This is a genomic window from Streptosporangium sp. NPDC005286 (assembly GCF_040607515.1).
Classification (GTDB): domain Bacteria; phylum Actinomycetota; class Actinomycetes; order Streptosporangiales; family Streptosporangiaceae; genus Streptosporangium.
In genome coordinates this window covers 56,907-110,526 of sequence record NZ_JBEXGU010000008.1, presented here as the reverse complement: position 1 = coordinate 110,526, position 53,620 = coordinate 56,907, and the positions used below count along the sequence as shown (strand labels likewise).

The window sequence follows — 53,620 nt, the reverse complement described above, 5'->3', positions numbered from 1 at the left end:
GACTTGACTAGTCAGGTTATCAGCACCGAAGTTCCCCGATTCGCTCCGTTCCCATGGTCGCGTCCGGCTCCTCGCCGGCTCCGCGGAGGACTCGTCCCTCGTCCGCCACTCCGCCCGCTCGTTCCCCGAACCGCTCCGTACTTGTGATCGCCCCGTTGACCGTTCCCCGCTCTCCCGCCATCAACGCGCAGAAGTCGTCGAACAGGCTTGCGGAGTCGTGCGGGCCGGCCGCGGCCTCCGGGTGGTACTGGACGCTGAAGGCCGGGCGGTCCAGCAGCCGCAGCCCCTCGACGCAGTCGTCGTTGAGGTTGACGTGGCTGACCTCCGCCGGGCCGTACGGCGTGTCGAACACGCCCTCCAGCGGTGCCCGCACCGCGAAACCGTGATTGTGCGCGGAGATCTCCACCTTGCCGGTTCCCCGGTGCTGTACCGGCTGGTTGACACCTCGATGGCCGTAACGCAGCTTGTAGGTGCCCAGCCCCAGGGCACGCCCGAAGAGCTGGTTTCCGAAGCAGATGCCGAAGAACGGGACACCCGCGTCGAGGACCCCGCGAAGCGCCTTGACCGGTCCGTCGGCGGTGGCGGGGTCGCCGGGGCCGTTGGAGAAGAACACCCCGTCCGGACCGAGCGCGAGGATCTCCTCCGTGGTGGCCGAGGCCGGCAGCACGTGCACCTCGCAGCCGCGCTCGGCCATCCGGTGCGGCGTCATCGCCTTGATCCCGAGGTCGACCGCGGCCACGGTGAACCGCCGCGCGCCGATCGCGGGCACCACGTACGGCTTGGCGGTGGAGACCTCCCCCGCCAGGTCGGCGCCCTCCATCAGGGGGCTGCCCAGCACCCGCTCCAGCAGCTCCTCGACCGGCGCCAGAGCCTTGCCGGAGAAGACCCCGGCCCGCATCGCTCCCCGCTCCCGCAGGTGACGGGTCAGGGCGCGGGTGCCGGGAATGGCGATGCCGACGACGCCCTGCTCCCTGAGGTAGTCGTCCAGGGAACGGTTGGAGCGCCAGTTGGAGGCCACCCGGGCCGGCTCGCGGACCACGTAACCGGCCACCCACACCCGCGAGGACTCCGGATCCTCGTCGTTGACCCCGGTGTTCCCGATGTGCGGCGCGGTCATCGCGACGATCTGGCGGTGGTACGACGGATCGGTCAGCGTCTCCTGGTAGCCGGTCATCCCCGTGTTGAAGACCATCTCGCCGAAGGTCTCGCCCTCGGCGCCGTAGGGGGTCCCGTGGAAGACACGTCCATCTTCCAGCACTAGCACTGCGGTCACTCACACACCCCGATCATCTCGGCTCCAGCTCCGCAAAGTATGAAATATCTGGCACATCGATTCGCCGTCGCCGCACCGAGCGGGACGCCCCCACGTCCCGGTGCGGGAAGGCGAAGGTATCCGACGCCCGGCGCGCGAAGGCGAGGAGTCCTCACGTGAGCTTCCCGTCCAGGACCGTCGGCCTGCCGCGCAGGAAGGTCGCCACGACACGGCCGGGCAGGGTAAGGCCCTGGTAGGGGGTGTTGCGGCTCTTGGAAGCGTAGCCCGCCGGGTCGACCGCGGCGCGCACCGCCGGGTCGTAGAGGGTGAGGTTGGCCGGCGCGCCGACCTCGATCGGCTGCCCGTGCCCTCGAAGCCTGCCGATCCTGGCCGGGGCGCAGGACATGCGCTCGGCGACACCGGCCCAGTCGAGCAGCCCCGTCTCCACCATCGCCTCCTGGACCACCGCGAGCGCCGTCTCCAAGCCGATCATGCCCATGGCGGCGGCGGCCCACTCGGTCTCCTTGTCCTCGACCGGGTGCGGGGCGTGGTCGGTGGCCACGCAGTCGATCGTGCCGTCGGCCAGAGCCGCGCGCAGCGCCTCGACGTCGGCGCGGGTGCGCAGCGGCGGGTTCACCTTGTAGATCGGGTTGTAGGAGCCGACCGGGGAGTCCTCGACGAGGTCGTCGGTCAGCAGCAGGTGGTGCGGGGTCACCTCGGCGGTGACGTCCCAGCCTTTGGACTTGGCCCAGCGGATGAGCTCCACCGAGCCCGCCGTGGAGACGTGGCAGATGTGCAGGCGCGAGCCGACGTGCGCGGCCAGCAGGCAGTCGCGGGAGATGATCGCCTCCTCGGCGACCGCGGGCCATCCGGTCAGGCCCAGCCTGCCGGAGACCGCGCCCTCGTTCATCTGCGCGCCCTCGGTCAGCCGCGGCTCCTGGGCGTGCTGGGCCACGACGCCGTCAAAGGCCTTGACGTACTCCAGCGCGCGGCGCATGAGCACCGCGTCGGAGACGCACTTGCCGTCGTCGGAGAAGACCCGGACCCGGGCCGCCGAGTCGGCCATCGCGCCGAGTTCGGCCAGGTGCTCGCCGCCCAGGCCGACCGTGACGGCTCCGACGGGCTGCACGTCGCAGTAGCCCGCCTCCTGGCCCAGGCGCCAGACCTGCTCGACAACGCCTGCGGTGTCGGCGACCGGGTCGGTGTTGGCCATGGCGTGCACGGCGGTGTAGCCGCCGAGGGCGGCGGCGCGGGTGCCCGTGGTGACGGTCTCCGCGTCCTCACGTCCCGGCTCGCGCAGGTGGGTGTGCAGGTCCACCAGGCCGGGCAGGGCGATCAACCCCTCAGCCTCGACGGCCTCGACGGTCCCGCCGTCGCTCAGCCCCTGGCCGATCTCCACCAGGAGACCGTCGCGGATCAGGATGTCGACGGGCTCTCCGCCGAGGATCCTGGCGCCCCTGATGACGATGCCGTCACGCGTGGCCCCGATGCGGTCGTTCATCAGATCTCTCCCCCGAGGTCGGCGCCGCCAAGCAGCAGGTACAGAACGGCCATGCGTGCGGTCACCCCGTTGGCGACCTGCTCGACGATCGTCGAGCGCGGCGAGTCGGCCACCTCGGCCGCGATCTCCATCCCCCGGTTCATCGGGCCGGGGTGCATCACGATGGCGTGGTCGGGCATCCTGGCGACGCGCTCGCGGTCGAGCCCGTAGCGGCGGCTGTACTCCCGCTCGGTGGGGAAGAACGCCGCGTTCATCCGCTCGCGCTGCACGCGCAGCATCATCACCACGTCGGACTTGGGCAGCATCGCGTCGAGGTCGTAGGAGACCTCGCACGGCCAGGAGTCGACGTTGACCGGGAACAGGGTCGGCGGGGCGACCAGGGTCACCTCGGCGCCGAGGGTGGCCAGCAGCAGCACGTTGGAGCGGGCCACCCTGCTGTGCAGCACGTCACCGACGATGGTGACCTTCCTGCCGTCCAGCGAGCCCAGGCGGCGGCGCATGGTGAAGGCGTCGAGCAGGGCCTGGGTGGGGTGCTCGTGGGTGCCGTCACCGGCGTTGACGACGCTGCCGCGCACCCAGCCGGCCAGCCGGTACGGGGCGCCCGAGGCGCCGTGCCGGATGACGACGGCGTCGGCGCCCATCGCCTCCAGGGTGAGCGCGGTGTCCTTGAGCGACTCGCCCTTGGAGACGCTGGAGCCCTTGGCGGAGAAGTTGATGACGTCCGCCGACAGGCGCTTGGCCGCGGCCTCGAAGGAGATCCTGGTCCGGGTGGAGTCCTCGAAGAAGAGGTTCACCACGGTGCGGCCCCGCAGGGTGGGGAGCTTCTTGATGGAACGTTCCGAGATCTTCGCCAGCTCGTCCGCGGTGTCCAGGATGAGCAGGGCGTCGTCACGGGTCAGATCGGCCGCCGAGATCAGGTGCCGCTTCACCGGCCGTCCTCCTTCAGCAGCAGGACCGCGTCGCGGCCGTCGTTCTCCTCCAGGTAGACCTTGACGCTCTCGGACTTGGAGGTCGGCAGGTTCTTGCCCACGTAGTCGGGGCGGATGGGCAGCTCGCGGTGGCCGCGGTCGACCAGGGTGGCGAGTTGCACGGCCTGCGGGCGGCCCAGGTCGTTGAGCGCGTCGAGCGCGGCACGGACCGTGCGGCCGGAGTAGAGGACGTCGTCGACGAGGACGACGGTCCTGCCGTCGATACCGTCGGCGGGCAGTTCGGTGCGGCCCAGCGCGCGGGCGGGACGCAGGCGCAGGTCGTCTCGGTACATCGTGACGTCGAGGGAGCCGACGGGCACGGAACGGCCCTCGAACTGCTTGATGTGGGCGGCCAGGCGGCGGGCCAGGTGGACACCGCGCGTGGGGATGCCCAGCAGGACGACGTTCTCGCCGCCCTTGGTCCGTTCAAGGATCTCGTGGGAGATGCGGACCAGGGCCCGGTTGATATCGGGCTGCTCAAGAACGGCGCGCGCACCGCTCAGCGCATGCGAAATGGCATCGGTCAAGGAGTAACACCACCTTTCCCGCCTCACGGGACGGGTCTTAAAGGAAGTCAGCACTCTTACGTTACCAGCCGCTCGACGGCTCGCCCTGACCGGACCCTGACCGGCCCCACCTCGGCGGACGCCGGACACCCGCCCCAGCGATCTTCCCAAAAGTGAATAAATATCGTGATCTTCACTGACTTCCCATGGTTCTGGCGGGTATGCGCTTTAGGTCCGTACCAACGCGAGGTATGGCGAGCGCGCCCACGGGGTCCGGGGCGCCGCCCTCCCGACTCTCTCGTCACCAGCCGCGAAGGAAGAGAAATGGCCTTTCACGTCGACTCCGAGGTCGGCCGGCTCCACCAGGTCCTGCTGCATCGGCCCGAACTCGCCCTGAAACGGCTCACGCCGTCGAACAAGGACGACTTCCTCTTCGACGACGTGCTGTGGGTGCAGCGCGCCGTGGAGGAGCACGAGGAGTGGCAGAGACTCCTGGTCGACCAGGGAGTCACCGTCCACATGCTCTCCGACCTGCTCCATGAGACCGTCGAGATCCCCCAGGCGCGCAAGCACATCCTGGACGGCATCGCCGACGAGCGCTACTTCGGCCCGATGGCCGTCGACGCCATCCGCAACGCGCTGGACTCGATGGACTCCACGATGCTTCAGCGCTATCTCACCGGCGGCATCACCAAGCGCGAACTGGTGGACATGGGCACCGATCCCAAGAGCCTCGCCTTCCACACGCTCAGGCCGGACGACTTCGTCCTGCCCCCGCTGCCCAACCACCTGTTCACCCGCGACACCTCCTGCTGGATCTACGGCGGCGTCTCGATCAACGCGATGAGAAAGAAGGCCCGCCGCCGCGAGACGGTCAACATGGAGGCGATCTACCGCTACCACCCCGCCTTCGCCTCCGGCTACGACCGGCCCGAGGAGGGCGGCTACCACGTCTGGATGCCCGGCATCCCCGCGGCTCCGGCCACCATCGAGGGCGGCGACGTACTCGTCATCGGCCAGGGCGCGGTGCTGGTGGGGATCAGCGAGCGCACCCAGCCGCAGGCTGTCGAGATGCTCGCGCGGAGCCTGTTCGCGAAGGGCGCCGCGACGAGGATCGTCGCGCTGGACATGCCGAAGGCGCGGGCCTTCATGCATCTGGACACGGTCATGACCAACGTGGACGTCGGGGTGTTCACCAAGTTCGCGGGGCTGGGCATGCTGCCCTCCTACACCGTCGAGCCCGGCGACAACGAGAAGGAACTCAAGATCACCGACCATCCCCCCGAGGACATGCACAGAGCCATCGCGCGGGCGATCGGCCTGGACGACATCAAGGTCCTCAGCGCGACACAGGACGTGTACGCCTCCGAACGGGAGCAGTGGGACGACGGCTGCAACGTGCTGGCCCTGCGACCCGGCGTGGTCGTGGCCTACGAGCGCAACACCACCACCAACAACCACCTGCGCCGCAACGGGATCGAGGTCATCACGATCCGGGGCAGCGAACTCGGCAGGGGCCGGGGCGGCCCGCGCTGCATGAGCTGCCCGCTGGAACGCGACGGCGGCTGAGCCCTTCCGGGAGCCGGGCGGACCGCCGCCACGAAACGCCGATCCACACCTCCGGCCGGACGGGACCGTCGCACCGGGTATTCCTCCCGGCCACCTTGTCGAAGATCATACTCTGGTCGCCGCACCCGAAGATGATGTTGCCCCGAATCCCCCAGAAGAAGCCAGCATCCGGCGAAAATCCCGTAAAAACTAGAGGTTTCGCGATGCACGGTAGGACAACTACCGCGTTTGAGGCGGACCACATCGGACCGGATTCGACATCTTTTTTCCAATCAGCTTGACCTTAGGCGCCCACAGCTTTACCGTCACTGTCCGTAACCACACCTCGTGGCGTTATCGGGTGAACCCTGACGCACCGGTCACCGAAGACGCCTACCCCGGGCGCCAACCCGGTGACCGGGGCATAAGTTGCGAGGTAGCACAATCAAGTTGAGAGCAGTACATACAGAGCCGGGGGGCCACACCATGCCGTCTGAGTACGCCAAATCGCTGGGTGCACGACTCCGCGCCATTCGCACCCAGCAGGGCCTGTCCCTGCACGGAGTCGAAGAGAAGTCCCGCGGGCGCTGGAAGGCGGTCGTCGTGGGCTCCTATGAGCGTGGCGACCGTGCCGTCACCGTGCAGAAGCTTGCCGAGCTGGCTGATTTCTACGGGGTGCCGGTCTCGGAGTTGCTGCCCGGAGGGGCTGCTCCCAGTCCTCTGGGCCCGACACCGAAACTTGTGATCGACCTTGAGCGCCTTGCCCAGCTCCCCAAGGAGAAGGCCGGCGCGCTTGCCCGCTACGCGGCCACCATCCAGAGCCAGCGTGGTGACTACAACGGCAAGGTGCTGTCCATCCGCCAGGAGGACCTCCGCTCCCTTGCCGTGATCTACGACAAGTCCCCCAGCGAGCTCACCGAGGAGCTCATCGGCTGGGGCGTCCTGGACCCCGAGGCGCGCCGCGCCGTCGAGTCCTTCTGACCGTCTGACCGGTCGTGGGTGCGCCGGAACCGGCGTGCCCACCCCGCTCTAAAAATCTTGCTCTCAGCAGAACGTTAGCTTCATTCCGCCCCGGCCCACGGCCACTGTGGTAGGAAAAGGCAAACATTCGATTGGCGAGACACGGTGGACATGACTTCGGGAGATGATCGGCTCGATCACTCTCGACCGCGCTCAAAAAGCCGTCTCCACTCGGTCATGGTGTCGCTGGGATCGACCAGGACGCGCACCTTCCTGCGGTTGCTGGCATCGATCGGCACCACCAGGACCCAGGACACCCTGAAGCTGCTGCCGTTCGTCGTCATGGCCGTGGTGGCCGTGATCGACTTCGGCTCGGGCCCCACGTCCGGCCTCCTCCCGCTGCTCGCCCTCGGCCCGGCCTTCGCCAGTGTGGCCTGCGGCCTGGCCCGCACCACCGTGATCGGCGTCGTCGCCCTGATGCTGTGCGTCGCGCTCGGCCTCTACAACGACATCCTCTGGACGCCGCGTACCAACATCACCATGTTCGCCATCCTCGGCGTCACCGTGGCCAGCGTGCTGGCCAGCGCCGGGCGGCTGCGCCACGAGCGCCAGCTCGCCGACGTGCGCTCGGTGGCCGAGGCCGCCCAGCGGGTGCTGCTGCGCCCTGTGCCCCGCCGCGCCGGTCCCGGCATAGGCGTGGCCGTCTCGTACACCTCCGCCACGGCCGAGGCCAGAATCGGCGGTGACCTGTACGAGGTCGTCACCACCCCGCACGGGGTCCGGATCATCGTGGGAGACGTGCAGGGCAAGGGCCTGGAGGCCGTGGAGACCGCGGCCGTGGTGCTCGGCGCCTTCCGCGAGGCGGCCCACGACGAGAAGAAGCTCCAGGGCGTCGTGGCCCGGCTGGAGAAGGCACTGACCCGCGAGTTGTCCGGCGAGCAGTTCGTGACCGCCGTACTGGCCGAGATCCGCGGCGGTTCCACCATCGCCGTCATCAACTGCGGCCACCCCCCGCCCATGGTGCTGGACGCCGAGGGCACGATCTGGTTCGCCGACCCGCCGGACGAGGCCCTGCCGCTGGGCATGAGCGCACTACAGGCCAGCAAGCCGCAGCCGCACCACATCCCTTTCGAGCCGGGGGACCAGGTCCTCTTCTACACCGACGGGGTCATCGAGGCGCGCAACGGGTTCGGCGAGTTCTACCCGCTGCCGGAGCGGGCGCACCTGCTGGACGGTGAGGACGACCCTCAGGGGTCGCTGGACGCTCTGCGCGCGGACCTGCTCCACCACGTGGGCAGACCGCTGGGCGACGACGCCGCCATGCTCCTGCTGCGCCACCGCGCCGTCCAGGAGAACTCCTCCGCGGCGTAGACCGCCTCGGGGCCTGCCCGCCACGGCCGGTCGGACGGCGCCCCGCCGCGTCGTCGCCGGTCACCGCCGCCGGTCATCAAGGCATGCCGCGACACCGTCTGAACCAACCGTCTGAACCAACCGTCTGACCAACCTCGCCACGGCGAGATCCGCCGGAGGGGACCTAACCCGCCAGCGGGACGTGGCCCGGGAGCACGGGTTGCGCCGGCACCCCGAGCAGGTTCTCGACCTCGATGACGAAGCGCTCCGCCTCGGAGATGAGCTCCTCGGCGTCTCGCGACGACACCGTGCGGGTCAGCCCCGCCTCGGCGGCGGCCCGCTTGGCCGCGCTCGTCTCGAAGTAGGGCGCCCACTCGGCCAGCCGGGGCTCGGCCTCGGGGAGCAACTCCCAGGCACTGCGCAGCCTGCGCCTGCGGCCCTGCATGGGACGGGGGCGCGCGGCCAGGACGGCGGCGGCCGCCCTGAGCGCCGCGAGGTGGGCCGCGACGTAACGAGCGGCGGAGGTCCGGGCGGCGGCGGCCTCTTCGAGACAGTCGCGCGCGTCTGTGAGGTGCGCCCGCACCGTGGGGGACAGTCGGGGCCCACCGGAATCGCCGAGCCGAGGGGTCATGTGCGTCAGCCTCCTTGGTCACAAGCGGCTCCCGGCGTTTTCACCGGCGGTGTCAACATTCGCAGACCCCACCGACAAATCCACCGGGCGGCCGGACGAGGAGCTTCCCCTCTCCCCGCCCGCCCCGACCTGGGCCCGATCGTCTCCTCCGACGACGTGGATCCGGCCGACCACCCTGGACACGGGCTGCGAGCCCCGCGTCATTACATCGAACATAAATTCGACCACTAATACTGTCAAGTAAAACAGCGAACAAAAGTTCGATCTTCTGATATGACAGACATGACGGAGGCCCCGGGAGATCTCCGTCTCCCCGGGCCTCCGCTCGCCGAGCGCCGATCCGCCCGCCGGTTCGCCCGCTCCGCCGCGCTACCGGGCGAACCTGCCTCGGACATGCACCGGCACCCCGGTGCCGAGCAGGCCGGGAAGGACCTCCGCCACGTGCATCGGCAGCCGGACACAGCCGTGGGAGGCGGGTGCCAGCGGCACCGACAGCGCGCCGTGGAAGGCGATGCCGCCGTTGAAGAAGATCGGGTTGTAGAGCTGGCCCAGGTAGGACTTGTGCCAGCCGTCCCTGCGCCAGGTGGTCTTGTAGTCGCCCGTCGGCGTGCGGGCGTCGCCGCAGAACCGCTGGGTCTTGCCCTCCCAGGTGGCCGTCTCGCAGTAGGCGATCCCACTGCCCGAGGAGGTGTGGCTGATCAGCCGCACCGCGCCGTTGACGTAGAGGACCATCACCTGGGTGGTGAGGTTCACCTCCACCCGGGTCGGCTTACCCCCGGGGACGAGCACCTTCGGCGCCAGCGGACTCTCCAGGGCCTGCCAGGTCCTGCGCGCCACGGTGCTGGTCGGCGAGATGCCGTTGACCTTCTGGAAGGCCCAGATCGCGGTCAGGGTCGCACCGCCGTAGCGGCCGTCGATCCTGCCCGGGGCGTAGCCGAGCTCGGCCAGCCTCTCCTGGAGCACCTTCACCGTGGCGCCCTTCGCGCCGAGCCTGAGCGTCTTGCCCGGTGCGACGAACCGGGACGCCTCGGTCCTCGTCGCGACGGCCGGCGCGGCCGAGACCGCGGCCCGTGCCTCGGCGACGCCCGCGGAAAGGGTGACGCCCGCGGAAGAGAGGAGCACGGCCCCCGCCGTCATCAGCGCGGCCGCTCCCAGCCGCTGTCCAACCCCCACTTTCCATCAACTCCTCATATCACTATGGATCAGGTCAAGGGACCATAGCGCACGGGTTCCCCGTGCAAGTGACCGGTTATGAAGCGGAAATCAACGGTCAACCCGTTTAGAGTGGCCAGGTGCCAGAAAAGTTGCATCCGAACGTTGAGAAAGTCGCCACCGTGCTCCGTGAGCACGGCGTCCCCGGCGAGATCGTCACCTTCGCCGAGGCCACCCCGACCGCCGCCAGCGCCGCCGCGCAGCTCGGCTGCGAGGTCGGCGCCATCGCCAACAGCCTGATATTCGATGCCGACGGCGAGCCGCTCCTGGTTCTGACCAGCGGCGCCCACCGGGTCGACACCGACCTGATCGCCAGGACGGCCGGTGTGGCGAAGGTGAAGCGCGCCGATCCCGCCTTCGTGCGGGCGGCCACCGGCCAGGTCATCGGCGGCGTCGCCCCGATCGGCCACCCCGCCCCGGTCCGGACGCTGGTCGACACCTGGCTGGACAAGTACGACGTCGTCTGGGCCGCCGCCGGCCACCCGCACACCGTCTTCCCGACCTCCTTCGACGAGCTCGTCCGCATCACCGGCGGGGTCCCCGTCGAGGTCGAATGACCGCGATCCGGCGGTGAGCACGGCACGGCGCTCCCGCCACCGGCGCTGACCCGCGTCATGTCCTCCCTGCTAGGGTGCGACGCGTGATCGGACTGCGACGGATCGGCCCCGACGAGTTCACGCTCCGGTTGGACGCGGTCCTTGACGTCTACACCAAGGCGATGAACCCGCCCGCCGACCAGATCGCCGGTCGCAAGGCGATCATGGGAAACCACGCCACCAACCCGGCCTTCACCTGCCTGTTCGCCGAACTCTCCGACGGCACCCCGGTGGGGATCGCCTACGGTTTCCACGGGGTTTCCGGCCAGTGGTGGCACGACGTGGTCCGGCGGGCCCTCGCCGAGAAGCACGGCGAGGGCAGCGCCCGCGGCTGGCTGGGCGACGCGCTGGAGCTCGCCGAGATCCACGTCCACCCCGACTACCAGGGCAAGGGCATCGGACGGTCGATGATCATGGGCATCTGCGCGGGCCGCCTGGAGCGCACCGCCGTGCTGTCCACCCGCGACCGGCCCACCGCGGCCCGGCACCTCTACCGGAGCATCGGCTTCGTGGACCTGCTCACGCAGTTCGTCTTCCCCGGCGGGCACGAGCGCTACGCGATCCTCGGGGCGGTCCTCCCGCTGGACGGCTGAGCCGCCCAGCGGGTGCCCCTCTCGCTCAGCCCCCCAGCGAAGGGGCCCTCGGCGTGTGGTCGAGCGCCTGGAAGACCTCGCGGGTCGCGCTGGAGCGGTTGAAGGTGATGAAGTGGATGCCGGGCGCGCCCTCGTCGAGCAGGGTCTGGCAGAGCTCGGCGGCCAGCTCGATGCCCAGGCTGCGCACGGCGGCCGGATCGTCGGCGACGGCCGCGAACCTCTCGGCCACCTCGGGCGGGAACGGCGCGCCGGAGAGCTGCTCCGACCTGGCGATGGTGCTCATCTGCGTGACGGGCATGATGCCGGGGATGATCGGCGTGTCACAGCCGCTGGCCGCCACCCGGTCACGGAGCCGCAGGTAGTCGTCCGCGCGGAAGAACATCTGGGTGATCGCGTAGTCGGCGCCCGCCCGGCACTTGCGTACGAAGTACTCGGTGTCGGACTCGATCGAGCGCGACCTGGGGTGCTTGTAGGGGAAGGCGGCCACGCCCACGCAGAAGTCGCCGGACTGGCGGATGAGCCTGACCAGTTCCTCGGCGTACAGGACGCCCTCGGGGTGGCGCACCCACTCGCCCGTCACGTCGCCCGGCGGGTCGCCCCGCACGGCGAGGATGTTGCGGACGCCCGCCCCGGCGAACCGGCCGACCAGGTGGCGCAGCTCGCGGATGGAGTGGTTGACGGCCGTGAAGTGGGCGACCGGGGTCAGCGTGGTCTCGTGGGCGATCCGCTCGACGATGTCGACGGTGCGGTCGCGGGTGCTGCCTCCGGCACCGTAGGTGACGGAGACGAAGGTGGGGTGCAGCGCCTCCAGCTCGCGGACGGCACGCCAGAGATGGCGCTCTCCCTCGTCGGTCTTCGGAGGGGAGAACTCGAAGGAGAACGAGTGGGCACCGGCGGCGAGGAGTTCGCGGACGGTGGCGACACGATCTGGAAGAACGGACGGGCGACCCAGAGCCATGGGGCAAGGATACTGGCCCGGCCGCTCGGATGCCCGATCAGATCACGGCCGCCTACAGGACGATCTCCACGCGAAACAACCGTTCTTCTAGATCGAAATATCCCCTTGGACCGTTAATCTCATTACTTGACCTCCTCCTGCCGCCGAAGCCGGGGGATCCCAACTTTCATAGATTGGGTTTCCTGACTCATGACCAGTCGCGAGAAACCCGGAGGTGTCGTGTCTCGCACCGGCCCCGCAACCGTTCCGCCGCTCCGCCGCCCCGGCGGGAAGGCCCGTGTCGACCATGCGTACGGTGGTCTGGGTGTCATCACCGCCGGACACGGTGCCAGGGCGTGCGGCACCGCACCGCGTTTCCTCCCCAGAGCTGAAGCCCAGGGTCTCCATACCGGAGGTATTCGATGATCACTTCTGCAACCGCGCTGGACATGATCCGGTCCGAGGTGGACCACGCTCTCCGGCGGTTCGTCGAACAGCAGCGTCCGCAGGTCAGTGCTCCAGAGCTGGCCCCTCTTGTCTCCGCTGCCGAGGACTTCCTCGCGGGCGGCAAGCGGCTGCGCCCCGCCTTCTGCTACTGGGGCTGGCATGGTGCGGGCGGAGGCGACGACCCCGCGCTCTTCTCCGCGGCCGCCTCCCTTGAGCTGCTCCAGGCAAGCGCCCTGGTGCACGATGACGTGATGGACGCCAGCGACCTGCGCCGGGGCATGCCCTCGGCACACCGCAGGTTCGAGGAACTGCACAGAAAGGCGGGCTGGCACGGCTCCGCCGAGCAGTTCGGCGAGGGTGCGGCCATTCTGCTGGGCAACCTGATGCTCATCTGGTCCGGTGAGATGTGGCGCAACAGCGGCCTGCCGGCCGCCTCGCTGGCGGCGGCGCAGAAGGTGCACGACGACATGCGCACCGAACTGATGTGCGGCCAGTATCTCGACCTGCTGGAGCAGGCGCACGGCGAGGGCACCTTCGACAGTGCGCTGCGGGTCGCCCTCTTCAAGAGCGGCAAGTACTCCGTGGAACAGCCGCTCCGGCTCGGGCTGGTGCTGGCCGCCCAGGGCAGGGAGCCCTGGATCGACCGGCTCTGCGAGGAGTACGGGCGGTCCGTGGGCATCGCCTTCCAGCTTCGCGACGACATCCTCGGCGTGTTCGGCGACCCGGACGAGACCGGTAAACCGGCCGGCGACGATCTTCGCGAGGGCAAGCGGACGATGCTCATCGCCCGCACGCTCGCCGCCGCCTCGGCCTCCCAGGCACAGGTGGTACGCGCCACGCTCGGCGACCCGGATCTGGACGAGGCCGGGGTGGACCGGCTGCGCCGGATCATCGAGGAGACGGGGGCTCTCGTGGCGTGTGAGGACCTGATCAAGGAGTACCTGGAGAACGCCCTCGATTCGCTGGAGGGCGCCCCGATCCGCCCCGACGCCCGGGCGGCCCTGGCCGACCTCGCGGTGGCCGCCACCTCCCGGCGCACCTGAACCGCGCGCCTGACCCGCGCACGGGCCGGCGCGCACCGGTCCGGTGCACGAGCCGGCGCCGTGCTCGGCGTCCCGTCCGCCCAGCCGGAGACAGGCTCCCGCCGGGCGGAAGGACTTCAGACGGAGGCCGCCAGCCTCCGCTTGAACTCCTCCGCCGCCGCCTTGGGATCGTCGGCCTCGGTGATCGCCCGCACCACCACGACCCGGCGCACCCCATGGGAGACGACCTCGTCCAGGTTGGTGAGGTCGATGCCGCCGATGCCGAACCAGGGCCGTTCGGTCTCCAGGGCCGCGGCATGCCTGAGCAGGCCGGGGCCCGGAGCGTGCCTGCCGGGCTTGGTGGGCGTCGGCCAGATCGGGCCACAGCAGAAGTAGTCGACGCCGGGCTCGACCGCCGCGGCGGACGCCTCCTCGGGGGCGTGAGTGGAACGCCCGATGAGGATGTCGTCGCCGAGCATGTCGCGCACGATCGGCACCGGCAGATCGCCCTGGCCGAGGTGGAGCACGTCGGGGCGGATCGCGTAGGCGATGTCGGCCCTGTCGTTCACGGCCAGGAGCTTGCCGTGCCGGTCGCAGGCCGCACGGAAGACGGCGAGGAGATCGAGCTCCTCGCGCGCCTCAAGACCCTTCTCGCGTAGCTGCACGATGTCGACCCCGCCCGCCAGGGCGGCGTCGAGGAAGTCCGCGAGATCTCCCCGGTCACGCCGTCCGTCGGTGCACAGATACAGACGGGCGTCAGAAACCGAGGGCTTGGGCACGTCTCTTCACTTCCGTGTGGCGGCCCGCCACGATCGCGTCGACCGGCGAGCCCGGCAGCGTGTCGTCGGGGGTGAAAAGCCAGCGGAGCGACTCGACGTCGTCGTATCCGGCGTCGAGGAGCACCGTGAGAGTGCCCGGCAGCCCCTTGACGACGTCCGCGCCGGCGAGGAAGGCCGCGGGGACCTGTGGCTCGCCACCGCCCCTGCGCACTCCGATGAGCTTGCGGTCCTTGAGAAGTTGCTTGGCGCGACCGGCGCTCAGGTTGAGCCTTCTGGCAACCTCGGTCAGGGTGAGCCACTCGCCCACCAACTGGTCGGTCTCCCGGTCGATCTGCGCAACAGAAAGCGTCACGAATCCACCACTACCACATCGAGCCCTTCGCCAAACACCTGGCGGCGAGGTTACGCCACCGTACAGTCGCGCAACGCTATCGCAGGGTCGGCGAGGCGATTGACGTCGAGGCGCCGTCCGCCCTCGATGAGGCGGCGCCCCTGGACGAGGTCGCGGGGGCGGTTGACCGAGAGGACCGCGGCGAGCCGGTCGTCCTCGGTCACCCAGCACACCGCCCACCTGGTGTTTCCCTCGGCCTCCGGGTCGCCGCGCCGGATCAGGCGGGCGCCGTCGTGGTACCCGGCGTACTGGACCATGTGGCCGAACTGCTCGGACCAGAAGTAGGGGACCGGATCGTAGACGGCGACGTCGCCGACGAGCGTGGCCGCGGCCACGTCCGGGGCGCCCAGGGCGGTGTCCCAGTGCTCGACGCGGAGGCGCACGCCGTAGCGGCGCGACCACCAGGCCGCGCAGTCGCCCACGGCGACCACTCCGGGCAGCGAGGTGCGCAGGTGCTCGTCGGTGACCACGCCGTTGTCGAGCCGGATGCCGGAGCCGACCAGCCACTCGGTCGCGGGCCGCACGCCGACGCCCGTGACGACCACGTCGGCCTCGACCGCGGAGCCGTCGGCCAGGGTGAGCCCCCCCTGGTCGACCGAGGCGACCATGGTGCCCAGGCGCAGGTCGACGCCGGCCTCCGCGTACCAGGCGGCGGTGTACGCGCCGACCTGGCCGAGCGCGGCGGACAACGGGACGTCGGCGGCCTCGATCACGGTCACGGCGCAGCCCGCCTTGCGGGCGGCGGTGGCCACCTCGGCGCCGATCCAGCCCGCGCCGATCACGGCGACCCTCGTCCCCCTGCCGAGCAGGGAACGCAGCCGGAGCGCGTCGTCGATGGTGCGCACCACGTGCTGTGAGCCGTCCCCGCGCAGCCGGATCGGGCGCGCGCCGGTGGCGATGACCAGGCCCTCGTAGGCCAGCTCGCCCTCGGTGGTCTCGACCACGCCGGGGTGGAGCCCCTTCGCGGAGACGCCCGCGCGGAAGTCGACCTCAAGCGCGTCGAGGTCGGAGTCGACGACGGTGGAGTCGGTCTCGCCGAGCAGCACCCCCTTGGACAGGGGTGGACGGTCGTACGGTCTGTGCCGCTCCTCCCCGATCAGCGTGATCCTGCCGCCGAACCCGCGGGCCCGTAACGCCTCGACGCTGCGTACGCCGGCCAGACCGGCGCCTACCACCACGACATGATTCACACTTCCCGACCATAAGCGTCAGCACCGTACTCCTACCAACGGTCGTTGATAACGAAAACGGTATTTACCTCACATCTGACGCTCTAAGCGTGTTGCCGGACCCCTTAGGGTTGGGGGGAAGACGCGCGGGAGCCCGGAACGCACCGGGCTGAGAGGAGGGCCGCGGAGCGACGAAGGACCCGGCGCGAGCCAGGTGGTGTGCGAGGAACGGATCCGCACGGCACCGGTGAGCGAGGTCCGGAGGCGACCGCGAGCGGGCCCTCGACCGCCACGAACCTGATCCGGGTCATGCCGGCGAAGGGAGCGGAGTACGTATGGCGGACCATTTCCACCTCCTCGTCGTCGGCGGGGGGGTGATCGGACTGTCGGTGGCCTGGCGTGCCGCCGGCCGGGGCCTGAGGGTGGCGGTGGCCGACCCCGCGCCCGCCTCCGGCGCCTCGCACGCGGCGGCGGGCATGCTGGCCCCGGTCAGCGAGGTCACCTACACCGAGGAGCCGCTGCTGCGACTGGGCCTGGCCTCCCTGGAACGCTGGCCCGCCTTCGCCGCCGAACTGGCGGACGCGAGCGGGCACGACCTCGACCACCGCACCGACGGCACCCTCGACGTCGCCTTCGGCTCGGACGATCTGGCCGCGCTGGACGATCTCGCCGCCTTCGTCGCCAAGCTGGGGTTGCCCGCCGAGCGGCTCACCGGCCGCGAGTGCCGCCGTCTGGAACCCATGCTGGCCCCCGCGGTCCGCGGCGGCCTGCTGGCGGGCGGCGACGCCTGGGTGGACCCCAGGAAGGTCACCACCGCGCTCCTCACCGCCCTGGAGCGGGCGGGCGGCACCCTGGTGCGCGCCCGCGTGGCCGGGCTGCTCACGGCCGCCGGAGCGGTCACCGGGGTACGGCTGGCGACCGGCGAGAGTGTCGGGGCCGAGCAGGTGATCCTCGCCGCCGGCGCCTGGTCGGGCTCCCTGCCGGGGATGCCGCCCGAGGCGCTGCCCCCGGTTCGGCCGGTCAAGGGCCAGATCATGCGGCTGCGCTCCCCCGTGCCGATCCTGCGGCGATGCGTGCGCGGGGTCGTGCACGGCTCGAACGTCTACCTGGTGCCACGCGGCGACGGCGAGGTCGTCCTCGGCGCCACGCAGGAGGAGATGGGCTTCGACACCCGTGTCACCGCCGGTGGGCTGTGGGAGTTGCTGCGCGACGCGCGGGAGCTCGTTCCCGGCGTGACCGAGCTGGAGGTGGCCGAGGTCGCCGCGGGACTGCGCCCCGGCACCCCGGACAACCTGCCGCTGATCGGTCCCACGATCGTGCCCGGTCTGCACATGGCCACCGGGCACCACCGGGGCGGGGTGCTGCTCGCCCCGCTCACCGCCGACCTCTGCTCGGGCGAGACCGACCCGGAGCTCTCCTCGATCTGCTCACCCCTCCGCTTCCAGGAGCACCCACCGCAGGAGCTGTCATGAACGTGACCATCAACGGCGCCGCGCACGAGTTGCCCACCGGGGCGACCGTCGCGCAGGCCGTGCAGCGGCTGACCGGCATGCGGAGCGGGGTGGCCGTCGCGGTGAACGACGAGGTCGTCTCGCGCGGCGCCTGGGAGGCCACCGCGCTCGCGGAGGCCGACAGGGTCGAGGTGCTCACCGCGGTTCAGGGAGGATGAGGGGCATGGTGGACGATCTGATCATCGGCGGCGAGAAGTTCTCCTCCCGTCTCATCATGGGCACCGGGGGCGCCCCGTCCCTGGAGATCCTGGATGCGGCGCTCGCCGCCTCGGGGACCGAGCTGACCACCGTCGCGATGCGGCGGCTCGACCCGGCCGCGCGGGGCTCGGTGCTCGACGTGCTGCGCCGGCGCGACATCAGGGTGCTGCCGAACACCGCGGGCTGCTTCACCGCCGGGGAGGCCGTGCTGACCGCCAGGCTGGCCAGGGAGGCACTGGAGACGAACTGGGTGAAGCTTGAGGTCATCGCCGACGAGCGCACCCTGCTGCCCGACCCCATCGAGACCTTCGACGCCGCCGAGCGGCTGGTCGCCGACGGGTTCGTGGTGCTGCCCTACATCGGCGACGACCCCGTGCTGGCACGCAGGCTGGAGCAGGCGGGCTGCGCGGCGGTGATGCCGCTGGGGGCGCCCATCGGTTCCGGCCTCGGCATCCGCAACCCGCACAACATCGAGCTGATCGTGGAGTTCGCGAGCGTGCCGGTGATCCTGGACGCGGGGATCGGCACGGCCAGCGACGCGGCACTGGCCATGGAGCTGGGCTGTGACGCGGTTCTGCTGGCCACCGCGGTCACCCGGGCGCAGCGTCCGGAGCTGATGGCGCAGGCCATGCGCTCGGCCGTCGCGGCGGGCCGGGCCGCGCGCCTGGCCGGGCGGATACCCCGGCGTCGCTACGCGGAGGCCTCCTCCCCTCTTCATCGATAGAAAACGACCACGTCTCGGCATCGGTTTGGGATTCAGGGACCCTGTCGGCGTCAAATCGCCCGTAAACTCGGCCACGTGGACACGACGCTTACGGACCCCCTGGTCGGGAAACTCCTCGACGGGCGTTACCGCGTTGAGTCCCGGATCGCCCGGGGCGGAATGGCGACCGTCTATCTGGCCCTGGACATCCGGCTCGACCGCACTGTCGCCGTGAAGGTGATGCACCGCTCGCTCGCCGAGGACCCCGCCTTCGTACGGCGGTTCATCGGCGAGGCCAAGTCGGTGGCGAGCCTGTCGCACCCCAACGTGGTGCACGTCTTCGACCAGGGCACGGATGGCGACAACGTCTACCTCTCGATGGAGTACGTGCCGGGCCGGACCCTGCGCGACGTGCTCCGCGACCGTGGCAGGCTGCCCGCCCGCGAGGCACTGGAAGTCATGATCCCGGTGCTCGCCGCGCTGGGCGCCGCCCACCAGTCGGGCCTGGTCCACCGGGACGTCAAACCGGAGAACGTGCTGCTCGCCGACGACGGCCGGGTCAAGGTCGTGGACTTCGGCCTGGCCCGCGCGATCGAGGCGACCAACCAGACGCGCACCGGCGTCATGATCGGCACCATCGGCTACATGTCCCCCGAGCAGGTCACCTCGGGGGCCGCCGACGCCCGCAGCGACGTCTACGCGGCCGGCATCATGCTGTTCGAGCTCCTGACCGGCCGCCAGCCGTACGAGGGCGACACCCCGATGTCGGTGGCCTACCGGCACGTACACGACACGGTGCCGGTACCCTCCGCGCTGCTCCCCGGCTCTCCCCCGCTGCTCGACACCCTGGTGGCCAGGGCGACGGCCCGCGATCCCGCGAACCGTCCCGCGGACGCCACCGCGCTGCTGGTCGCCGCCGTCGACGCGCACCGGATGCTGCCCAGGGAGAGCGGCCCGGTGCCGTCCGTCCCCGTCGGGCCGCCACACGCCCACGAGACCGTCGTGTCCGCACCGTCCGCACCGTCCGCACCGCCCGCACCGGCCAACCACACGCTGATCCAGCCCCGCGTCGAGTTGCCCACCGGCCCGGTGGGCGACCAGCCACCGCCCGTTTCCACGACGCGCAAGATGTCCGGCGCCCGCTGGTTCCTGCTCGCGCTGGCCGTGGTCATGGTGATCGCGGTGGGGGTGACCGGCTGGCTGTTCTCGCAGAACACCACCATCGTGGTGCCCTCCACCCTGGTGGGCAAGAACATCACGGTCGCCACCAGCGAGGCCAGACAGCGCGGCTTCACCGTCGAGGAGGGCGAGGCAGAGCACGACGAGAAGGTGCCCAAGGGCAACGTGCTCCGCACCGATCCCGTGGCGGGCACCGAGGCCGAGCCGGGCAGCAAGCTGATCCTGATCGCCTCGGCCGGCCCCAAGCGGGTCGCGGTGCCCAACGTGGTGGGCATGACCGAACCCCAGGCCAGGAGCAGGCTGGCGGAGGCCTCACTGGTCGTCGGCAAGGTCAGGAGGCAGCCCAGCGAGACCGTGCCGCGTGACCAGGTGATGCGGACCGTCCCCGCCGTGGGAAACCCGGTCAAGGAGGGCAGCAAGGTCGATCTGGTCGTGAGCGCGGGCCTGGTCATGCCGGATGTCCGGGGCATGCCCCGCGACCAGGCGGACGGGGTGCTGCGCGGGGCGGGATTCGCTCCCGAGTTCGTCGAGCAGACCGACGCCGCCCAGCCGTGCACGGTCATCGCCCAGGACCCCCAGCCCAAGGCCGAGGTCGACAAGGGCGCCGTGGTCCGGCTGACCCTTTCGCAGTGCGCCAGCGAGTGGCACTGGCCCTGGGAGAACAACGGCGAGCAGCCTCCCGGCGACGGCGGCAACGTCGTGGTGATCCCGAACATCGTCTTCAAGGACTTCAGGGCGGCGCGCGACGAGCTGCGCGCCGCGGGGGTCACGGTGAAGCTGAGGCGGACCCTGGGCAAGGGCAGGGTGCTGGCCCAGACCCCGCCGGGCGGCCAGACGGTCCCGGCCGGCACCGAGGTCACCATCTGGTACTGACGGCCGGGCCTGGCGGGCTCGGCACCGGGTCCCGGCGAGACGGATCTCCGTGCTCCGGCCGGTACCGGCAGCCGGGCACGGGACGAACCTCCGGGTGCTCAGCCTTCGGCCAGGAAGCCGTGCAGGCGGATCCTGGCGAGACCGCCGTCGGGGTGGATGTCCACCCTGGCGTACGCGGCCTCGGGCGCGTCGGTGATGCGGAAGCGGTGCCGGGTATCGGGCAGCAGGCGGGTCCTGGGCAGCAGCGGGAACCAGGTGACGCCGTCCGCGCTGCCGGTGACGGAGACCTCGGCGGGAGCGTTGAACACCAGGTTGGTGGTGTCGATCTCGGCGAGCCTGACGATCCCGGGCCCCGCCAGACGGATGACCAGCCAGTCGTTGCCGCCGCCGCGGCGGCGGGCGGTCTCCCAGCCCTCGGCCTGGTGGCGGGCGAGGCCCGGGGAGATGGCGTTGTTGGGCGAGGAGTAGAACTCGTTGGAGCAGGCGGTGACGAGCGCGCCGTTCTCCAGCGCGGCCAGGTCCAGGCCGAGTCCCTCGTACACCGACAGGTCGGGCCTGATCTCGCCGTGCACCCGCAGCCTGGCGACGCCCCCGTCGGGGAACATGTTCAGCCGCACATGGGTGTAGCGGCGCTCTCCGGACACCTCGAAGAAGTGCTCGGCGTCCCCCCTGAGGTCGCTCATGGGCACGATCTCCACCCAGTCGGCCGTCTCCAGTTCGGCGACCGTCGGATAGCCCTCGGCCTCGCACGCCTCGACGGAGGCGTGCGGCGGGTAGTTTCCCTTGAACCAGGCGGTGTCGATCACGACACCCCGGACCACCCCGGGCATGCCGAGCCTGACCAGGGCCCAGTCGTGGCCGGGCTCGCGCCGCCTGCGGGTCTCCCAGCCGTCGTAGACCTGGCCCTTGGCGCCGAAGGTGTGCGGGCGGAAGCCGGGGCGCCCCGGCCTGATGAGGCTCTCCTTCTCCGCGAAGGACTCGTCGTTGGCCGCGATCACCGAGCCACCGAGGGCGCGCAGGGCGAGGTCGGGCAGTGCGGTGAACTCGATCAAGGAGAGAACCTTTCTCACGAGGAGCGGAATCCTGGCCGCCGGATCGTTCCGCGGGAGCGCTAAAGCAGGACGCCCCTGAAGTCCTTCCGCACGGCCCGGCCGCGCAGCCAGGTCGTGCGGACCGCGCCGGTGAGCGTCCTGCCGTGATAGGGCGTAACCGGGTTCCTGTGGTGCAGCCTGGCGACGTCCACGGTGTGGACGGCGTCGGCGTCGAAGGCGACCAGGTCCGCGTCGGCGCCCTCGACGATGGCGCCCTTGCCGCGCAACCCGGCCAGTTCGGCCGGGCGGGTGGCCATCCAGCGCACGACGTCGCCCAGACCGTGCCCGCGCCGCGCCGCCTCGGTCCAGACCGCGGTCAGGCCGAGCTGGAGGGAGGAGATACCACCCCAGGCGGCGGCGAAGTCGGGCACCTTCAGGTCGGGGGTGGAGGGCGAGTGGTCGGAGACGACGCAGCCGAGCACCCCGTCGGCGAGCCCGCGCCAGAGCTCGTCGCGGTTGGCCGAGGAACGGATCGGCGGGCAGCACTTGAACTGGGTGGCGCCCTCGGGCACCTCCTCGGCCACCAGCGTGAGGTAGTGCGGGCAGGTCTCCGCGGTGAGCCTGATCCCCTCCTGCCTGGCCCTGGCCAGCGGTTCCAGGCAGAGCGCGGACGACACGTGCAGGATGTGCGCCCGCACCCCGGTCTCCGCGGCCAGCGCGGCGACCCGCTCGACGGCACGGCGCTCGGCCTCCCCGGGGCGGGAGTCGAGGAACTCCGGATACCGCGGTCCCACCGGGTCCGCGAGCAGCGCGGGGTCCTCGGCGTGCACGACCAGCAGGCCGTCAAAGGAGGCGATCTCCACCATGGCCGCCCGCAGCCCGTCCGTGTCCAGCGGCGGGAACTCCTCCACCCCCGACGGGGACAGGAAGCACTTGAACCCGCGCACACCCGCCTCGTGCAGCGCCCTCAGGTCCGCGACGTTGCCGGGGATCGCGCCGCCCCAGAAGGCGACGTCCACCGCGCACTGCCCGTCCGCGGCGCTCCTCTTCACCGCCAGGGCGTCCGCGTTCACGGTCGGCGGCAGCGAGTTGAGCGGCATGTCCACGATGGTGGTCACCCCGCCCGCCGCGGCGGCCCGGGTGGCGGAGGCGAACCCCTCCCAGTGGGTCCGGCCGGGCTCGTTGACGTGCACATGGGTGTCGACGAGGCCCGGCAGCAGCGCGACACCGCCGAGGTCGACCTGCTCGGCGGCGTTCAGCTCGGCGTCGTGGGCATGCACCCCGACGATCTTCCCGTCCCTTACCGCGACGGCCGCCGGTCCCTCCTTCCCGGGCAGCACGGCCCGGCGGGACCGGATGACCAGATCCAGCACGTCCTCAGCCCTCGCACTCATCGGCTCTCCGTTCCTGCCCGCTTCTCGCCGCGGAACGCGCCGGCCTGGGCGCCCGTACCCCGCTCACGCTCATCGGCCCCGCGTCCCCTTCCCGCCGTGCCCGGACGGCGCCGGAACGGCGCTCAAAGGTGCCTCTCGGCGACCGTGCGCGCGAGCCGTTCGAGCAGCGGGCCCGCCTGCGACATGCACACGGCCGGGTCGGGCTCGATGTCGGTGAGCGCGTAGGCGGCCGTGATGCCCGCCGCGCTCAGCTCCTCGTCGCCGAGAGCCCGGCGCCCGCAGACCACGACCACGGGGACTCCCGCCTTGGCCGCGGCGCTCGCGACCCCCGCGGGCGCCTTGCCGCGCAGCGTCTGCTCGTCGAGCGAGCCCTCACCGGTGACGACGAGGCGCGCGCCCTCCAGGCTGTCGTGGAATCCGAGCAGGTCGAGGAGGTATTCGATGCCGGGCCGGAACTCGGCGGCCAGGAAGGCCAGCGCGGCGAAGCCCACTCCCCCGGCGGCACCGGCGCCCGGCTGCCCGGCCACGCCCATCGAACGGACGACGCCGTCGTGCTCGGCGGCCCCGACCAGGCCGTGGGTGTGCGCGGCGACGGCGGCCAGCCGGGCGAGGGCGGCGTCGAGCAGCCTCACCTCGTCGGGGCTCGCGCCCTTCTGCGGCCCGTACACGGCGGCGGCCCCGTGCGGACCGAGCAGCGGGTTGTCCACGTCGCCCGCGACGACGAACTCGACATTATCAATCTTGATAAGGCCGGATTTATCGATTTTCGCCAGGTCGCCGAGGGCGGCTCCACCGAACGGGAGCTCCCGCCCTTCGGCGTCCAGGAAGCGGACGCCGAGCGCCCGCATCATGCCCGCTCCCCCGTCGGTGCAGGCGCTGCCGCCGAGACCGAGCACGATCCGCCGGGCCCCGCGCCGTACCGCGTGGGCGATCAGCTCGCCGGTACCGTGGCTGGTCGCGGTGAGGGGGGCCGTCTCGACGCCCTCGTGCGCGAGCGAGCCCGCCGCCGGGGCGACCTGCCCCGAGGCGGCCGGCAACCGCCGCAGCCCCGACGCCTCGGCCAGCTCGACGACCGCGGTGGCCACGTCTCCTTCCCCGAGGGCGTCGCGCCAGGCATAGGAGGCGAGGACCGGCTCACCGACGGGGCCGGTGACCTCGACCTCGACCCGGGTGAACCCGCAGGCCACGACCGCGTCCACGGTGCCGTCACCGCCGTCGGCCACCGGCAGCGCGACCGTGGCGACGCCGGGCCCGAGACCCGCGGCGATCCGCGCGGCGACCTCGGCACCGGTCAGCGAGCCCTTGAACTTGTCCGGGGCGATCACTACATGTCCCGACGACTCAGACAACCCTGCTCCCTAATGGCGGATGGGCGGCATTCGCCCCCCGCCCGTGCGAGCCGGTGGGGAGCGAATGCCTGACCCCGGTGAAACGGAGAACAATCATCACATCCACCGCTGAGCGCCCCCGACGCCCGGTCCTCATCCGCCGACCTCCTGGCCCGCGGTGAAGCCCTGCTCGGCGGCCAGCCGCATGAGGCGGCGGTGGGCCTCGCCACCGGCGCGGCCGAGTTCGTCCTGGGCGACGGTGCGCAGCTCGTCGTCCTCGACGACGGTCTCGCCGCCCACCAGCAGCCGGGCCAGCGGTGGCTGCCGGGTGCCGAAGACCAGGGCACAGACCGGGTCGGCGACCGCGGAGGCGAAGGCCCCGGTGCGCCAGAGGGCGATGTCGGCGAGCTTTCCCACCTCCAGCGAGCCGAGCTCCTCCTGCCGGCCCAGGTTCCTCGCCCCGCCCAGGGTGGCGATCTCCAGGGCCTGGCGGGCGGTGAGCGCGGTGGGCCCGTACCTGGCCCGCTGGAACAGCAGGGCCTGGCGCATCTCGCCGGAGAGCGAGGTGAGCTCGGCCGAGGCGCTGCCGTCCACCCCCAGGCCGACGTTCGCGCCCTTGCGCAGCATCTCGGAGACGCGGGCGATGCCGGCGCCGAGGCGGCCGTTGGAGCTCGGGCAGTGCGCGGAGCCGGTACCGGTCTGGGCGAAGACGTCGATGTCGTCGTCGTTCAGGTGGACGGCGTGGGCGAACCACACGTCCGGGCCGAGCCAGCCGAGCTTCTCCATGTAGTCGACCGGGCGCTGCCCGACCTGCCGCAGGCAGTGCTCCTCCTCGTCGAGGGTCTCGGCGAGGTGCGTGTGCAGCCGTACCCCCTTGGACCTGGCCAGCGCGGCGGCCTCGATCATCAGGTCGGCACTGACGGAGAACGGCGAGCAGGGGGCGACCGCGACGCGGAGCCTGGAGGAGAAGGACGGGTCGTGGTAGGTGTCGACGGCCTCGGCCGTGGCGTCGAGGATCTCGTCGAGCCGTTCGACCACCACGTCCGGCGGCAGGCCGCCCTGCGACCTACCCCGGTCCATCGAGCCCCGGGCGGGGTGGAAGCGGAGCCCGACCTCCCGGGCCGCCTCGATCTCCGCGGCGAACAGATCCCCTCGCCCCTTCGGGAAGATGTAGTGATGGTCGCTGGAGGTGGTGCAGCCGGACAGGGCCAGATAGCCCAGCCCCGCGCCCGCCGCGCCCTTCACCACCTCGGCGTCCATGGCGGCCCACACCTGGTAGAGCGCCGTCAGCCACTCGAACAGCGTGGCGTCCTGGGCGAGCCCCTGGGAGGCCCACTGGTAGAGGTGGTGGTGGGTGTTGACCAGACCGGGGGTGGCCAGGCAGCCGGTGCCGTCGATCCTGACCGCACCCGGTACCACCGGGGCGGGGCCCGGGCCGAGGGCCACGATCCGGTCACCCTCGACGTGGATGTGTCCCGAGGGGATCTCCGGGCCCACGACCGGGGCGATGTGCACGTTCTCGATCAGGATGGCGCTCAACGGGACTCCTTCTCCTCGCCGCGCGGCCCCGGACCCGTACCGGCCTTGCGGGCCGCGGCGAGGCGTACGGCGTCGAGGATCTTCTCGTAGCCGGTGCACCGGCACAGGTTGCCCGCCAGGGCCTCGCGGATCTCGGCGTCGGACGGGCGCGGGATCCGCTCGATCAGGTCGTGGGCCTGGACGACGAGGCCGGGGGTGCAGAACCCGCACTGGACGGCTCCGCACTCGACGAACGCCTCCTGGACCGGGTCGAGCCGGTCGCCGTCGGCGAGTCCCTCGATGGTGCGGACCACGCGGCCCTCGACCTGCCCTGCCGCGACCAGGCACGCGCAGACGGGCACCCCGTCGAGGTAGACGGTGCAGGAGCCGCACTCGCCCTGCTCGCACGCGTTCTTGGAACCCGGCAGGCCCACCCGTTCGCGCAGGACGTACAGGAGGCTCTCGCCCTCCCAGACGTCGTCGGCGGTCTCGCTGCGGCCGTTGACCGTGAAGGTGACGCGCATCAGCCTGCCCTCCTCTCGAAGCGCCCGGAGCGCAGGTCGTTCCACGCCCAGGTCAGGGTGCGCCGCGCCATCACCGCGATGGCGTGACGCCGGTAGTCGGCGGTGCCGCGCACGTCGTCGATCGGCGAGGCGGCCTCGGCGGCCAGCTCACCGAAGCGCCCGAGCAGCGCGGGGTCGAGCCGCGCCTCCCAGTCGAGTTCGGCGGCCAGGAACTCCTCGGCCGCGACGGCGCGCCGGGGGGTCGGGGCGGCCGAGCCGATGCCGGTGCCGACCCGGCGCTCCGCGGGATGGAGCGCGATCGCGAACGAGCAGACCGCGATCACCATGGCGTTGCGGGTACCGACCTTGGAGAAGTACTGCGGGCCGCTCGCCGGGCTCATCCAGAACGCCCTGATCAGCTCGTCGGGTTCCAGCGCGCTGCGCTTGACCCCGAGATAGAAGGCCGCGGCCGGGATCATCCGCACGCCCCGGGCGGCGGAGGCGACCTCGATGACCGCGTCCCCCGCGAGCAGCGGCGGGTGACTGTCCCCCGCGGGCGAGGCCGCGCCGAGATTGCCGCCCACCGTGCCCCGGTTGCGGATCTGCGGCGAGCCGACGGTACGGGAGGCCTGGGCGAGACCCGGCAGCCGATCGCCCAGCTCGGCGATCAGCCGGGCGTACGACACGCCCGCACCGACCCTGAGCCTGCCGTCCGCCTCCTCACTCCAGGTCGCGAGCTCGGCGATCCGGTTCAGGTCGAGCAGCCCGGCGGGCCTTCGCACGTCGAAGTTGAGCTCGACCATCATGTCGGTGCCGCCCTGTATGGGCGCCACCTCCGGCCGGTCCGCCTTGGCGGCCAGCGCCTCCGCCCAGGTGGCGGGTCGCAGGAAATCCACGGTCATCACTCCCAGGCGAAGCGGGCGTCGGGGGTGTCGTCACGGAGCACGCTGCCCTCGATCAGCCCGTAGGGACGGTCGGCGGCGTAGAACACCTCATTAGGGTTGTCCAGCCCGAAGGGGGTGAGGTCCACCAGGAAGTGGTGCTTGTTCGGCATCGCCAGGCGCACCTCGCAGACCTCCTTCCGGGTGTTCAGCACCCGCTCCCCCATCGCGTAAAGCGTCTGCTGCAGCGACAGGCTGTAGGTCTCGGCGAACGCGCCGAGCAGGCAGCGGCGCACCTCGTCGTAGGACTCCCCGTAGTGGGAATCCGCCAAGGAGTCCCCGGAGGAGTCCCCGTTCGGGGGCACGCCTGGCAGGTGCCGCCAGCGGGCCGAGACCTCGGTGGCCAGGACGCGGTCCCTGGTGGGTTTCAGGGTGGTGTACTCGTCCTGGGCGAAGCCGGAGAACTCCGACCCCGTCGAGTTGAGCACCACCAGGTCCCTCAGCCCGGAGACCACGGTGGTGGTGCCGTCCCGGTCGTGGTGGACGACGCAGGTGCGCGTCTCCCTGCCGGAGCGAACGAAGGAGTGCCCGGCTCCCGGGGCGGAGTCGCCGTTCACCGGGATCCGGTCCCAGAAGTACTCCTCGATCTCCACCCGGGCGTGGTGGACCGTGGGCTGGGAGTCCACGTAGTGACGGGCCAGCAGGATCGCGAAGTCCTCGATCTGGGCGACACCGTGCTTCCTGGCGAAGGCGTACACGGTGTTCTTCTGCGTGTCGGTCGGCAGGACCGCGGCGTTGTCGCCGGTGAGGTGGACCGCCTCCATGTCGCCGGAGAGTGCCGAGCCGACGGTGACGTCCTTGATGTGGTGGACGTCACCGTCCCTGACGACACGGACCAGGCGGGTCTCCGCCTTGCCGTAGCGGTTGGGTCCGAGAACGACGGGCATGCTAGCTCCCTCGATACGTCGAGTAGGCGAACGGGCTGAGCAGCAGGGGCACGTGGTGGTGCTCCCCCGGGTCCGCCACCGTGAAGTCGATCGAGACCCGCGGGTAGAAGGCGTCCACCGCGCGGGCGGCGAAGTAGTCCCCGGTCTCGAAGACCAGCCGGTGGGCGCCCGCCCCGCAGGTCCATCCCGCGATCCGCCCGTCGGCGTCGGTGACGCCCTCGGCGAGCACCTCGCCGTCCCGCTCCAGGCGTACCGCGACACCCGCCGCCGGCCTGCCCAGGGCGGCGTCGAGCACATGCGTGGACAGGCTCATGTGGCCGCCCCCAGGAGCTTCGCCAGCCGCAGACGGATGATCTTCGCGAGCTCGGCCCTGACCACGTCCCGCTCGGTGTCCTCGTCGTTGCCGAGCCGCTCGGTGAGGCGGGCCAGCATCTCCTCGGCCGACAGGCCCGTGGCGCAGATCAGGTAGACGTGGCCGAACCGCCGCTCGTAGGCGCGGTTGCCCTCCGTCAGCCGGTCCAGGACCTCCCGCCCCGCCGCCGCGACCCCCGACTGCTCACGGCGGGACCAGGCCGCCTCCCTTCCGGAACGACCGGCCACCGGGCCGCCCTCGCCTGGCGGCTCGCCGATCCTGGGATGGGCTGCCAGCGCCTCGCGTACGCCGGACCAGTCCAGGCTCCGTACGGTGGCCTCCGCGACCTCGGCCAGCCTGTCGAGGTCACGGTAGGGGCGCGACGCCGCCACCCGCGCGGCGAAGTCCCGGCAGGCGCAGCAGGCCAGCAGTTCGGCCTCGGCCTCCTCGATACCCAGCGCGTTGAAGGCGGCCAGCCCCGCGACCTGCGGCGCGGAGTGCACGTTAGACATGGGAGCAGTACACACACCACCGGCGCGTACAGTCCAGCGGCAAGCACCCCAAACTATGCCAAGGGTTCGCCGCAGATTTCCGCAACATACTCCAAACCTGCTGGTACCCGGCGCTCGATTCTCCTTGGGAGACGCGGCTGAGCGCACCGCCGGCGCCCCTCACCGGTCACCTCGCCCCAGAGTGCGGGGAGGGCAGGTCAGGTGGGCGGCCTGTCGGCTGTGAAGCGCCGAGGGCGCCGCCTAAACTGAGGTCACCATGACTTCTCTCTCCTCCATCGGCGGACACGTCTCCGTCACCGGCGGTCTCGCCAAGGGCGGGCTGCGCTACGCCTCCGACATCGGTGCCGAGATGATCCAGGTGTTCGTCACCAACCCTCGCGGCTGGGCGCTCGCCGCGGGTGACCCCGCCCAGGACGCCAAGCTCCTCGAGTCGGGCGTGCTCTCCTTCGTGCACGCGCCCTACCTGGTCAACATGGGCTCGCCCAGCGCGGAGACGCTGGAGAAGTCGGTGGCCACCGTGCGGCACAACCTGCTGCGCGGCCACGCGATCGGCGCGAAGGGAGTGGTCGTCCACACGGGGTCGGCGGTGAGCCAGTCCCGCGACGAGGCGCTGCGCCAGCTGCGTGAACATCTCCTGCCGCTCCTGGACGAGATCCCCGACAACGGGCCCGACCTGCTGCTGGAGCCGATGGCCGGGCAGGGCGCGGTGCTCTGCGCGACGGTCCAGGACCTGGAGCCCTACCTGGCGGCCCTCGACTGGCACCCCAAGGCGGGGGTCTGCTTCGACACCTGCCACGCCTTCGCCGCCGGGCACGACCTGTCGACCTCCGAGGGCGTCAAGGAGACTCTGGAGGCCCTGCACGCGATCGCCCCCGGACGGCTCAAGCTGGTCCACGCCAACGATTCCAAGGACGTGTGCGACTCCAGGAAGGACCGGCACGAGAACATCGGCTCCGGCCACATCGGCGCCGAAGCCTTCGCCGAGATGCTGAGCCATCCCGTGATGGCCGGGGTGCCGTTCTGCATCGAGACACCGGGCGGCGCCGAGAAGCACCGCGAGGACATCGAGGCGCTCAAGAAGCTCCGCGACCGGGTGAGTTCCTGACCTGCCGGAAGGTCGGACGGGACGCCCGTCCTCGTGATCCGGCCGCCCCCGTGTGGCCGGATCACGGTCCGGCCCGCTGGCTAACGCGGGCGTCCCGTCGTATCGGAGAGCGGCGACCCCTCCCCCTTCCGGTCAAGGACCCGGTGGCCGGATGCCGGCGGTCACCCCGTGTCCGCGCATCAGGTCCTGTGCGAGCCTTACGGCCCTGTCCCCCCCTGATCCGGCGGGTCTCGCTCTCCGATGAGGGAACACTAGAGGCGCGTCCAGACGAGCGAGCGGCGCTTTCCCGCCAGCGCGATTAACGGTCAGTAGTTGTCGATGTGCGGAGAGTGCCGACGCGACGAACGGCTCACGGCGGGCGACGAACGGTCGATCGGGGGCTCGTGGGACCCCTGGGACCCGCCCGTGCCGGGGAAACGCCGATGAGCCGTACGGCCGTGGAACGGCGCACGGAAGGCGCGAGGCCGGTCGGCGCGCGGAGAGACGCGAAGGGGACGGCGACCGCGGAACGGCCGGCCGGAAGCCCGCACGGGCGCGAATCACCGCGCGGGGGCCCGCGGAGAGCGTGCCGCGGCTATCGCAGGGCGGCCGCGGAGGGCAGGGGCCTGGCCCGGACCACACCGGGGACGGCCGGGCGGTCACGGAACTGGCGGACCAGCCGTTCGCGGACCTCGCGGGCGTGCCTGCGGCTGACCGGAAGCGTCTCGTTGCCCACCCGGAGCATCACCCTGCCGCCGTCGAAGCGCAGCTCGCTCACGTGCCGCACCGAGACCAGCGTGCTGCGGTGCACCCGGATGAACCCCGACCCCGCCCAGCGCCGCTCCAGGGCGGCCAGCGACATGCGGACCAGGTAGCTGCCCTCGTCGGTGTGGAGCCGGACGTAGTCGCCCTGCGCCTCGGCGAACCAGACGGCCTGCTGGGGCACGAACCGCGTCCGCCCCGCGAGCTCGACCGGGATGACGTCCTCCAGCACGGGGTCGGCCGCAGCCGGAATCATGGACTCCAGGCGCCGTACCGCCTCGGCCAGCCGGTCGGCCCTGACCGGCTTGAGCAGGTAGTCGACCGCCTCCAGCTCGAAGGCCTGCACCGCGCACTCCTCGTGGGCGGTGACGAAGACCAGCCGGGGCGGGTTGGGAAACCCCGCGATGAGCCTGGCCAGGTCGAGGCCGTCCAGGCCCGGCATCCGGATGTCGAGGAACACCCCGTCCAGTCGCTCGCCCGCGCCGATCATCTGGACCATGTCCTGGAGCGCGGTGACCCCGCCCGCGGCCGTGGAGACGTGCTCGATACGGGGGTCCTGGCGGAGGAGATAGGCGATCTCCTCAAGGGCGGGGACCTCGTCGTCAACGGCCAGGACTCGCAACATGACCCCACGCTGCCCTCTGAACCACACCCGCCGCAAGCCTCATGGCAACTTCAGGTAATGGTTTGACTACAAATAGCTATTGGCGGGGTGGAGCTTGGGAACGCGGAGCCGCACCGTCGTGCCCGCGTCCGGGGCGCTCTCCACGACCAGACCGTAGTCCTCGCCGTAGATCTGGCGGAAGCGCACGTCGACACCCGCCAGCCCGATCCCGCCCTCCTCTCCCGGCGGCGCGGAGCCGTCGAGGAGCTCCCTGGCCCGCTCGGGGGGCATGCCCAGGCCGTCGTCCTGCACGCTGATGTGAGCCTCGGCTCCGGCGTCGCTGACCACCACCCGCACCTCTCCACGACGCCCCGCGGCGGCCACGCCGTGCTTGACCGCGTTCTCCACCAGCGGCTGCAGGCAGAGGAACGGGACGGAGACCGACAGCACCTCCGGCGCGACCCTGAGGGTGAACCGGAGCCGGTCGCCGAACCTGGCACGTTCCAGGAGCAGGTAGCGGTCCACGCAGTGCAGTTCCTCGGCGAGGGTGGTGAAGTCGCGTGCCCGGCGCAGCGCGTACCGGTTGAAGTCGGCGAACTCCACCAGCAGCTCCCGCGCCCGCTCGGGGTCGGTGCGGACGAACGAGGCGATGGTGGTCAGCGCGTTGTAGACGAAGTGCGGAGACATCTGGGCGCGCAGCGCCCGCATCTCCGCCTCCATCGTCCGCCGCCGCGAGGAGTCGACCTCTGCCAGCTCCAGCTGCCCCGAGACCCATCTGGCGACCTCGGTGACGGTCCGCACCAGTGCCACGCTCACCACGGCGTCATACGCGGCGAGCGTCCCGACCACCCGCCCGTCGACGGTGAGCGGTACGACGACCCCGCCCCCGGTGGCACAGCCCGGTGTGTCGCAGGCCGGTTCGTTCCCGGTCACCACGTGCGGGCGCGCCGAGGCCAGTACGGTCCTGGCGTGCTCGGGCGCGTGGTCGCGGTGGCAGCCCGCCGCGCCGTCCCAGGCGAGCAGGCCGCCGCTGTCGGCGACCGCGACGGCGCTGGTGCCCAGCAGGGTACGCAGGTGGCGGACCGCCTTACGGGCGGACTCGTGGGTGAGCCCGGACCGCAGCGAGGGAGCCGCCATCGCCGCGATGTGCAGTGTCAGGAAGGTGGCCTCGTCCGTCGGACCGCCCTGCCGGTCCGGGGGCCGCCGGCGCGGGCGGGGAAGGACGAGTCCGAGAAGGGCACTGAAGGCGCAGAGCAGCACCCAGCCCGTGGTCGACATGCGGAAAACCGTAGTCAACCCACCCCGGAGATCGGGGGCGAACGCCGATCACGGACCGATCAGGGCGGACCTTCGCCCGCTTCCTCCTGATAGGAGTAGCGCTGCTCGCGCCAGGGGTCGGCGATGTTGTGATAGCCGCGCTCCTCCCAGAAGCCGCGCCTGTCCTCCAGCAGGTACTCCACGGCGCGCACCCACTTGACGCTCTTCCACGCGTACAGGTGCGGGACGATCATCCGCACCGGGAACCCGCGTTCCAGGGCGATGGGCCTCTCGTCCAGCTCCAGCGCGAGCATCGTCTGTGAGCGGTCGAAGTCGCCTATCCGCACGTTGGCGCTGTAGCCGTACTCACCCCAGATCATCACGTGCTTCACACCGGGCGCGGGCGGGGCGACCTCCATCAGCGTCGCCGCGGACACCCCGCCCCACTCGTTACCCATGATCGAGAACTTGGTGACGCAGTGGAAGTCGGCCACCACCGTGGTACGCGGCAGCGCGGAGAACTCGGGCCAGGTGAAACGGTGCTGCTCACCCGAGGCCGTCGCCCCCATGACGTGCAGCTGCCAGGTCTCCGGGCGGAACCGGGGCACCCGGCCGTAGTGGATCACCGGTCGGCCCCGGGGGACGTACTGGCCCGGAGGCAGGCGAGGCTCCTCCCACGAAGGTTCGGACTGCTCCACCATCACTCCCTCCGCCGTTTCCCCTATGGCACGTGGTAATCCTGCCATCGCGGACTTCGCGGCGCCCCGGCGGCTACCGAATAACGTTCTCTCGCCCGGTGGGACAGGGGCGCTCTGACCGTGCGCTATCATTTCGCACTATGCGTACAGCGTTCTGGTTTTTTTATGGCGACGGACCCGTGAGTCGGACCGTTCGCCACCAGATGCTGCGCTGACAGCCTGGCGAACAGAAGGCCCCGGGTCCGGTTTCGGACTCGGGGCCTTCTGCCTTTCCCGGCCTTCATCGAACACACCACAGACCTCGGAGCCGGTCGGACCGGCCGGAGCCGTCGAAGAGGGAGAGACATGGTCATCGTCATGGGACCCGGCGCCACGGAGCAGGACGTCGAGGCGATCGTGGAGGTCATCGGCACGGCGGGCGGCGAGGCGTTCGTCAGCCGGGGCGTGAGCCGTACGATCATCGGCCTGGTCGGCGATGTCGCCCAGTTCACCACCCTCGACCTGCGAGGCATGACCGGGGTGGCCGACGTGATGCGGGTGAGCGCGCCGTACAAGCTGGTGAGCCGCGACAACCACCCCGAGCGGTCCACGGTCCGCGTCGGCGGTGTGCCGATCGGTCCCGGCACGGTCACCCTGATCGCCGGCCCGTGCGCGGTGGAGACCCCCGAACAGACCCTTCAGGCCGCCCGGATGGCCGCTGCCGCCGGGGCCACCCTGCTGCGCGGCGGCGCCTACAAGCCCCGTACCTCCCCGTACGCCTTCCAGGGGCTCGGCGAGGCCGGCCTGCGCATCCTCGCCGACGTGCGCGAGCAGACCGGGCTTCCGGTCGTCACCGAGGTCGTCGACGCGGCCGACGTGGAACTGGTGGCCTCCTACGCCGACATGCTCCAGGTCGGCACCCGCAACGCGCAGAACTTCGCGCTGCTCCAGGCCGTCGGCGCCGCAGGCAAGCCGGTGATGCTCAAGCGCGGGATGAGCGCCACCATCGAGGAGTGGCTGATGGCCGCCGAGTACATCGCCCAGCGCGGCAACCTCGACATCGTGCTGTGCGAGCGCGGCATCCGCACCTTCGAGACCGCCACCCGCAACACCCTGGACGTCTCCGCGGTGCCGCTCGCCCAGCGGCTGTCGCACCTGCCGGTCATCGTCGACCCGTCCCACTCCGGTGGCCACCGCGACCTGGTCCTGCCGCTCACCCGCGCCGCCATCGCGGTCGGCGCCGACGGCGTGATCATCGATGTCCACCCGCGCCCCGACCAAGCCCTCTGCGACGGCCCCCAGGCGCTGGTCGACGGCGACCTGGGCGAGCTGGCCCAGGTGATGGAGCGGTTCCCGCCGCTGCTGGGCAAGGTCGCGGCCGTCGACGCCCTGGCCCCCGCCTGACCCATCCGCTCGCCACGGCCCCCGGCCCCGGGCACGCCCCCGGGGCCGGGTGATCCGATCTCAGGCGTCGAGCCGGTACTCCTGCAGGGATCCGGCGAGCTGGACGGCGAGCTCCTCGGCGTCCAGACGACGCTCGATCTTCTTCAGGTCGGCGACCTTCGCGGCGGTCTCGGCGCGGCGGGGGGCCAGCAGCGAGCAGCAGTCCTCGTCCGGCAGTTCGGAGATCGCCAGGGTTCCGATGCGGCGGGCCTCGGCCATGATCTCGGTCTTGTCGAGGCCGATGAGCGGACGCAGGATCGGCATGTCGACCGCGTCGTCCTGGGCGGTGATGTTCTGCAGGGTCTGCGAGGAGACCTGGCCCAGGGAGTCGCCGGTGACCAGGGCACCGGCGCGCAGGCGGCGGGCGACCTCCTCGCCGGTCTTCAGCATCAGACGGCGCTGGGTGATCACCGCCAGGCGGTCCTGGCCGGAGGCCTTGATGGACTGCTGGGCCTTGCCGAAGGGGACGACCCACAGCCGGGACCCGCCCTGGAACCTGTCGAGTGCCCTGACCAGCGCGTACGCCTTGTAGATGGACTCGGAGGTGGTGAAGGGGATGCCGGAGAAGTGCAGGAAGTCGACGCGCAGGCCGCGGCGCATCATCCGGTAGGCGGCCACCGGGGAGTCGATGCCGCCGGACATCAGGACCAGGCCCCGGCCGCTGGTGCCGACCGGCAGCCCGCCCTGGCCCGGCAGCCCGCCGGTGAAGACGAACGCCTCGTCGCGGTCGACCTCGATGGAGACCACCAGCTCGGGACGCTTCAGGTCGACCGGCAGTCCGTAGATGTCGTTGAGCTCGCCGCCGACCGAGCGGTCCAGCTGCATCGAGGTGAGCGGGAAGCGCTTGTCGCGGCGGCGGGAGCGGACCGCGAAGGAGACGCCGCGCCTGACGTCGTCGCGGTCGGCCAGCAGCTCGATGGCGGCCTTGGTGATCGCCGAGGGATCCTTGGCCACCCGCCAGGCACGGTGGATCCAGACCAGCCCGGGGACGTAGGAGACGCGCTCGGCGACCGTGTCCGCGACCTCGACCTCGGTGCCGTCCGGTAGGAAGAGCGCGATGACGCCGTGGCGCTGCCGGACGTCGACCTTGACGCCGACATCCTTCAGCGCGGCCTTGATGTTGGCCTGCAACCTCCGCTCGAAGAGCTCACGGTTGTTGCCCTTGAGGACGACCTCGCCCAGTTTGAGCAGAACGCAGGGCTCGCCCAAGGCGGACATGGTCATGGTGCAACCTCCGGTGGAGCTTCGAGGGGATATGCGGGGCTTCGTGGTAGGGCTTCGTCAAGTCTCTCGCGCGTTCGCGCAAAGACAACCTCTCGACCTTGTTACTTTAGTCGGGACTACGACTCATCGAGGCCCTGCTCGATGGCGTAGCGGGCCAGTTCCACCCGATTGTGGAGCTGGAGCTTGTTCAGCGTGTTCTGGACGTGGTTCTGCACGGTCCGGTGGGAGAGCACGAGACGCTCGGCGATCTGCTTGTAGGACAACCCCTTGGCGACCAGGCGGAGCACCTCGGTCTCCCGCTCGGTCAGGCGGGGCGGCGCCTCGGGCGCGGGTCTGGCCGCCAGCCTCCGATACTCCCCCAGCACGAGCCCGGCCAGCCCGGGGGTGAAAACCGCGTCGCCCCCCGCGGTGCGCCGGACCGCGTCGAGGAACTCCTCCTTGCTCGCGGATTTCAGGAGATATCCGGAGGCTCCCGCCTTGATGGCCTCCAGCACGTCCTCCTGCTCGCCGCTGGCCGACAGTACCAGCACCCTGGGCGGCGGCTCCGAGGTTGCCAGCCTCCTGGCCACCTCGACCCCCGGCAGGTCGGGCAGTCGCAGGTCCAGCACCACCAGCTCGGGTCGGACCGCCGCGGCCACCCGGACCGCCTGCCGTCCCTCCCCGACCGCGGCCACCACCTCGTATCCGGCCTCGGCCAGGTCCCTGGCCACCCCGTCCCTCCACATCGGGTGGTCGTCCACCACCATCACGCGCATTGGCCTACCTTAGGCCCGTTCCTCCGGAGGTGCCCGTCCTGCTGCACAGCGCCCGGACGGCCCGCCCCGCCCCCCGTGGCGGCCGTGAGAGGCGGTCTAGCCGGTCGGCACCGACATCTCGATCTCGGTGCCCCGGCCGGGAGCGGAGATCACACTGACCGTGCCGCCAAGGTCCGCGACACGGCCCCGGATGGACTGCGCGACGCCGAGCCGCCCGTCGGCGGCGGCCTCCTCCAGGCGTCCGGGTGCCATACCCGGCCCCTCGTCCCTGACGGTCACGGTGACCAGCCCGTCATCACTCTCGGCGAAGACCCACGCGGGCGCCCGCGCCCCGCAGTGGCGGGCGACATTGTCCAGAGCGGCCCCGACCGCGGCGGCCATCTCCGCCGCGGTGGCCGCGGGCAGGATCAACGGGGTCGCCGGGGCCGAGACGGTGACCGTGGCCGAGCCGTACCTGTGCAACAGGGCGCACAGGTCCGCGGTGCCCGCGGCGGGCGCCTCGGGCCTGAGCCTGACCAACTCGCGCAGGGCGGCCTCCTGCTCGCCCGCGAGCCTGCCCAGTTCGGCCGCCTCGCCGCCGATCTCCTGCCCGCGCCGCTGAACCAGCGCGAGCACCTGGAGCACCGAGTCGTGGATTCCCCGGGCGAGCCGCTCCCGTTCCCGCCCCGCGACCTCCAGTTCGATCGCCTGCTCCATGCGCTCCTCGGCCTTCTTGGCCAGCCGGGCGACGTGCCCGACGACGGTCCCGGCGAGGAAGAGCAGGACGGTGCCGTTGATCGGCAGCATCTCGAAGCCCCCTCCGGGGACACCGTGCAGCCACAGGTCGGCCAGCGAGACGATCAACGCGGCCACGGCCCCCAGCCGCCGCCCGCCGTACACGCCCCAGGCGAGCACCGCGCCGCCCATCCAGGTGCCGGTGATCGGCAGGCTGCCCTCCTGGTAGGCGCCCTGCACCGCCGGGGTGGCGAGCAGGCAGCCCACGGTCACGAGCATGTCGGCGGCGAGCAGCGGCCGGCCGCGGAACTCCTCGACGGAGTAGGCGAAGATCGTCCCCGCGGTCCACAGCGCCATGACGCCGATCACCAGCCAGCCGATCGCCGGGTGGGCGTACCCCCCGGCACGGATGAGCAGAACCGCCGCGTACCCAAGGGATGCGACGCGGAACACCGCGACCGCCCGCCAGAACGGCCCCTCGATTCCCGTCACACGCCAGCCCTACCTCTCAACAAGAAAGCGGCGTACTGCAATAATCCACCGATTTCTCTCTCACGAAAAACTGGAACATGTCCCACGTAGATCACTTTTCTTACGGCCTGCTCACCCCCGTGCTGGCCTATGTCATGTCGAGCGTCGGCTGCATGCTCGGCCTCCTGCTCACCGCCAGAGCCCGCGAGGCGGCGGGGGCGGCACGGGTCCGCTGGCTGGCGGGCGGGGCACTGTCCATCGGCGGCACCGGTATCTGGGTCATGCACTTCGTCGCCATGATGGGCTTCTCCGTCGGCGGCGGCCAGATCCGCTACGACGTGCCGCTGACGATCGGCTCGGCGGCCCTGGCCGTCGTCGTCGTGGGCGCGGGCCTGTTCCTGGTCTCCTACCAGGGCGAGCGGTTCGTGCCGCTGGTCTCCGGCGGCGTGCTCACCGGTCTCGGCGTGGCGGGCATGCACTACATCGGCATGTTCGCGATGAGAATGCCGGCCCACCTCTCCTACGATCCGGTGCTGGTCGGGGTCTCGGTCGCGATCGCGATCGCCGCGTCCATCGTGGCGCTCTGGTTCAGCCTGCGGATCAGCGGCGTGCCGGCCACCGGCGGCGCCGCGATGATCATGGCCCTGGCGGTCTGCGGCATGCACTACACCGGCATGTTCGCGCTTGAGGTGCACCCCCGGCTCTCACCCGCGCCGCTCGGAGGGGCCAAGGGCATCGACTTCATGCTGCCCACGCTGACCGTGCTGGGCCTGCTGACCCTCGGCCTGCTGCTCACCGTCATCCTGTCGCCGTCGCAGCCGGAGCTGGACCACGACGCCACCCTGCTGGCCAGGCTGGAGAAGCGCCGCGCCGAGGCCCGGCTGCACGAGCCGGTCACCCCGCCCGCCGCTCAGGCGCCGAAGGGCCCGTCTTTGTTCGACTCCCAAGAGCGATGATGTACGGCCTGCGCCCGCTGGGCCGCTTGGTCAGGGCGCAAGCCGTACATGGAGGGGAATCGCAGGCGGCCGGCCGCCCAGTCGGGAGGCTAGGGCCGGACGCTTGCAGAACGCTTGCAAACGGCCACTCTCCGCGAGGGGCCGCGATGACGTCTCAGCCGAAGAAGACCTCGGCCTCCTCGTAGCGGCTGGCCGGCACGGTCTTCAGCTCCTTGGTGGCCTCGTCGAGACCCACCCGCACGATCTCGGTGCCCTGGAGGGCGACCATCTTGCCGAAGTCGCCGTCCTGCACCGCGTCGATGGCCTGCAGGCCGAACCTGGTGGCCAGCACCCGGTCGAAGGCCGTGGGGGTGCCGCCGCGCTGGATGTGGCCGAGCACCGTGGTACGGGCCTCCTTGCCGGTGCGCTTCTCGATCTCGCTGGCGAGATTCTCGCCGATGCCGCCGAGCCTCACGTGGCCGAAGGCGTCGAGCTCGCCCGCCTGCAGCGTCATCTGGCCCTCGACGGGGTGCGCGCCCTCCGCGACCACGATTATCGGCGCGTACTTCGTCTTGAAGCGGGACTCGACGTAGGCGCAGACCCGGTCGATGTCGAAGGGCTTCTCCGGGATGAGGATGACGTTGGCACCGCCCGCCATGCCGGCGTGCAGGGCGATCCAGCCCGCGTGGCGGCCCATGACCTCGCAGATCAGCGCGCGGTGGTGGGACTCGGCGGTGGTGTGCAGGCGGTCGATCGCCTCGACGGCGATGTTGACCGCCGTGTCGAAGCCGAAGGTGTAGTCGGTGGCGTTGAGGTCGTTGTCGATCGTCTTGGGCACGCCGACGACCTTCACCCCCTTGTCGAAGAGCTGCTTGGCCACACCGAGGGTGTCCTCGCCGCCGATCGCGATCAGCGCGTCGACCCCGCCCTTCGCGAGGTTCTCCTTGATCTTCTCAACGCCGCCGTCGATCTTGATCGGGTTGGTCCGCGACGAGCCAAGGATCGTCCCGCCGCGCGGCAGGATGCCGCGTACGGCCTCGATGTCCAACGGCATGGTGTCGCCCTCGAGGGGACCCCGCCAGCCGTCGCGGAACCCGACGAACTCATGCCCGTGGACGCCCACTCCCTTACGCACGACAGCGCGGATAACGGCGTTCAGGCCGGGGCAGTCGCCGCCCCCGGTAAGCACTCCGATACGCATGACATCCTCCGGTTATGAGTCCGAGCCAAGATGATCAGACTAAAGGGCATGGGCCGATCGGCGACGGATTTCCGCCACCGACGAAACGCATTCTGCCGTCAGATGCGTCAGTGGTCTAGACCAAATAGAACTAGTCCTCATATGTCGCCTCCCACGATCGACGGAGAAGCGACGCATGAGCGCCTCCACCGGAGTGCCAAACAGGTCGCGCACGTCACCTGCGGGAATCCCCGGCCACCTCATGGGTCATACCCACCCGGAACCACCGACCCCCTTCTCACCGGCAGCTCAGGGCAGCGGCAGCACGCAGGACGGGGTGCCGACGGCGAAGACCTCCCCCGCGGGCCGCGGGACGCCGTCCTTCAGCGGGAGCACGGCGACGGTGTCCGAATGCTGGTTGGCCACGTACATGCGGCCGTCGGCGATGGCGAAGTGCCTCGGCCAGGCGCCACCGCAGGCGACCTCCGCGACCGGCTCCAACTCGGGGCCGGCGAAGACCGAGATCGTGTCGGGACCCCGGTTGGCGACGTAGACGAGCCTGCCGCGGACCTCCAGGTGTGAGGGCTGGTTCCGCCCCCCGCTCCCGCTGGCCGGGGCGACGTGGATCTCGCGCCATTCGGCGTCGTAGGCGCGCACGGTGCCGTCCAGCTCTCCCGCCACGTACCAGTGGCCGCCAGCCATGGCCATGTGCCGGGGGCCCATGCCGGGGGCGAGCCTGACCGGTCCTTCCGGGTGCGGGACCACCTCGTCGCCGACCAGGTAGCGACGGATCTCGTCGGCCCCCAGGTCGCTCACGTACAGCACGTCGTCGGGGCCGAAGACCGCCTGGTGGGCGTGGGCACCCTCGCGGTAGGGGAAGATCCACGTGTCGGTCAGCAGGCCGGATCCGTCGATGCCGTGCACGCTGAGGGTGCCGTCGCCGTAGTTGGCCACCGCCAGGCGCGTGCCGGTGGGGTCCACCGCCAGGTGGCAGGGGGCCGACCCCTCGCTGGGCCGCTGCGCGAGCGGGCTCAGCGTGCCGTCGCCGGCGCGGGCGAAGACGCCGACCGTGCCGCGCTCGCCCTCCCCCACCGCGTACAGGACCGGGAGGACGGGGTGAACGGCGAGGAACGACGGCCCGGAGGCGGGCGTCTCGCCGAGCCGGACGAGGCTTCCCAGCTCCACCAGGGTGATCCCCGGCCCGGATCCTTCGGTGTCCGGGGTGTACCCACCGATGTACGCGACCTCAGCCATCATGCTCCCGCCACGGGCACGGCACGCGCCGCCCCAGCTCATCGTCCATTCCAAGGCAAAATGCGAAGTTAGCGCAGTTAGCCGGTGATCTCACAGTTACCCACCCGCAAAGATCTCTCACCATTTCGTTGACCTGGTCAATGAATTCGTTGATGCTGTCAACCATGGAGAGACACGTGGCGGAGGTCCGGGCCTTCAACCGCTTCTACACCCGGCTCATCGGCGTGCTCCACCAGGGCATCCTGGACACTCCCTACTCGCTCACCGAGATGAGGGTGCTGTTCGAGCTGGACCGGGCGGACCGCATGGAGACCGGCGACCTGCGGCGGCTGCTCGGGCTCGACGCCGGATACCTCAGCCGGATGCTCGCCGGGTTCGAGGGCGACGGACTGGTCGTCCGGGAGCGGTCCGCCACCGACGCGCGGCGGCAGGTGGTCGAGCTGACCGACGAGGGCCGGACCAGGTTCGCGCTCTTCGACGGGCGCGCGGCCGAAGAGGTGCGCGAACTGCTGGCCGGGGTGACCGACGAGGACCGCGGGCGGCTGGTCGCGAGCATGGCGGCCATCGAGGAGATCCTCGGCGCGGAGCCGAGGACGGGCTCTCCTTACGTCCTGCGCCCGCTGCGTCCTGGCGACCTCGGCTGGGTGATCCACCGGCACGGCACGCTCTACAGCTCCGAGCAGGGCTGGGGCATGGACTTCGAGGCGCTGGTGGCCAGGGTCGCGGCCGACTACGTGGACCACCACGACCCGGCGCGCGAGGCGGGCTGGATCGCCGAGGTGGACGGCGAGCGGGCCGGCTGCGTCTTCTGCGTGCGCAAGGACGACGAGACGGCCCAGTTGCGGTTGCTGCTGGTCGAGCCGTCCGTGCGGGGCATGGGCATCGGCAGCCTGCTCGTGGCGGAGTGTGTGCGTTTCGCCAGGGCCGCGGGCTACCGGCGGATGAGGCTGTGGACCAGGGACGTGCTGCTGGGCGCCAGGCGCATCTACCGGGCGGCGGGCTTCGAGCTCGTCGAGAAGGAGCAGCACGGCGACATCGTCGACGAGATCTGGGTCCGCGACCTCTGACCCTTCTTCCTCGTCTTCTTCGCGGCGGGGCCGGTGCCGTGGACCTGGCTCGGCGGCGGGCGACGGGGTCCCCCGCGGATCCCGGCGACCGGCCTTCCCGTCGGGCGGGAAGGCCGTCGGCAGGACGCCGCTTCGGCCACACCCTCGAAACCGGCCAGCCGGGCGGTGAGCGCCCGCCCCGGCTTCCGGTCGCCGCGCCCCGGAGGGGGTGCCGTCTAAATTCCCTCTTTCTTGATAGGTATTATGTGATTAATATCGGGGGCACCAGCCCGTTCCGGATGAGCTCTGTATGAGGCGAAGATGCGCTTGCACTGGTTCCTGCCGACCACCGGCGACGGCCACCACGTCAGGCCCGCCACGACCACCGTCGCGGCGGGTGCCGCCGCGGACCGGCCCGCGACGCTCGACTACCTGTCCCAGGTGGCCCGGGCCGCGGAGTCCGCGGGTTTCGAGGCGGCGCTGACCCCGGTCGGAGCGGGCTGCCCCGACCCGCTGGTGGCGTGCAGCGCGGTCGCGGCGCGGACCGAGCGGCTCAGGCTGCTGGTGGCCTTCCGGCCCGGCTTCACCCTGCCGACGCTCCTCGCCCAGCAGGCGCAGACCTTCCAGCAGATCAGCGGAGGGCGGCTGCTGCTCAACGTGGTCACCGGCGGTGACCCGCAGGAGCAGCGCGCCTACGGCGACTTCCTCGACCACGACGCCCGCTACGAACGGACCGGCGAGTTCATCGAGGTGCTCAGGCGCGCCTGGACCGGCGAGCCGTTCGACCACCGGGGCACCCACTACCGGCTGTCGGGCGGCGGACTGGCCACGCCGCTGCTCGACACCCCCGACATCTACTTCGGCGGAGCCTCCCCCGTCGCCGAGCGGGTGGCCGCCACCGGGGCGGACGTCTACCTGATGTGGGGCGAGCCCCCGGCGATGATCGCCGAGCGGGTCGCCCGGATGCGGAAGCTCTCCGCCGAGGCGGGTCGCGAGCTCCGGTACGGCATCCGGCTCCACGTCATCGCCCGCGACACCGCCGACGAGGCCTGGGCATACGCCAGGCGGCTGCTTTCGGGCATGGACCCCGGCAGGATCGCCGCCGCCCAGGCGCGATTCACCCGGATGGACTCGGTGGGACAGCGCCGGATGGCCGACCTGCACGGCGGCTCCGCCGAATCCCTGGAGATCTCCCCCAACCTCTGGGCCGGGGTCGGCCTGGTCCGCGAGGGCGCCGGTACCGCGCTGGTCGGCAGCTACGCGGAGGTGGCCGAACGCCTCCGCGAATACGCCGGGCTGGGCCTGTCGGAGTTCGTGCTGTCCGGCTGGCCGCACCTGGAGGAGGCCTGGCGGGTGGGCGACTTCGTCCTTCCCCGGCTGGCGGCCCCCGCGCTCGTCGCGTGAGCGTCCTCGGAACCGAGCCGGGCGCCGGCCGTACCCTCTGGCGAGCCCTGGCGCTGCGGGCCGGAGCGATCGTCGCACTGGTCGCGATCTGGCAGGCCGTGGCCATGGCCGAGATCTGGCCACCGGTCTTCGTGCCGGAGCCGGTCGCGGTCTGGGACCAGTTCCTGCGCACCACCGCCGACGGCGTGAGCGGCCACACCCTGCAGGAACACCTGCTCACCAGCCTGCGCCGGATCGGACTCGGCTGCCTGTACGGGGTGAGCGGCGGCATCGCGCTGGGGCTGCTGATCGGCATGGTCCCCACGCTGCGCGCGCTGCTCGGCCCCCTGGTCACGTTCGTCCGCACCCTGCCGCCGCTGGCCTACCTCAGCCTGCTGGTGATCTGGTTCGGCATCGACGAGGAGCCCAAGATCTGGCTCCTGCTGCTGGCCGCGCTCCCGCCGGTCGCGGTGGCCACCGCCGACGCGGTACGCGGGGTGCACGAGGACTACCTGAACGCGGCCCGCTCGCTCGGCGCCCGCCGGCACGAGTTGCCGCTCCGCGTGGTGCTGCCGAGCGCGCTGCCCGAGATCATCACGGGGGTGCGGGTGGCCGTGGGCGTCGCCTACACCACGGTGGTCGCCGCCGAGACCGTGAACGGGGTGCCCGGCATCGGCGGCATGGTCCGTGACGCCCAGCGCTACAACCAGACGGACGTGGTCGTGCTCGGCATCATCGTCATCGGCCTGTCAGGTCTGCTCATCGACTTCCTCCTGCAAACGCTGGACCGTCGCCTGGTTCCCTGGCGCGGCCGTACCTAGGAAAGACCCCCATGAAACGCATAGCTCTCGCCCTGACAGCCGCCGCCCTCGCCCTGGCCGCCTGCGGGTCCGGCACGGAGGAGGCCAAGCCCGCCGCCGACGGCTCCCCCGCGACCCTGCGCATCGGCTACCAGCTCATTCCCAACGGCGACCTGATCGTCAAGGACCAGCAGTGGCTGGAGAAGGCGCTGCCGAACACCAAGATCACCTGGAGCAAATTCGACTCGGGCGGCGACGTGAACACCGCCATGATCGCCGGCTCGCTCGACATCGGGCTGGTGGGCAGCAGCCCGGTCACCCGCGGCCTGTCCGCGCCGCTCAACCTCCCGTACCGGGTGCCGTGGATCTTCGACGTGATCGGGGACAACGAGGCGCTCGTCGCCCGGGGCGGGGTGACCGGCGTCAAGGGCCTCGCGGGCAAGCGGGTCGCCGCCCCCTTCGCCTCGACCACCCACTACAGCCTGCTCGCCGCGCTCACCGAGGCCGGCCTCTCCGAGTCCGACGTGAAGATCCTCGACATGGAGCCGCCGGACATCCAGGCCGCCTGGCAGCGCGGCGACATCGACGCCGCCTACGTCTGGACGCCCACCCTGGCCGAGCTGCAGAAGAACGGCGGCACGACGCTGGTCACCAGCCGGGAGCTGGCCCAGCGGGGCAGGCTCACCGCCGACCTCGCGGTGGTGAGCGACGACTTCGCGAAGAAGTACCCGAAGGCGCTGAGCGTCTGGCTCCAGCAGCAGGACCGCGCGGTCAAGCTGGCCAGGAGCGACACCGGCGCCGCCGCCGCGGCCATCGGCCGCCAGCTCAACCTCGACCCGGCCGAGGCCGCGCGCCAGCTCGGCCAGCTCGTGCTCCTCGACGCGAGCGAGCAGCGCTCCGCCGACTATCTCGGCACCCCGGACGCTCCCGGCAAGCTCGCCGAGAACCTGCACAGCGCGGCCGAGTTCCTCAAGGGCCAGCAGAAGATCGACGCCGTCCCCGATCCGGCGGTCTTCCAGAAGGGCCTGGCCACGCAGGAGCTCGCGGATGCCTTCGCCGGAAGCTGACGCCGGCACCACCGCCCCCGGAGCGGACCCGGCCACCTCGAACGGCGCCGCGCACGAGAGTGCTCCCGCCAACGACGGAAAGACCGCCCCGGCGGCCGATCCGGGGGCGGCGCGGGACACCGCGCTCGCCCTCACCGGGGTGTCGCACTCCTACCGGGGACGCGCCGGGATCGTCGACGCGCTGGGGCCGATCGACCTGGAGATCACCGCCGGGGAGTTCGTGACGATCGTGGGCCCGTCGGGGTGCGGCAAGAGCACGCTGCTCCGGCTGGTGGCGGGCTTCACCGCGCCGTCGGCGGGAACCATCACCGCCTCCGGCGCGGCGGTGTCGGGGCCCGCCCCCACCAGGGGCTTCGTGTTCCAGCAGCACCGGCTCTTCCCCTGGCTCTCAGTCGCCGGAAACGTCGGCTTCGGGCTGCGCGGCCTGCCCAGGGCGGCGCGGCGCGAGCGGGTGGCCGAACTGCTGGAGCTGACCGGCCTGGCCGACGTCGCCAGGGCCAGGCCGTATGAGCTGTCGGGAGGCATGCAGCAGCGCGCGGCGATCGCCCGCGCGCTCGCCCCGGACCCCGCGCTGCTGCTGATGGACGAGCCGTTCGCCGCCCTGGACGCCTTCACCAGGGAGCGCATGCAGGAGGAGGTCCGCGAGCTGTGGCGGCGGGCCGGCACGACCGTGATCTTCATCACCCACAGCGTGGACGAGGCCGTCTACCTCGGCACCCGGGTGCTCGCGCTGAGCGGCAGGCCCGGCCGGGTGGTCTCCGACCGTGCCTCGGCCGTGCCGTACGGGGAGCACCCTCGCACCGACCCGCTCTTCGCCGAGTTGCGCGAGGAGCTGACCGAGGTGGTCAGACAGGCCGCGTCGGTCAGCGGCGGAAGGGTCCGGTGACCTCGTAGGTGACGCCGTCGGTGCCGGCGGCGTCACCGCGGGCGCCGCGCTGTGAGGAGAAGTAGAGGCGGTCGCCGCCCGGTGAGAAGGCGGGTCCGGTGATCTCCGACTTGGAGTGGCCCGCGATCCGCAGGACGGGGGTGACGACCCGCTCGGGAGTGATCAGGTTGATCTCCATGTCACCGCCGTCCTCGGCGACGTAGAGGTCCCCGGACGGGGTGCCGGTGATGTTGTCGACGCCGTTCAGCGGGGCGTCGGCGTCGTAGACGACACCCAGGTGCTCGTTCTCCGTGTCGTAGGCCCACACCCGGTTGTCGCCCTTGGTGGTGAAGAAGCACACGCCGTCCGCGTAGTGGCAGCCCTCCCCGCCCGAGAAGCGGGTGGCACCGGCGACCTGGTCGCGGGTGGCCTTCAGCAGCGCGCCGGGATCGGGCACGCGCCGCCAGGTCACCGCGCCCGAGCCGGAGGCGCAGAGCACCTCCAGGGTGCCCGAGGTCAGGTCACCCCAGTAGACCGGCCGGAACCGGTAGAAGCAGCCGTCGGGCTCGTCCTCGGTCAGGTAGACCACCCGCCGCTCCGGGTCGCAGGCCGCGGCCTCGTGCTTGAACCGGCCCATGGCGAGGCGCGGCATCGCGGCCCGCGAGCCGTAGGGGTCGCACTCGAAGACCCGGCCGCGGAAGATCTCCTCGCACGACAGCCAGGAGTTCCACGGGGTGCGGCCACCCGCGCAGTTGAGGTTGGTGCCCGACAGGATGCGGTAGGCGCCGACGACGGCTCCGTCCGGCCCGAACCTGATGGCCGACGCCCCGCCGAGCAGCGGGATCTCCGAGTTGGACACGTAGATCCAGCCGTCGCCGTCGGGGAAGCACGCGCCGCCGTCCGGTGCCGGGTGCCAGAGCAGCCCGCCGACCCGGCGGCCGGTACGGGCGACGATCCGGCTGGTGAACCCCTCGGGCAGCGCGACCCCGTTGGCGTCGGGCTCGCCAAGCGGACCGTAGGGGCTCTCGAAGCTCGGGGCGACGGCACCCGCGACCCCCTGCCAGAGCGAGCCCGCGAGAACCGCACCGGCGGTCAGACCTCCGGTGCGCACAAACGATCGGCGAAGCATGGCCCCTCCTCGTCGTCCCTCACGGTACGTCGCAAGCCGATCGAACTCACATGAACGCCGAGACTCCTTGAGCGCAAACTTTGCGCGAACCGAAGGACAAACATCCGCCAAACCAGGTCGGTCTATCACCAAGATCGCCATCTGTCCCGCCGGACGCGTCCACAGTGGAATCTTCACCGTTGTCGGATCGGGAGGACCGTTGAGCGAGGGACTCGCGTTCGCGAATCCAGTCTTCGAGGCCGCGCCCCGGGTGGGCACCCGCCGAGCTCTCGTCTTCCTCGACTCCCCGCCGGACACGCTCCCGCCCCGGGCTCCCGCCCCGCCCTCGGCCCCCGATCCGCTCCAGGCCCCTGTCCCGCACCCGGCCCGGCCACACGACCGGGCCACGACGCCGCCCCCCGGCACCTCCACCACCGGGCCGCACACCACCGGGCCACACGCCGCGGGGCCGGGTACCGGGCGGCCGGACGCGCGGCTGGCGAGCGCGCTGCGCGCCGAGGGGTTCACCGTCGACGCCGAGACCAGCGGCGGGGCGAACGCGGACGGCGAGCGGGTGTGGAACCTGCTGCGCTCGGCGCGGGAGGGGGACCTGCTGCTGATCCGGCTGCCCGCCGACGGCGGCTGGACCTCGGGACAGCTGGGATCGATGATCGGCACGTTCGGGCGGCAGGTCGGCGAGTCGCTGGCGGCCGCCGTGCTGCTGATCGTGGACTTCGGCTGGAGCGCCCTTGACGGCTCCGCCGAACCGGTCAGGCAACTCGCCGTGGCCGGGGAGCCGAGGGTGGCGGCGGCGGCGCTGACCCTCACGCTGAGGCTCGACGAGACGGTGCCCGGCCCGGTGCGCACGCTGACCGACGTCATCGCGGAGGGCCTGATGACGCGGGCCGCCGACCTCGACGGGGACGGGACGATCAGCGTCGGGGACCTGCACGCCTACGCGCTCGCCCGCTACACGGCGGTCTCGGCCGCCCGCACCCCCATCCTGATCGCCTACGGAGCCGTCGCCGGTGTCGCCCTGACCCCGGCGAGGGACACCGCCGCCCCGCACGCCGCCTTCACCCGCGCCCTGGCGCGGCTCGGCGATCACGCCCCGCCCGGCTGCGGGATCGAGATCGTCCGGCGGGTCTACGAACTCCACCTGAGCGAGCCGGCCAGGGAGCTGCTGCGCAGGGCCGCCCTGCTCGACGAGGGCGAGCCGATCGACGAGATCCTCGGCGACGCCGCCGAGCTCAGGCAGTGGGGCCTGCTGGGCGAGACGACCACGTTCGTCCATCCGGACGTGCGGAGATTCGGCCACTCGCGGCTCTCGGCGGCCGAGCGGGCGCAGACCTCGGCGCTGCTCCGCCGCCACCGGGCCGGGCTCCGTACGGTACGGCCCCGGGCCAGGCTCACCGCCGACCGGTGGACCACCGAGGACCAGCTCGGGCACCGGGTCTACGCCGAGGCCATCGCCGCGTTCGTCCGCCACCCCGAGACCCGGCCCCCGCTGACGATCGGCGTCAAGGGGCCGTGGGGCACCGGCAAGACCTCCCTGATGCGGATGATCCAGGACCTGCTGGACCCCGGGGCCGCCGGGGACGATCCCGCCCCGATCCACCTGCCCGGCTCCCGCGCGGAGCGGACGCTGACCAACGCCGAGGTGCTGGCCAGGACCGGCCGGCGCCCCCGGGGGAGCGCCGGGTGGGCGGAGCCGGACCCGCTCCCGCTGCGGCGGGCGGACTGGCGGCCCACGGTCTGGTTCAACCCGTGGATGTACCAGAACGGTGAGCAGGTCTGGGCCGGACTGGCACACGAGATCATCAGTCAGGTCACCCGGCGGCTGCCCCGCGCCGAGCGGGAGCGGTTCTGGCTGGAGCTGAATCTGTCCAGGATCGACCGGGAGGCGGTCCGCAGCCGCGCCTACCACCTGGCGCTGACCCGCCTGGCGCCGGTGGCCCTCGGCCTGGTCGCCACCCTCGTCCTCACCGGGGCGCTGCTGGCCGCCGCCGCGTTGCTGCCCGCCTTCGGCTCCCTGCTGGGGAACGCCGCGGCGGCCGTCGGCTCGGCGGGCGCGGCGGCCGTGGTGGGGGCGGGCGCGCTGCGGCTGGCCCGGTTCTTCGGGGAGTCGGCGGACAACGCGTTCCGCGGCCTGGTCACGCAGCCCGACCTGCTCGGCCCGGGTGCGGCCGACGGGGCGGGCGGCGAGGGCGCGACCACCCCCGGATACCGGTCCAAGACCGGCTTCCTGCACCTGGTGCAGACCGACATGCGGCAGGTCCTCGACCTGGTCGCCACCGAGGAGCGCCCGCTGGTGGTGTTCGTGGACGACCTGGACCGCTGCTCGTCCGGAACGGTGGCGCAGGTCATCGAGGCGATCAACCTGTTCCTCGCCGGCGAGTTCCCCAACTGCGTGTTCGTGCTGGCCATGGAGCCGGAGGTGGTCGTCGCGCACGTCGAGGCCGCCTACCCGGAACTGGCCGGGACGCTGCCCACCGGCGGGCGGTCCGGCCTGGGCTGGCGGTTCCTGGAGAAGATCGTGCAGCTACCGCTGAGCGTGCCGCTGCTGGACGACGCCGACCGGCTGCCCGCCTTCGTACGGGCATTGCTCGGCGTCGCCGACACCGTCCGGCCCGCGGACGTTCTCCCCGGCCTGGAGACCGTACGACCGGGTGACCCGGGCGCCATACGAACACCGAATCCGGCCGGACCGCGTCCGGCGGGTCCCCCAGCCGCCCTGGAACGGCTCGACCCGCCCCCGGATCCGGCCGGACCGCGTTCGCGCGGTCCCCTGCCTCCCGCACGGCCCTTCCCGCACGACGCGGCCACGCCGGGCTCGTCCGGCACCGCCACGCGGTCGGGAGCGGCCGTGCAGGGGCGGCGTACATCCGTACCACCGGCGGGCGCGCGGAGACTGGAACTGTGGGCGCCGGTGGAGGCGCTGGGACCGTCCCCGCTGACGGACGGCTCGCTCGCATCGGGCTCGTGGGCGGCCGAGCCGCCGGACCCGGTCCAGGTGAGCCGGTTGCAGGACGCCATCTGGGCACTGCGCCCGACCACGACGACACTCGACGAGGCGGCGCGGCTGGCCCAGGACGCCCTGGGCATCGAGTGCTCGGACGCCGTCGGCGGCCTGTGCGCGGCGACCCGCGAGGCCGCCGACCGGGTCTTCGACGACCTCTACAGCGACGAGAACGCCTATCTGGCGATCGAGTTCGTGCTCCCCGCGCTGACCTTCTTCAACCCGCGCGAGATCAAGCGGTACGTGAACGTCTTCCGCTTCTACTCGTTCCTGACCTACCGCCGCGCCCTCGCCGGGGCGGCCCCCGCCTCGGACGGCGAGGTCGCCAAGCTCGCCGCGCTGGCCGTCCAGTGGCCGCACCTGCTGACCCTGCTGGCCAGGGAGATCGACGGGGTGAGCGCGCTACGGCGCCTGGAGCAGGCCGCGAGCGACGACCCGAGCTGGGAGCGCGCCGTCCGCGAGACCGGCCTGACCGACCCCGGCGCCCCCGGCGCCCACCTGGACTCCCTGCGCGACCTGCTCATCCGCCCCCACCCCATCGCCGACCTCGCCCGGTATCTCCTGTGAGCCGGCTAGCGGTTCGTCGTCAGCTTCGGCGTGGAGATCGCCGTCAGGGTGGGGGACGAGACGTGTACTTCCCTCCCGGCTGCCATGCCGTACGTCTTGCACCTCAGCCGGACGGCACCCGTGGAATCGGTGATCGTGACAGGAATGTTGAACGCCATGGAGCCGCTGTACTCCCCGACGGCCTTCCTGTCGATGCGGCTCGCCACCTGGCCGTAGATAGAGCCACTGGACACCTGGAGTTCACACTGGATGCCGTACGCGTCCACTCCTCCCCTGGCGTCGCTGTACCCCAGATCGGCCAGCATGATGTACGTGCCCTGGGGCAGCCCCGGCACCGTGGCGACATCCTTCATCGTCTCCGGGACCGATATCGCGCCGTTGTAGTGGTCCGACCACGCCTCACTGGACTTGCCGGGCGCTCCCTGCGGTCCGGCCGGCCCCGTCTGGTTCCACGAGACCGTCTCCTGGCCCACCGGGCACTGGCCGGTGGAATCGGGAACCCGCAGGCTTCCGTTCGGGGCCACGCAGGCGGTGATCACCTCGTCGGCGACCGCGGCGGCGACCGCCACACCCGATCCTCCAGCCAGGAAGCCCACCAGGGCGCCGATCGCCAGGGTCCGTTTGTTCCTGCCCATGTGTGCCTCTTCCCTCGCGACGCCTGAACACCGTCCTTCGCGAAAAAGATGACGGGCGGGGCTGGTGATCCACTTGCATCTCACTGCAAGATCCTCACGCGCCCGCACGCCACGCGAGGGCGCCTCCTGGTGAGCCGGCACGACCGGCGAGTGGGCACACGGCGGCGGATACGCACAAGAATTCCCAGCTGGAATTCACCCCGTTTGCCAGAATGCATAACGGTCCGATCGTGATGTGGATGACCGCCGCAGCGTCACACGCGTAGCCGATCCTGGCCGCTTTGTCGCGCCCGGCAAGGGACGGTGAGCAATGGCGAGAAAGAAGCGGGTGGCCCGGAGGCGACCGGCCCAGAGGCAGGCGGGGGATCCAGCCGCTACAGCGGCTCCGCCAGCGGAAGAGCCCGGGGAGAACAAGGAGAAGTGGTATGCCAGGCCTGCGGTCTGGATCGGCGGCGTGGTCGCCACGGTCGTCGGCGGTGTGGCCCTGGCCGGCCTGGGGTGGTTGTGGCCCGAACTGGTCGATGACGCCGCCCTGAAGGACGGGGTCCGTACGGAGATCAGAGGGGACGACGACCTCGACTATCACGTGGAGACGATCTACGGAGAGGACGAGGGCAGATCCATGGCCTTCGCCGACGTCGTGCTACCGGACGCCTCGCTGCTGAAAATCATGAATCGGCAGAACGGTGCGGTGTCCTCCGAACTGAACGATCGGCTGCGGGCGATGGGGGGCGTCAATCTCGGCAAGCTCACCCTGCGGATCAATTTCGAGGGGCGGCGGAAAAGAGAGATCCGGATCGTCGACATCCGGCCGGTGATCCTCAAAAGATCGGCCGGGCTGGGTGGCACCTTGTTCAGCGTGCCGTCGCAAGGGGGCACGCCGATAGCCCGCATGGTGATCAACCTCCACGAACCCGTCCCGGTGGCCCGGGAGGTGGTGGCCGGGAATCCGTTCGGTGACGGAACCGAGGGCGAGCCGTACTTCGAGAAGGAGGTGATCTCGCTCCCCGACGGCAAACAGAAAACGCTGATCGTCCGGCTGAACGAGAAACGCCACCACTCCACCTTCTATCTCCAGGTGGACTACCTCATCGCCAACGAGAAGAAACGCATCCTGATCAAGGACCGGGGAAGGCCGTTCCAGCTCACCGGGCTGCATTGCGGCCCGACGCCCGGCATGTCGTCGTACAAGAGCGCCTTCGGCCTTGACATGGGATACAAGCTTGAGCCCTTGGCTCGTCCGGACCGGTTGGAGGACAGCGCCTGCTCCTGATCGCCCCTTTGTCGCGCGAACTCTCCCGCCCCGCCCCATCGCCGACCTCGCCCGGTATCTCCTCTGAACACCGAGCCTCTGAGCCGCGAGCGAGGAGCCCTCTCAGTCCGACGGAGGAGGTATCGGCATAACCCGTGGAGGGGCCGTGAACCAGGGAGGAGATGGATCAGCCTGTCTACGGACTCGCGCCGAGACCTTCATCGACTGTTCGCTCCGATGCGGAGGTTCGGAATCGCCGACCTCACCTGAGCTCAGGACGACGGGTAGTCGCGGTAGATCCTGGGCCGCCTGTCCTTTCCGGGAAACACCATGATCAGCAGCTGGACCGTGCCGTCGGGAACCTCGATGTTCTCCCGTACGGCCTTGCGTCCCCGGATGTGGACCCGGACCCGGTAGCTCCCCGGACCTCCGGCCGCGAGGTCGGGAAGTCGCTCGCCCTGACTGTCCACGATGGACAGGACCCCGTCCCCGCTCTGGTAGCCGACCTCGACGACCTGCTCCCAGCCCCGGGTCTCCACCGGCGGACGGCGCCGGTAGGACTCCCCCGTCACGCACGCGTGGCCGATCTCGTCCGCCGCCCAGATGCGCAGTGCGCCGGGTCCGCTTCCCACCAGGTCGGCGACCCGGTCGTCGACCTCGTCACCCTCGTTCCCCTCGTCCCAGGCGTAGATGTCCCAGAACTCCGCCCACATGGTCTCGCGGACC

General features: G+C 71.2%; 50 protein-coding genes (1 of these 50 running past the window's edge). 20 read left to right on the top strand and 30 right to left on the bottom strand.

From position 1 onward, the window contains the following. Positions 1-19 precede the first annotated feature (19 nt). From carA to pyrR, 4 genes are all read right to left on the bottom strand, one after another. On the bottom strand, positions 20-1,273 hold the full coding sequence (gene carA, locus ABZU75_RS05475) for a glutamine-hydrolyzing carbamoyl-phosphate synthase small subunit (protein ID WP_355549793.1): 1,254 nt from the start codon (positions 1,271-1,273) through the stop codon (positions 20-22). Between the two features lie 151 nt (positions 1,274-1,424). After that, positions 1,425-2,753: a dihydroorotase gene (locus ABZU75_RS05470; RefSeq protein WP_355549791.1), complete on the bottom strand. Its 1,329-nt coding sequence runs from the start codon at positions 2,751-2,753 to the stop codon at positions 1,425-1,427. Continuing rightward, positions 2,753-3,682, bottom strand: coding sequence for an aspartate carbamoyltransferase catalytic subunit (locus ABZU75_RS05465; RefSeq protein WP_343979617.1), 930 nt, complete (start codon positions 3,680-3,682; stop codon positions 2,753-2,755). The genes ABZU75_RS05470 and ABZU75_RS05465 overlap by 1 nt, the downstream gene beginning before the upstream one ends. Then, positions 3,679-4,248 carry a bifunctional pyr operon transcriptional regulator/uracil phosphoribosyltransferase PyrR gene (pyrR, locus tag ABZU75_RS05460; protein ID WP_350924424.1) on the bottom strand — a complete coding sequence of 190 codons (570 nt, stop codon included), beginning with the start codon at positions 4,246-4,248 and terminating at the stop codon, positions 3,679-3,681. Before pyrR ends, ABZU75_RS05465 begins: the two co-directional genes overlap by 4 nt. Before the next feature lie 303 nt (positions 4,249-4,551). Here pyrR and ABZU75_RS05455 point away from each other — a divergent pair, with 303 nt between their 5' ends. The 3 genes from ABZU75_RS05455 to ABZU75_RS05445 all read left to right on the top strand — a co-directional run bounded on the left by ABZU75_RS05455 (position 4,552) and on the right by ABZU75_RS05445 (position 8,106). After that, positions 4,552-5,796 carry an arginine deiminase gene (locus ABZU75_RS05455; protein WP_355549787.1) on the top strand — a complete coding sequence of 415 codons (1,245 nt, stop codon included), beginning with the start codon at positions 4,552-4,554 and terminating at the stop codon, positions 5,794-5,796. A gap of 465 nt (positions 5,797-6,261) precedes the next feature. Beyond that, positions 6,262-6,756, top strand: a complete 495-nt coding sequence (locus ABZU75_RS05450) for a transcriptional regulator (RefSeq protein ID WP_030910010.1) — start codon at positions 6,262-6,264, stop codon at positions 6,754-6,756. Positions 6,757-6,972: 216 nt separating this feature from the next. Next, the gene (locus ABZU75_RS05445; RefSeq protein WP_355549785.1) at positions 6,973-8,106 is read left to right on the top strand and encodes a PP2C family protein-serine/threonine phosphatase; all 1,134 of its coding nucleotides are present in this window, start codon (positions 6,973-6,975) and stop codon (positions 8,104-8,106) included. 163 nt (positions 8,107-8,269) lie between these two features. On the opposite strand, the gene ABZU75_RS05440 is transcribed toward ABZU75_RS05445, so the two are convergent. Both ABZU75_RS05440 and ABZU75_RS05435 read right to left on the bottom strand, forming a co-directional pair. Beyond that, positions 8,270-8,716 carry an SAV_6107 family HEPN domain-containing protein gene (locus tag ABZU75_RS05440; RefSeq protein WP_355549782.1) on the bottom strand — a complete coding sequence of 149 codons (447 nt, stop codon included), beginning with the start codon at positions 8,714-8,716 and terminating at the stop codon, positions 8,270-8,272. 369 nt (positions 8,717-9,085) lie between these two features. Further along, a complete protein-coding gene (locus ABZU75_RS05435; RefSeq protein ID WP_350924416.1) occupies positions 9,086-9,889 on the bottom strand; it encodes a L,D-transpeptidase family protein in 804 nt (267 codons plus the stop codon). Between the two features lie 119 nt (positions 9,890-10,008). Between ABZU75_RS05435 and ABZU75_RS05430 the strand changes: the two genes are divergently transcribed. Together ABZU75_RS05430 and ABZU75_RS05425 are read left to right on the top strand one after the other, a co-directional pair. Then, positions 10,009-10,485: a YbaK/EbsC family protein gene (locus tag ABZU75_RS05430; RefSeq protein ID WP_355549779.1), complete on the top strand. Its 477-nt coding sequence runs from the start codon at positions 10,009-10,011 to the stop codon at positions 10,483-10,485. An 83-nt stretch (positions 10,486-10,568) separates the two neighbouring features. Further along, positions 10,569-11,117, top strand: a complete 549-nt coding sequence (locus ABZU75_RS05425) for a GNAT family N-acetyltransferase (protein ID WP_350924414.1) — start codon at positions 10,569-10,571, stop codon at positions 11,115-11,117. A gap of 25 nt (positions 11,118-11,142) precedes the next feature. On the opposite strand, the gene metF is transcribed toward ABZU75_RS05425, so the two are convergent. Beyond that, positions 11,143-12,075 (bottom strand): methylenetetrahydrofolate reductase [NAD(P)H], encoded by a 933-nt coding sequence (gene metF / locus ABZU75_RS05420; protein ID WP_350924412.1) that lies wholly within the window; start codon positions 12,073-12,075, stop codon positions 11,143-11,145. 401 nt (positions 12,076-12,476) lie between these two features. On the opposite strand from metF, the gene ABZU75_RS05415 reads away from it, so the two are divergent. Continuing rightward, the gene (locus ABZU75_RS05415) at positions 12,477-13,544 is read left to right on the top strand and encodes a polyprenyl synthetase family protein (protein WP_355549776.1); all 1,068 of its coding nucleotides are present in this window, start codon (positions 12,477-12,479) and stop codon (positions 13,542-13,544) included. 116 nt (positions 13,545-13,660) lie between these two features. On the opposite strand, the gene thiE is transcribed toward ABZU75_RS05415, so the two are convergent. The 3 genes from thiE to ABZU75_RS05400 are packed head-to-tail and all read right to left on the bottom strand — an operon-like array spanning position 13,661 to position 15,883. Continuing rightward, on the bottom strand, positions 13,661-14,302 hold the full coding sequence (gene thiE, locus ABZU75_RS05410) for a thiamine phosphate synthase (protein WP_350924408.1): 642 nt from the start codon (positions 14,300-14,302) through the stop codon (positions 13,661-13,663). Beyond that, positions 14,280-14,654 (bottom strand): Rv2175c family DNA-binding protein, encoded by a 375-nt coding sequence (locus ABZU75_RS05405; RefSeq protein WP_326638209.1) that lies wholly within the window; start codon positions 14,652-14,654, stop codon positions 14,280-14,282. Before ABZU75_RS05405 ends, thiE begins: the two co-directional genes overlap by 23 nt. 50 nt (positions 14,655-14,704) lie before the next feature. Next, a complete protein-coding gene (locus tag ABZU75_RS05400; RefSeq protein WP_350953493.1) occupies positions 14,705-15,883 on the bottom strand; it encodes an FAD-dependent oxidoreductase in 1,179 nt (392 codons plus the stop codon). Positions 15,884-16,197: 314 nt separating this feature from the next. Between ABZU75_RS05400 and thiO the strand changes: the two genes are divergently transcribed. From thiO to pknB, 4 genes are all read left to right on the top strand, one after another. Further along, positions 16,198-17,334, top strand: a complete 1,137-nt coding sequence (gene thiO / locus ABZU75_RS05395) for a glycine oxidase ThiO (protein WP_355549772.1) — start codon at positions 16,198-16,200, stop codon at positions 17,332-17,334. Next, the gene (gene thiS, locus ABZU75_RS05390; protein ID WP_355549770.1) at positions 17,331-17,531 is read left to right on the top strand and encodes a sulfur carrier protein ThiS; all 201 of its coding nucleotides are present in this window, start codon (positions 17,331-17,333) and stop codon (positions 17,529-17,531) included. Before thiO ends, thiS begins: the two co-directional genes overlap by 4 nt. Positions 17,532-17,536: 5 nt before the next feature. Further along, on the top strand, positions 17,537-18,295 hold the full coding sequence (locus tag ABZU75_RS05385) for a thiazole synthase (RefSeq protein WP_343979663.1): 759 nt from the start codon (positions 17,537-17,539) through the stop codon (positions 18,293-18,295). 75 nt (positions 18,296-18,370) lie between these two features. After that, positions 18,371-20,326, top strand: coding sequence for a Stk1 family PASTA domain-containing Ser/Thr kinase (gene pknB / locus ABZU75_RS05380; protein ID WP_355549767.1), 1,956 nt, complete (start codon positions 18,371-18,373; stop codon positions 20,324-20,326). 98 nt (positions 20,327-20,424) lie between these two features. Here pknB and alc read toward each other — a convergent pair whose 3' ends face one another. The 9 genes from alc to uraD all read right to left on the bottom strand — a co-directional run bounded on the left by alc (position 20,425) and on the right by uraD (position 28,792). Continuing rightward, positions 20,425-21,378, bottom strand: coding sequence for an allantoicase (gene alc, locus ABZU75_RS05375; protein ID WP_355549765.1), 954 nt, complete (start codon positions 21,376-21,378; stop codon positions 20,425-20,427). Positions 21,379-21,437: 59 nt separating this feature from the next. Continuing rightward, positions 21,438-22,751: an allantoinase AllB gene (allB, locus tag ABZU75_RS05370; protein WP_355549763.1), complete on the bottom strand. Its 1,314-nt coding sequence runs from the start codon at positions 22,749-22,751 to the stop codon at positions 21,438-21,440. A gap of 122 nt (positions 22,752-22,873) precedes the next feature. Continuing rightward, positions 22,874-24,100: a glycerate kinase gene (locus ABZU75_RS05365; protein WP_355549761.1), complete on the bottom strand. Its 1,227-nt coding sequence runs from the start codon at positions 24,098-24,100 to the stop codon at positions 22,874-22,876. 132 nt (positions 24,101-24,232) lie between these two features. Continuing rightward, complete coding sequence (locus tag ABZU75_RS05360) at positions 24,233-25,618, bottom strand: 8-oxoguanine deaminase (protein WP_355549759.1); 1,386 nt, start codon at positions 25,616-25,618, stop codon at positions 24,233-24,235. Continuing rightward, positions 25,615-26,121 carry a (2Fe-2S)-binding protein gene (locus ABZU75_RS05355; RefSeq protein WP_355549757.1) on the bottom strand — a complete coding sequence of 169 codons (507 nt, stop codon included), beginning with the start codon at positions 26,119-26,121 and terminating at the stop codon, positions 25,615-25,617. The genes ABZU75_RS05360 and ABZU75_RS05355 overlap by 4 nt, the downstream gene beginning before the upstream one ends. Then, a complete protein-coding gene (locus tag ABZU75_RS05350; protein ID WP_350924576.1) occupies positions 26,121-26,996 on the bottom strand; it encodes an FAD binding domain-containing protein in 876 nt (291 codons plus the stop codon). The genes ABZU75_RS05355 and ABZU75_RS05350 overlap by 1 nt, the downstream gene beginning before the upstream one ends. A 5-nt stretch (positions 26,997-27,001) precedes the next feature. Then, positions 27,002-27,928, bottom strand: coding sequence for a factor-independent urate hydroxylase (gene pucL / locus ABZU75_RS05345; RefSeq protein WP_355549755.1), 927 nt, complete (start codon positions 27,926-27,928; stop codon positions 27,002-27,004). A gap of 1 nt (position 27,929) precedes the next feature. Then, complete coding sequence (gene uraH / locus ABZU75_RS05340; protein WP_350924385.1) at positions 27,930-28,241, bottom strand: hydroxyisourate hydrolase; 312 nt, start codon at positions 28,239-28,241, stop codon at positions 27,930-27,932. Next, a complete protein-coding gene (gene uraD, locus ABZU75_RS05335; protein ID WP_355549752.1) occupies positions 28,238-28,792 on the bottom strand; it encodes a 2-oxo-4-hydroxy-4-carboxy-5-ureidoimidazoline decarboxylase in 555 nt (184 codons plus the stop codon). The genes uraH and uraD overlap by 4 nt, the downstream gene beginning before the upstream one ends. Before the next feature lie 256 nt (positions 28,793-29,048). Here uraD and ABZU75_RS05330 point away from each other — a divergent pair, with 256 nt between their 5' ends. Then, positions 29,049-29,897, top strand: a complete 849-nt coding sequence (locus tag ABZU75_RS05330) for a deoxyribonuclease IV (RefSeq protein ID WP_355549750.1) — start codon at positions 29,049-29,051, stop codon at positions 29,895-29,897. A 574-nt stretch (positions 29,898-30,471) separates the two neighbouring features. On the opposite strand, the gene ABZU75_RS05325 is transcribed toward ABZU75_RS05330, so the two are convergent. From ABZU75_RS05325 to ABZU75_RS05315, 3 genes are all read right to left on the bottom strand, one after another. Continuing rightward, complete coding sequence (locus ABZU75_RS05325; protein WP_350924379.1) at positions 30,472-31,263, bottom strand: LytTR family DNA-binding domain-containing protein; 792 nt, start codon at positions 31,261-31,263, stop codon at positions 30,472-30,474. A gap of 66 nt (positions 31,264-31,329) precedes the next feature. Continuing rightward, the gene (locus tag ABZU75_RS05320; RefSeq protein ID WP_355549747.1) at positions 31,330-32,520 is read right to left on the bottom strand and encodes a histidine kinase; all 1,191 of its coding nucleotides are present in this window, start codon (positions 32,518-32,520) and stop codon (positions 31,330-31,332) included. 59 nt (positions 32,521-32,579) lie between these two features. Further along, positions 32,580-33,200, bottom strand: coding sequence for a molybdopterin-dependent oxidoreductase (locus ABZU75_RS05315; RefSeq protein ID WP_355549745.1), 621 nt, complete (start codon positions 33,198-33,200; stop codon positions 32,580-32,582). 342 nt (positions 33,201-33,542) lie between these two features. Between ABZU75_RS05315 and aroF the strand changes: the two genes are divergently transcribed. Beyond that, positions 33,543-34,580, top strand: coding sequence for a 3-deoxy-7-phosphoheptulonate synthase (aroF, locus tag ABZU75_RS05310; protein ID WP_355549743.1), 1,038 nt, complete (start codon positions 33,543-33,545; stop codon positions 34,578-34,580). 60 nt (positions 34,581-34,640) lie between these two features. Here aroF and thiI read toward each other — a convergent pair whose 3' ends face one another. From thiI to ABZU75_RS05295, 3 genes are all read right to left on the bottom strand, one after another. Further along, on the bottom strand, positions 34,641-35,843 hold the full coding sequence (gene thiI, locus ABZU75_RS05305) for a tRNA uracil 4-sulfurtransferase ThiI (protein ID WP_350924371.1): 1,203 nt from the start codon (positions 35,841-35,843) through the stop codon (positions 34,641-34,643). Between the two features lie 116 nt (positions 35,844-35,959). After that, on the bottom strand, positions 35,960-36,589 hold the full coding sequence (locus ABZU75_RS05300; RefSeq protein ID WP_355549796.1) for a response regulator transcription factor: 630 nt from the start codon (positions 36,587-36,589) through the stop codon (positions 35,960-35,962). A 105-nt stretch (positions 36,590-36,694) separates the two neighbouring features. Beyond that, positions 36,695-37,804 carry a DUF5931 domain-containing protein gene (locus ABZU75_RS05295; RefSeq protein WP_355549741.1) on the bottom strand — a complete coding sequence of 370 codons (1,110 nt, stop codon included), beginning with the start codon at positions 37,802-37,804 and terminating at the stop codon, positions 36,695-36,697. Between the two features lie 77 nt (positions 37,805-37,881). Between ABZU75_RS05295 and ABZU75_RS05290 the strand changes: the two genes are divergently transcribed. Next, a complete protein-coding gene (locus ABZU75_RS05290) occupies positions 37,882-38,739 on the top strand; it encodes an MHYT domain-containing protein (RefSeq protein WP_355549739.1) in 858 nt (285 codons plus the stop codon). A 154-nt stretch (positions 38,740-38,893) separates the two neighbouring features. On the opposite strand, the gene ABZU75_RS05285 is transcribed toward ABZU75_RS05290, so the two are convergent. Beyond that, complete coding sequence (locus tag ABZU75_RS05285; protein ID WP_350924365.1) at positions 38,894-39,919, bottom strand: 6-phosphofructokinase; 1,026 nt, start codon at positions 39,917-39,919, stop codon at positions 38,894-38,896. Positions 39,920-40,207: 288 nt separating this feature from the next. After that, positions 40,208-41,155 (bottom strand): beta-propeller fold lactonase family protein, encoded by a 948-nt coding sequence (locus ABZU75_RS05280; protein WP_355549736.1) that lies wholly within the window; start codon positions 41,153-41,155, stop codon positions 40,208-40,210. A gap of 161 nt (positions 41,156-41,316) precedes the next feature. On the opposite strand from ABZU75_RS05280, the gene ABZU75_RS05275 reads away from it, so the two are divergent. From ABZU75_RS05275 to ABZU75_RS05255, 5 genes are all read left to right on the top strand, one after another. Continuing rightward, a complete protein-coding gene (locus tag ABZU75_RS05275) occupies positions 41,317-42,219 on the top strand; it encodes a helix-turn-helix domain-containing GNAT family N-acetyltransferase (protein ID WP_355549734.1) in 903 nt (300 codons plus the stop codon). Between the two features lie 300 nt (positions 42,220-42,519). Continuing rightward, positions 42,520-43,602 (top strand): LLM class flavin-dependent oxidoreductase, encoded by a 1,083-nt coding sequence (locus ABZU75_RS05270; protein ID WP_355549732.1) that lies wholly within the window; start codon positions 42,520-42,522, stop codon positions 43,600-43,602. Continuing rightward, complete coding sequence (locus tag ABZU75_RS05265; protein WP_355549730.1) at positions 43,599-44,402, top strand: ABC transporter permease; 804 nt, start codon at positions 43,599-43,601, stop codon at positions 44,400-44,402. The genes ABZU75_RS05270 and ABZU75_RS05265 overlap by 4 nt, the downstream gene beginning before the upstream one ends. Positions 44,403-44,413: 11 nt before the next feature. Next, on the top strand, positions 44,414-45,448 hold the full coding sequence (locus tag ABZU75_RS05260) for an ABC transporter substrate-binding protein (RefSeq protein WP_355549728.1): 1,035 nt from the start codon (positions 44,414-44,416) through the stop codon (positions 45,446-45,448). Continuing rightward, positions 45,429-46,334 carry an ABC transporter ATP-binding protein gene (locus ABZU75_RS05255; protein WP_355549725.1) on the top strand — a complete coding sequence of 302 codons (906 nt, stop codon included), beginning with the start codon at positions 45,429-45,431 and terminating at the stop codon, positions 46,332-46,334. The genes ABZU75_RS05260 and ABZU75_RS05255 overlap by 20 nt, the downstream gene beginning before the upstream one ends. Here the strand turns inward: ABZU75_RS05255 and ABZU75_RS05250 are convergent. Beyond that, positions 46,312-47,442: an alkaline phosphatase PhoX gene (locus ABZU75_RS05250; RefSeq protein ID WP_355549723.1), complete on the bottom strand. Its 1,131-nt coding sequence runs from the start codon at positions 47,440-47,442 to the stop codon at positions 46,312-46,314. The genes ABZU75_RS05255 and ABZU75_RS05250 overlap by 23 nt on opposite strands. A 199-nt stretch (positions 47,443-47,641) precedes the next feature. On the opposite strand from ABZU75_RS05250, the gene ABZU75_RS05245 reads away from it, so the two are divergent. Continuing rightward, the gene (locus ABZU75_RS05245) at positions 47,642-51,007 is read left to right on the top strand and encodes a P-loop NTPase fold protein (RefSeq protein ID WP_355549721.1); all 3,366 of its coding nucleotides are present in this window, start codon (positions 47,642-47,644) and stop codon (positions 51,005-51,007) included. Between the two features lie 5 nt (positions 51,008-51,012). On the opposite strand, the gene ABZU75_RS05240 is transcribed toward ABZU75_RS05245, so the two are convergent. Next, on the bottom strand, positions 51,013-51,642 hold the full coding sequence (locus ABZU75_RS05240) for a hypothetical protein (protein ID WP_355549719.1): 630 nt from the start codon (positions 51,640-51,642) through the stop codon (positions 51,013-51,015). 454 nt (positions 51,643-52,096) lie between these two features. Here ABZU75_RS05240 and ABZU75_RS05235 point away from each other — a divergent pair, with 454 nt between their 5' ends. Then, the gene (locus ABZU75_RS05235) at positions 52,097-52,915 is read left to right on the top strand and encodes a hypothetical protein (protein ID WP_355549717.1); all 819 of its coding nucleotides are present in this window, start codon (positions 52,097-52,099) and stop codon (positions 52,913-52,915) included. Between the two features lie 251 nt (positions 52,916-53,166). On the opposite strand, the gene ABZU75_RS05230 is transcribed toward ABZU75_RS05235, so the two are convergent. Then, on the bottom strand, positions 53,167-53,620 hold the final stretch of the coding sequence (locus ABZU75_RS05230) for a hypothetical protein (protein ID WP_355549715.1). Its footprint extends 995 nt past the window's final position; 454 of the gene's 1,449 nt are visible here — the last part of the coding sequence; its start codon lies beyond the right edge, outside the window — the gene reads right to left on this strand; it ends in the stop codon at positions 53,167-53,169.

Coding starts and splice junctions, on each gene's coding strand:
- ABZU75_RS05415 (WP_355549776.1), top strand. CDS start 12,477: ATGATCACTTCTGCAACCGCGCTGGACATGATCCGGTCCGAGGTGGAC.
- ABZU75_RS05270 (WP_355549732.1), top strand. CDS start 42,520: ATGCGCTTGCACTGGTTCCTGCCGACCACCGGCGACGGCCACCACGTC.
- ABZU75_RS05470 (WP_355549791.1), bottom strand. CDS start 2,753: ATGAACGACCGCATCGGGGCCACGCGTGACGGCATCGTCATCAGGGGC.
- uraH (WP_350924385.1), bottom strand. CDS start 28,241: ATGAGCCTGTCCACGCATGTGCTCGACGCCGCCCTGGGCAGGCCGGCG.
- ABZU75_RS05250 (WP_355549723.1), bottom strand. CDS start 47,442: ATGCTTCGCCGATCGTTTGTGCGCACCGGAGGTCTGACCGCCGGTGCG.
- ABZU75_RS05285 (WP_350924365.1), bottom strand. CDS start 39,919: ATGCGTATCGGAGTGCTTACCGGGGGCGGCGACTGCCCCGGCCTGAAC.
- pucL (WP_355549755.1), bottom strand. CDS start 27,928: ATGCCCGTCGTTCTCGGACCCAACCGCTACGGCAAGGCGGAGACCCGC.
- ABZU75_RS05255 (WP_355549725.1), top strand. CDS start 45,429: ATGCCTTCGCCGGAAGCTGACGCCGGCACCACCGCCCCCGGAGCGGAC.
- aroF (WP_355549743.1), top strand. CDS start 33,543: ATGGTCATCGTCATGGGACCCGGCGCCACGGAGCAGGACGTCGAGGCG.
- thiI (WP_350924371.1), bottom strand. CDS start 35,843: ATGACCATGTCCGCCTTGGGCGAGCCCTGCGTTCTGCTCAAACTGGGC.
- ABZU75_RS05280 (WP_355549736.1), bottom strand. CDS start 41,155: ATGATGGCTGAGGTCGCGTACATCGGTGGGTACACCCCGGACACCGAA.
- ABZU75_RS05385 (WP_343979663.1), top strand. CDS start 17,537: ATGGTGGACGATCTGATCATCGGCGGCGAGAAGTTCTCCTCCCGTCTC.
- uraD (WP_355549752.1), bottom strand. CDS start 28,792: ATGTCTAACGTGCACTCCGCGCCGCAGGTCGCGGGGCTGGCCGCCTTC.
- thiO (WP_355549772.1), top strand. CDS start 16,198: ATGGCGGACCATTTCCACCTCCTCGTCGTCGGCGGGGGGGTGATCGGA.
- ABZU75_RS05275 (WP_355549734.1), top strand. CDS start 41,317: ATGGAGAGACACGTGGCGGAGGTCCGGGCCTTCAACCGCTTCTACACC.
- ABZU75_RS05290 (WP_355549739.1), top strand. CDS start 37,882: ATGTCCCACGTAGATCACTTTTCTTACGGCCTGCTCACCCCCGTGCTG.
- ABZU75_RS05330 (WP_355549750.1), top strand. CDS start 29,049: ATGACTTCTCTCTCCTCCATCGGCGGACACGTCTCCGTCACCGGCGGT.
- allB (WP_355549763.1), bottom strand. CDS start 22,751: ATGAGTGCGAGGGCTGAGGACGTGCTGGATCTGGTCATCCGGTCCCGC.
- ABZU75_RS05240 (WP_355549719.1), bottom strand. CDS start 51,642: ATGGGCAGGAACAAACGGACCCTGGCGATCGGCGCCCTGGTGGGCTTC.
- ABZU75_RS05440 (WP_355549782.1), bottom strand. CDS start 8,716: ATGACCCCTCGGCTCGGCGATTCCGGTGGGCCCCGACTGTCCCCCACG.
- ABZU75_RS05300 (WP_355549796.1), bottom strand. CDS start 36,589: ATGGTGGTGGACGACCACCCGATGTGGAGGGACGGGGTGGCCAGGGAC.
- ABZU75_RS05320 (WP_355549747.1), bottom strand. CDS start 32,520: ATGTCGACCACGGGCTGGGTGCTGCTCTGCGCCTTCAGTGCCCTTCTC.
- ABZU75_RS05445 (WP_355549785.1), top strand. CDS start 6,973: ATGGTGTCGCTGGGATCGACCAGGACGCGCACCTTCCTGCGGTTGCTG.
- thiS (WP_355549770.1), top strand. CDS start 17,331: ATGAACGTGACCATCAACGGCGCCGCGCACGAGTTGCCCACCGGGGCG.
- ABZU75_RS05450 (WP_030910010.1), top strand. CDS start 6,262: ATGCCGTCTGAGTACGCCAAATCGCTGGGTGCACGACTCCGCGCCATT.
- ABZU75_RS05355 (WP_355549757.1), bottom strand. CDS start 26,121: ATGCGCGTCACCTTCACGGTCAACGGCCGCAGCGAGACCGCCGACGAC.
- ABZU75_RS05455 (WP_355549787.1), top strand. CDS start 4,552: ATGGCCTTTCACGTCGACTCCGAGGTCGGCCGGCTCCACCAGGTCCTG.
- ABZU75_RS05260 (WP_355549728.1), top strand. CDS start 44,414: ATGAAACGCATAGCTCTCGCCCTGACAGCCGCCGCCCTCGCCCTGGCC.
- ABZU75_RS05325 (WP_350924379.1), bottom strand. CDS start 31,263: ATGTTGCGAGTCCTGGCCGTTGACGACGAGGTCCCCGCCCTTGAGGAG.
- metF (WP_350924412.1), bottom strand. CDS start 12,075: ATGGCTCTGGGTCGCCCGTCCGTTCTTCCAGATCGTGTCGCCACCGTC.
- ABZU75_RS05315 (WP_355549745.1), bottom strand. CDS start 33,200: ATGGTGGAGCAGTCCGAACCTTCGTGGGAGGAGCCTCGCCTGCCTCCG.